Source organism: Pseudomonas sp. GW821-FHT02C04, from assembly GCF_059421845.1.
Map to the genome: position 1 here is coordinate 167,122 of NZ_JBWKVT010000005.1, position 57,671 is coordinate 224,792.

General features: G+C 61.7%; 44 protein-coding genes and 1 pseudogene (2 of these 45 only partly in view). 23 read left to right on the forward strand and 22 right to left on the reverse strand.

The window, feature by feature from the left end; translation table 11 throughout:
• Window positions 1-16, reverse strand: partial view of an AraC family transcriptional regulator gene (locus AC07VV_RS19465; protein ID WP_495037166.1) — the 5' end (the start) only. 749 nt of this gene lie to the left of the window's left edge; only the first 16 of its 765 coding nucleotides appear in the window; the start codon lies at window positions 14-16; the stop codon falls past the left edge of the window.
• A gap of 97 nt (window positions 17-113) precedes the next feature.
• Between AC07VV_RS19465 and AC07VV_RS19470 the strand changes: the two genes are divergently transcribed.
• The 3 genes from AC07VV_RS19470 (at window position 114) to AC07VV_RS19480 (ending at window position 7,644) form a co-directional block, all read left to right on the forward strand.
• Window positions 114-1,247: an MFS transporter gene (locus tag AC07VV_RS19470; protein ID WP_495037167.1), complete on the forward strand. Its 1,134-nt coding sequence runs from the start codon at window positions 114-116 to the stop codon at window positions 1,245-1,247.
• A gap of 105 nt (window positions 1,248-1,352) precedes the next feature.
• Window positions 1,353-3,080 carry a ShlB/FhaC/HecB family hemolysin secretion/activation protein gene (locus AC07VV_RS19475; RefSeq protein ID WP_495037168.1) on the forward strand — a complete coding sequence of 576 codons (1,728 nt, stop codon included), beginning with the start codon at window positions 1,353-1,355 and terminating at the stop codon, window positions 3,078-3,080.
• A 94-nt stretch (window positions 3,081-3,174) separates the two neighbouring features.
• Window positions 3,175-7,644: a hemagglutinin repeat-containing protein gene (locus AC07VV_RS19480; RefSeq protein WP_495037169.1), complete on the forward strand. Its 4,470-nt coding sequence runs from the start codon at window positions 3,175-3,177 to the stop codon at window positions 7,642-7,644.
• A gap of 60 nt (window positions 7,645-7,704) precedes the next feature.
• Here the strand turns inward: AC07VV_RS19480 and AC07VV_RS19485 are convergent, their stop codons facing one another.
• Window positions 7,705-11,583: an amino acid adenylation domain-containing protein gene (locus tag AC07VV_RS19485; RefSeq protein WP_495037170.1), complete on the reverse strand. Its 3,879-nt coding sequence runs from the start codon at window positions 11,581-11,583 to the stop codon at window positions 7,705-7,707.
• 377 nt (window positions 11,584-11,960) lie between these two features.
• Between AC07VV_RS19485 and AC07VV_RS19490 the strand changes: the two genes are divergently transcribed.
• Window positions 11,961-12,689, forward strand: coding sequence for a class II aldolase and adducin N-terminal domain-containing protein (locus AC07VV_RS19490; protein WP_495037171.1), 729 nt, complete (start codon window positions 11,961-11,963; stop codon window positions 12,687-12,689).
• 1 nt (window position 12,690) lies between these two features.
• On the opposite strand, the gene AC07VV_RS19495 is transcribed toward AC07VV_RS19490, so the two are convergent.
• From AC07VV_RS19495 to AC07VV_RS19505, 3 genes are read right to left on the reverse strand one after another with little or no spacing between them, the layout of a single operon-like run.
• The gene (locus tag AC07VV_RS19495) at window positions 12,691-13,725 is read right to left on the reverse strand and encodes a GlxA family transcriptional regulator (RefSeq protein ID WP_495037172.1); all 1,035 of its coding nucleotides are present in this window, start codon (window positions 13,723-13,725) and stop codon (window positions 12,691-12,693) included.
• Window positions 13,709-15,400, reverse strand: coding sequence for a choline dehydrogenase (locus tag AC07VV_RS19500; RefSeq protein ID WP_495037173.1), 1,692 nt, complete (start codon window positions 15,398-15,400; stop codon window positions 13,709-13,711). The genes AC07VV_RS19495 and AC07VV_RS19500 overlap by 17 nt, the downstream gene beginning before the upstream one ends.
• A 39-nt stretch (window positions 15,401-15,439) precedes the next feature.
• Window positions 15,440-16,609: an aromatic ring-hydroxylating oxygenase subunit alpha gene (locus AC07VV_RS19505; protein WP_495037174.1), complete on the reverse strand. Its 1,170-nt coding sequence runs from the start codon at window positions 16,607-16,609 to the stop codon at window positions 15,440-15,442.
• A gap of 200 nt (window positions 16,610-16,809) precedes the next feature.
• On the opposite strand from AC07VV_RS19505, the gene AC07VV_RS19510 reads away from it, so the two are divergent.
• On the forward strand, window positions 16,810-17,523 hold the full coding sequence (locus tag AC07VV_RS19510) for a class I SAM-dependent methyltransferase (RefSeq protein WP_495037175.1): 714 nt from the start codon (window positions 16,810-16,812) through the stop codon (window positions 17,521-17,523).
• 106 nt (window positions 17,524-17,629) lie between these two features.
• Here the strand turns inward: AC07VV_RS19510 and AC07VV_RS19515 are convergent, their stop codons facing one another.
• On the reverse strand, window positions 17,630-18,454 hold the full coding sequence (locus tag AC07VV_RS19515) for a hypothetical protein (RefSeq protein ID WP_495037176.1): 825 nt from the start codon (window positions 18,452-18,454) through the stop codon (window positions 17,630-17,632).
• Window positions 18,455-18,828: 374 nt separating this feature from the next.
• Between AC07VV_RS19515 and AC07VV_RS19520 the strand changes: the two genes are divergently transcribed.
• From AC07VV_RS19520 to AC07VV_RS19535, 4 genes are all read left to right on the forward strand, one after another.
• Window positions 18,829-19,665 carry a hypothetical protein gene (locus tag AC07VV_RS19520; RefSeq protein WP_495037177.1) on the forward strand — a complete coding sequence of 279 codons (837 nt, stop codon included), beginning with the start codon at window positions 18,829-18,831 and terminating at the stop codon, window positions 19,663-19,665.
• 94 nt (window positions 19,666-19,759) lie between these two features.
• Window positions 19,760-20,260 carry a sigma-70 family RNA polymerase sigma factor gene (locus AC07VV_RS19525; protein ID WP_045121794.1) on the forward strand — a complete coding sequence of 167 codons (501 nt, stop codon included), beginning with the start codon at window positions 19,760-19,762 and terminating at the stop codon, window positions 20,258-20,260.
• A gap of 40 nt (window positions 20,261-20,300) precedes the next feature.
• Complete coding sequence (locus tag AC07VV_RS19530) at window positions 20,301-21,284, forward strand: FecR family protein (RefSeq protein WP_495037178.1); 984 nt, start codon at window positions 20,301-20,303, stop codon at window positions 21,282-21,284.
• Between the two features lie 98 nt (window positions 21,285-21,382).
• A complete protein-coding gene (locus AC07VV_RS19535; protein ID WP_495037179.1) occupies window positions 21,383-23,806 on the forward strand; it encodes a TonB-dependent siderophore receptor in 2,424 nt (807 codons plus the stop codon).
• Window positions 23,807-23,848: 42 nt separating this feature from the next.
• On the opposite strand, the gene AC07VV_RS19540 is transcribed toward AC07VV_RS19535, so the two are convergent.
• The 4 genes from AC07VV_RS19540 to AC07VV_RS19555 form a co-directional block, all read right to left on the reverse strand.
• Complete coding sequence (locus AC07VV_RS19540; RefSeq protein WP_495037180.1) at window positions 23,849-25,000, reverse strand: MFS transporter; 1,152 nt, start codon at window positions 24,998-25,000, stop codon at window positions 23,849-23,851.
• Window positions 25,001-25,110: 110 nt separating this feature from the next.
• Window positions 25,111-26,217 carry a hypothetical protein gene (locus tag AC07VV_RS19545; protein ID WP_495037181.1) on the reverse strand — a complete coding sequence of 369 codons (1,107 nt, stop codon included), beginning with the start codon at window positions 26,215-26,217 and terminating at the stop codon, window positions 25,111-25,113.
• Window positions 26,214-29,459, reverse strand: coding sequence for a phospholipase D-like domain-containing protein (locus AC07VV_RS19550; protein ID WP_495037182.1), 3,246 nt, complete (start codon window positions 29,457-29,459; stop codon window positions 26,214-26,216). The genes AC07VV_RS19545 and AC07VV_RS19550 overlap by 4 nt, the downstream gene beginning before the upstream one ends.
• A 2-nt stretch (window positions 29,460-29,461) precedes the next feature.
• Window positions 29,462-31,891 (reverse strand): type VI secretion system Vgr family protein, encoded by a 2,430-nt coding sequence (locus tag AC07VV_RS19555; protein WP_495037183.1) that lies wholly within the window; start codon window positions 31,889-31,891, stop codon window positions 29,462-29,464.
• A 269-nt stretch (window positions 31,892-32,160) separates the two neighbouring features.
• Here AC07VV_RS19555 and AC07VV_RS19560 point away from each other — a divergent pair, with 269 nt between their 5' ends.
• Complete coding sequence (locus AC07VV_RS19560; protein ID WP_495037184.1) at window positions 32,161-33,153, forward strand: diaminopimelate epimerase; 993 nt, start codon at window positions 32,161-32,163, stop codon at window positions 33,151-33,153.
• A 143-nt stretch (window positions 33,154-33,296) separates the two neighbouring features.
• Here the strand turns inward: AC07VV_RS19560 and codA are convergent, their stop codons facing one another.
• The 5 genes from codA to AC07VV_RS19585 all read right to left on the reverse strand — a co-directional run bounded on the left by codA (window position 33,297) and on the right by AC07VV_RS19585 (window position 38,417).
• Window positions 33,297-34,538, reverse strand: coding sequence for a cytosine deaminase (gene codA, locus AC07VV_RS19565; protein WP_495037185.1), 1,242 nt, complete (start codon window positions 34,536-34,538; stop codon window positions 33,297-33,299).
• 13 nt (window positions 34,539-34,551) lie between these two features.
• A complete protein-coding gene (gene codB / locus AC07VV_RS19570) occupies window positions 34,552-35,823 on the reverse strand; it encodes a cytosine permease (protein WP_495037186.1) in 1,272 nt (423 codons plus the stop codon).
• Between the two features lie 174 nt (window positions 35,824-35,997).
• Window positions 35,998-36,810: an alpha/beta fold hydrolase gene (locus AC07VV_RS19575; RefSeq protein ID WP_495037187.1), complete on the reverse strand. Its 813-nt coding sequence runs from the start codon at window positions 36,808-36,810 to the stop codon at window positions 35,998-36,000.
• 84 nt (window positions 36,811-36,894) lie between these two features.
• Entirely contained in the window at window positions 36,895-37,251 is a 357-nt protein-coding gene (queD, locus tag AC07VV_RS19580; protein ID WP_007955941.1) for a 6-carboxytetrahydropterin synthase QueD, read from the reverse strand.
• An 86-nt stretch (window positions 37,252-37,337) separates the two neighbouring features.
• On the reverse strand, window positions 37,338-38,417 hold the full coding sequence (locus AC07VV_RS19585) for a patatin-like phospholipase family protein (RefSeq protein WP_495037188.1): 1,080 nt from the start codon (window positions 38,415-38,417) through the stop codon (window positions 37,338-37,340).
• A gap of 145 nt (window positions 38,418-38,562) precedes the next feature.
• Between AC07VV_RS19585 and AC07VV_RS19590 the strand changes: the two genes are divergently transcribed.
• The 4 genes from AC07VV_RS19590 to AC07VV_RS19605 are packed head-to-tail and all read left to right on the forward strand — an operon-like array spanning window position 38,563 to window position 41,164.
• Window positions 38,563-38,871 carry a PepSY domain-containing protein gene (locus tag AC07VV_RS19590; RefSeq protein WP_495037189.1) on the forward strand — a complete coding sequence of 103 codons (309 nt, stop codon included), beginning with the start codon at window positions 38,563-38,565 and terminating at the stop codon, window positions 38,869-38,871.
• The gene (locus AC07VV_RS19595; protein WP_249489970.1) at window positions 38,871-39,182 is read left to right on the forward strand and encodes a PepSY domain-containing protein; all 312 of its coding nucleotides are present in this window, start codon (window positions 38,871-38,873) and stop codon (window positions 39,180-39,182) included. Before AC07VV_RS19590 ends, AC07VV_RS19595 begins: the two co-directional genes overlap by 1 nt.
• A 3-nt stretch (window positions 39,183-39,185) precedes the next feature.
• Window positions 39,186-39,854 (forward strand): response regulator transcription factor, encoded by a 669-nt coding sequence (locus AC07VV_RS19600; RefSeq protein ID WP_114884224.1) that lies wholly within the window; start codon window positions 39,186-39,188, stop codon window positions 39,852-39,854.
• Window positions 39,851-41,164 (forward strand): ATP-binding protein, encoded by a 1,314-nt coding sequence (locus tag AC07VV_RS19605; protein WP_495037190.1) that lies wholly within the window; start codon window positions 39,851-39,853, stop codon window positions 41,162-41,164. Before AC07VV_RS19600 ends, AC07VV_RS19605 begins: the two co-directional genes overlap by 4 nt.
• Window positions 41,165-41,204: 40 nt before the next feature.
• On the opposite strand, the gene AC07VV_RS19610 is transcribed toward AC07VV_RS19605, so the two are convergent.
• Together AC07VV_RS19610 and AC07VV_RS19615 are read right to left on the reverse strand one after the other, a co-directional pair.
• The gene (locus AC07VV_RS19610; protein WP_404943238.1) at window positions 41,205-41,960 is read right to left on the reverse strand and encodes a methyl-accepting chemotaxis protein; all 756 of its coding nucleotides are present in this window, start codon (window positions 41,958-41,960) and stop codon (window positions 41,205-41,207) included.
• A 102-nt stretch (window positions 41,961-42,062) separates the two neighbouring features.
• Window positions 42,063-43,352 (reverse strand): annotated as a pseudogene (locus AC07VV_RS19615) (cache domain-containing protein); the annotation flags it as partial.
• A 314-nt stretch (window positions 43,353-43,666) separates the two neighbouring features.
• Between AC07VV_RS19615 and AC07VV_RS19620 the strand changes: the two are divergent.
• On the forward strand, window positions 43,667-44,986 hold the full coding sequence (locus AC07VV_RS19620; RefSeq protein WP_495037191.1) for a Na+/H+ antiporter family protein: 1,320 nt from the start codon (window positions 43,667-43,669) through the stop codon (window positions 44,984-44,986).
• Window positions 44,987-45,188: 202 nt separating this feature from the next.
• Window positions 45,189-46,871, forward strand: a complete 1,683-nt coding sequence (gene ctpM, locus AC07VV_RS19625) for a methyl-accepting chemotaxis protein CtpM (RefSeq protein ID WP_495037192.1) — start codon at window positions 45,189-45,191, stop codon at window positions 46,869-46,871.
• Window positions 46,872-46,892: 21 nt separating this feature from the next.
• Here the strand turns inward: ctpM and AC07VV_RS19630 are convergent, their stop codons facing one another.
• Window positions 46,893-47,828 (reverse strand): LysR family transcriptional regulator, encoded by a 936-nt coding sequence (locus AC07VV_RS19630; RefSeq protein WP_495037193.1) that lies wholly within the window; start codon window positions 47,826-47,828, stop codon window positions 46,893-46,895.
• Window positions 47,829-47,940: 112 nt separating this feature from the next.
• Here AC07VV_RS19630 and AC07VV_RS19635 point away from each other — a divergent pair, with 112 nt between their 5' ends.
• The 3 genes from AC07VV_RS19635 to AC07VV_RS19645 all read left to right on the forward strand — a co-directional run bounded on the left by AC07VV_RS19635 (window position 47,941) and on the right by AC07VV_RS19645 (window position 49,504).
• Window positions 47,941-48,429, forward strand: a complete 489-nt coding sequence (locus AC07VV_RS19635; RefSeq protein ID WP_039770247.1) for a DMT family transporter — start codon at window positions 47,941-47,943, stop codon at window positions 48,427-48,429.
• 4 nt (window positions 48,430-48,433) lie between these two features.
• The gene (locus AC07VV_RS19640; protein WP_493091927.1) at window positions 48,434-48,889 is read left to right on the forward strand and encodes a DMT family transporter; all 456 of its coding nucleotides are present in this window, start codon (window positions 48,434-48,436) and stop codon (window positions 48,887-48,889) included.
• A gap of 447 nt (window positions 48,890-49,336) precedes the next feature.
• Entirely contained in the window at window positions 49,337-49,504 is a 168-nt protein-coding gene (locus AC07VV_RS19645; protein WP_074689145.1) for a metallothionein, read from the forward strand.
• Between the two features lie 23 nt (window positions 49,505-49,527).
• On the opposite strand, the gene AC07VV_RS19650 is transcribed toward AC07VV_RS19645, so the two are convergent.
• Window positions 49,528-49,800 carry a hypothetical protein gene (locus tag AC07VV_RS19650; protein WP_493073182.1) on the reverse strand — a complete coding sequence of 91 codons (273 nt, stop codon included), beginning with the start codon at window positions 49,798-49,800 and terminating at the stop codon, window positions 49,528-49,530.
• A gap of 38 nt (window positions 49,801-49,838) precedes the next feature.
• Entirely contained in the window at window positions 49,839-50,066 is a 228-nt protein-coding gene (locus AC07VV_RS19655) for a DUF6555 family protein (protein ID WP_096821993.1), read from the reverse strand.
• Between the two features lie 146 nt (window positions 50,067-50,212).
• Here AC07VV_RS19655 and AC07VV_RS19660 point away from each other — a divergent pair, with 146 nt between their 5' ends.
• From AC07VV_RS19660 to AC07VV_RS19670, 3 genes are all read left to right on the forward strand, one after another.
• The gene (locus AC07VV_RS19660; RefSeq protein ID WP_495037194.1) at window positions 50,213-50,992 is read left to right on the forward strand and encodes an AraC family transcriptional regulator; all 780 of its coding nucleotides are present in this window, start codon (window positions 50,213-50,215) and stop codon (window positions 50,990-50,992) included.
• An 89-nt stretch (window positions 50,993-51,081) separates the two neighbouring features.
• Window positions 51,082-51,255 carry a DUF1427 family protein gene (locus AC07VV_RS19665; RefSeq protein ID WP_085733565.1) on the forward strand — a complete coding sequence of 58 codons (174 nt, stop codon included), beginning with the start codon at window positions 51,082-51,084 and terminating at the stop codon, window positions 51,253-51,255.
• Window positions 51,256-51,285: 30 nt separating this feature from the next.
• Window positions 51,286-52,242: a quinone oxidoreductase family protein gene (locus tag AC07VV_RS19670; protein WP_495037195.1), complete on the forward strand. Its 957-nt coding sequence runs from the start codon at window positions 51,286-51,288 to the stop codon at window positions 52,240-52,242.
• A 3-nt stretch (window positions 52,243-52,245) separates the two neighbouring features.
• Here AC07VV_RS19670 and AC07VV_RS19675 read toward each other — a convergent pair whose 3' ends face one another.
• The gene (locus tag AC07VV_RS19675; protein ID WP_495037196.1) at window positions 52,246-53,268 is read right to left on the reverse strand and encodes a purine-nucleoside phosphorylase; all 1,023 of its coding nucleotides are present in this window, start codon (window positions 53,266-53,268) and stop codon (window positions 52,246-52,248) included.
• A 14-nt stretch (window positions 53,269-53,282) separates the two neighbouring features.
• A complete protein-coding gene (locus tag AC07VV_RS19680) occupies window positions 53,283-54,242 on the reverse strand; it encodes a nucleoside-specific channel-forming protein Tsx (protein ID WP_495037197.1) in 960 nt (319 codons plus the stop codon).
• A 407-nt stretch (window positions 54,243-54,649) separates the two neighbouring features.
• On the opposite strand from AC07VV_RS19680, the gene AC07VV_RS19685 reads away from it, so the two are divergent.
• Window positions 54,650-57,671, forward strand: partial view of an autotransporter-associated beta strand repeat-containing protein gene (locus tag AC07VV_RS19685; protein WP_495037198.1) — the 5' portion only. It continues 7,499 nt past the right edge of the window; only the first 3,022 of its 10,521 coding nucleotides appear in the window; it begins with the start codon at window positions 54,650-54,652; the stop codon falls past the right edge of the window.

Below are 57,671 nucleotides of genomic sequence, written 5' to 3' on the forward strand. Positions count from 1 at the left end.
CTTCGAGCCAGGCCATGGGTTGTCCGATTTCAACGATAAGTTGTCAGGGTTTGGATAATACGTCAGTCGCGACTTTTTAAACTCCTCGGCGTTTTTGTTGAGGAGTCATGGTGATGAACCCTGGAAAGTTTTTGATATTGGCGATTGCGCTGCTGATGTTTCCGCAAATCGCCCAGACCCTGTTCAGCCCGGCGCTGGGGGATATCGGCCGGGCATTTGATGTCGGCCCGCAAGCGGCGGCGCAAACTTTGTCGGTGTACTTCCTGGCTTTCGCGTTTGGTGTAGTGACGTGGGGCCGGGTGTGCGACCGGATTGGCCGGCGGCCCTCGATGCTTGCCGGTCTGGCGATTTATGCGGTTGCCTGCGTACTCGGCTTGAGCGTGCGCAGTTTCAACGGTCTGTTGATGGCCCAGGCGCTGGCGGCATTTGGCGCCGCCGTCGGCTCGGTGGTGACCCAGACGTTATTGCGTGACCGCTATCGCGGGAGCGAACTGGCCCAGGTCTTTTCTCTGGTGGGCATGGCGCTGGCGGCCAGCCCGGCCATCGGTCTGTTCAGCGGGGCGAGCCTGGTTCAGGGCTTCGGTTATCGCGGCGTGCTCGGTGCGCTGCTGTTGCTGGCATCGGCCTTGTGGATTTGGAGTTGGCGCGCCTTGCCGGAAACCCGTCCACCACAACTGACCTCCGTCGGCCTGTTCGCAACCATGGGCGACATGTTGCGCGATCCCGGTATCTGGCGATCGGCGCTGTGGATCGCATCGTTCAACGTCGCGTTGTTCAGCTATTACAGCCTCGGGCCTTTTCAGTTCGAACTTCTCGGCTTGAGCGGCGAGTGGTTCGGCTACAGCGGCGTGATGCTCGCATTGGCCTCAGGGTTTGGAGCATGGCTCAACAAACGCTTGCTGCAAATCGGTTGCAGGCCGCTGCAGTTGATTCGCCTGTCAGCGCTCACCGGTTTACTCGGTGGCATCGGCGTGTGGTTGCTGCAGGCGTACGTCTGGTTTGTGTTGCCGATGCTGCTGGTGGTACTGGCGTTCGGCATGGCGATCCCGAACATTCTGGGCGCAGCGCTGAGCAATTACACCGATCGTTTGGGCACCGCCGGCGCATCGCTGGGGCTGTTTTATTACCTGCTGATCGGTGCGGGATTGATGTTGGCAGCGTGGTCTCAGGCCCTCGGGGAAACCCTGATGATCTGCAACTTGCTCGCGTTATCGCTGGCGATCCGCGCTAAAAAGGCATTTGTTTAAGAAATGTAAGCAACGTAGGAAGCGTCTTGCAATTGTGTAGGAAGGCTCTGACTATCACTGCAATTGATGGGATGGCATTAAGCCATTTGATTGCAAGGATGTTGAGTGCCGTATTCGATTCGCGCTGTTACCCGTTGTAGTTTCCTGCCTCGCCCGCTGTTGTCGGCCTTGTTGTTGAGTGTGTATGCGCCCAGCGTTCTCGCCGCCGAAGCTCCAGCCCCGGGCCAGGAAGTGCTGCGCCAGCAACAACTGCAACAGCGCGATCTGCAACAACTGCAACTCGAACAGCGCAAGCGGCAACTGGAGCGCGGCGCGTTCGGCCCGGCGCCTGCCACCCCGGCCATTCCTGAATCGATCAAACCCGACGAACGCTGCTGGCCCCTGAGCGGCACGCGCATCGGCGGTGTCACGCTAATCGATAAGGACAAGCTCAACGCCCGGATCAAACCGCTGCTGGCGCCGTGCATGGGTGTCGGCCAGATCAACCATTTGCTGGCGACCATCACCGCGCTCTACGTGGAGAAGGGCTACATCGCCAGCCGGCCGTACCTGAGCAGTGCGCCGGCAGCGGGCCAGTCGCTGGATATCCTGATCGACGAAGGCTACATCGAGTCCATCGAACTGGCCGACCAGAGCCTGCCGGTGTCCCTCGGTGGCGCGTTTCCCGGCATGCTCGGCAAGCCGCTGAACCTGCGGGATCTGGAGCAGGGGCTGGATCAGTTGAACCGTCTGCGCTCGCTGGATCTGACCGCCGACATCGCCCCCGGCAGTCAGCCTGGCGCGTCAAAAATCATCTTGCGTTCACGGACCTCGGGGCAGTCGCGCTGGGCACTCGGCGCCGGTTTCGACAACCTCGGCAGCGCCAGCACCGGCCGTGATCGCGATACGCTCAGCCTGACCCTCGACAGTCCGCTCGAACTCAACGACCTGTTGAGCCTCAGCGCCAGCGACACGCTCAATCAGGGCGACCGCTACAGCCGCAACGCCAGCCTCTATTACGCGATTCCCTACGGTTACTGGACGTTCAGCACCTTCGCCAGCCACGCCGAATATCGTGCACCGTTCAAACTCAGCGCGGCGACCCTGCACAGCACCGGCATCACCGATCAGCTCAGTCTGCGCGCCGACCGCGTGTTGTGGCGCGACCAGAGCCATCAGCTCAGCACCAACCTGCAACTGGCGCACAAGGATGTCGACAGCTACCTGGAAAACGTCCGCCTCGGCATCCAGAGCCCGACACTGACCGTGGCCGAGGCCGGGCTCAATCTGTTCTGGCTCGATCGCGCGGTGTGGAACCTGGATTTCAACTACGCCCAGGGCCTGCGCTGGCTGGGTGCCGACGACGATGCCGATCATCAGGTCAAGAACCTGCCCAAAGCACAGTTTCGCAAGTACCGCGCCGGTCTCAGCCAATGGCGCAACGGCCGGCTCGGCGCCCAGGCCTGGCAATGGCAGAGCCAGCTGAATCTGCAATACAGCCCCGATCCGTTGCCGGCGATCGAACAATTGCTTGGCACCGACGATTCCGCCGTGCGCGGTTACCGGGTCAGCAGTGCGTCGGGTGCCAGCGGCGCGATCTGGCGCAACACCTTGCGCCTGCCGCTGCGCAGTGATTTTCCCGTGCAGCTCACCCCGCGAATCGGACTCGACCACGGCTGGATCAAAGCCGACCACGGCGCCTCGGTTCAACGCCTGAGCGGCGCCAGCATCGGCTTCAACCTGGGCTGGAAAAACCTGCAAGTGGATGTCGATTACCAACGCAGCCTCAACACCCCGACCGGTCTGCACAGCGAGCCTGAAACCTGGCTGATGCGGGTCGGATTACAGATATGAACGTCAGTGAACAACAGCCATCGGACCTGAGCGCGACAGCCGTGGCCTTCTACTCAACGCGCAACGTGATGCCGCACTACATGGAGAGTTTTTTATGCCAATGAATACCTTTGCGTTTCATCTTTCCCCACGGGGCAAACTGCGCTGGGCCATCGCCAGCCTGTTCCTGGTCGCTCATCTGCCGGGCGCCATCGCCGGTGGTGTGGTGGTCACACCCGGCCCCGGCGGCACCGCGCAATTGCAGAACCAGGGCGGTGTGCCCATCATCAATATCGTGGCGCCTAACGGTTCGGGCCTGTCGCACAACCAGTTCCTCGACTACAACGTCGACCGTCAGGGGCTGGTGCTGAACAACGCCTTGCAGGCCGGGCAATCGCAGCTCGCCGGGCAACTGGCGGCCAACCCGCAATTGCAGGGCCAGGCCGCGAGCGTGATCCTCAACGAAGTGATCAGCCGCAACCCGTCGGCCATCAACGGCGCCCAGGAAATCTTCGGTCGCGCCGCCGACTACGTGCTCGCCAACCCGAACGGCATTTCGGTGAACGGCGGCAGTTTCATCAACACGCCGAACGCCAATCTGGTGGTCGGCCGTCCCGAGCTGAACGACGGCAAGCTGCAAGCCCTGAGCACCCGCGATGCCACCGGCCAGCTGCAGATTCAGGGCGGCGGGCTGCGCAATGGCGAAGGCTCGATCAACCTGATCGCACCGCGCATCGACAGCCAGGGCGCAATCACTGCGCGTGATCAACTGAACCTCACTGTCGGACGCAATCAGATCGACTACGCCAGCGGCCAGGTGAAAGCCGTGGACCCGGCGGGCAACACCACCGATCAGCGGATCGACGCCAGCCTGTTCGGCGCGATGCAGGCCGGGCGCATCAACATCGTCAGCACCGCCGAAGGCGCAGGCGTGAAGGTCGGGGCTGTGCAAGTCGCCGGGCGTGACGGCGTACAGATTCGTTCGGCTGGCGACTTGAGCGTCAGCGGTCAGGCGATTCCGGACAGCCTCGATGTGACCCGCTCCGGCATCCGCAGCAGCCAGGGCGACGTCGGCCTGCACAGTGGCAAGGACCTGACGCTGGCCGCCACTGATGTCAGCGGTCGTGACGTGAAGGTCGATGCCAAACGCAACCTGACCCTGACCACCGTCGAAAGCCGCAAGCTCCAGGAACAGCGCGAGAACTGGAACAACAGCACCATCGGCATCACCTGGGAAACCTACGAGCGCACCAAGACTGACAGCGATTCGCGCCAGCACGGCAGCCAGATCGTCGCCAGCCGCGACGCGCAGCTGTCGTCCGGCAAAGACACCGAACTGAAAGCGGCCAAGGTCGAAGCGAAGAACAACCTCAGCGTGCAAAGCGGCGGCGACCTGCGCCTGACCGCCGCCACTGAAAGCCACACCCAGACCGATCAGGGCAAGCACCGCAAGCACCTGTGGAAAGCCGATTGGGACAGCAGCAGCGAAGAACAGCGCAGCGTCACCAGCCAGTTGAAAGGCGGCAACATCGCCCTGCAAACCGCGGCACTGTTGCGCTCCGAAGGCGCCGAGCTGAACAGCGCCAGCGATCTGCAACTGGCCGGCAAACAAGTGGAAATCACCACCGCGACCCGCACCAACCGCAGCAGCGATAACCGCTATTCCGGTGATCTGGTCGGCGGCGGTTTCTTCGGCAAGACCGGCGACGCCGACAAGGGCCAGACCCAGCATCAGGGCAGCAAGATCAACGCGGCCGGCAAACTGGTGGTCAAGGCGGACGACGTGCGCATCAGCGGCAGCCAGGTGCGTGGCGGCAAGGACGCCAGCGTGATCAGCGACAACGGTTCGCTGACCATCGACGGCGTGCAGGACACCTCGCACAGCAACAACCACGACAAGGACAGCAAGTTCTTCGGCATCACCAAGGACGAGTCCCGGCAGAACAGCAAGGACAGCACCACGGTGCGCAGCGAGCTGGTGTCGGACAGCAACCTCAAGCTGAAAAGCGCCAAGGACATCGAAGTCGCCGGCTCCACGGTCAAGGCCGGCGGTTCGCTGACGGCGGATGCGGCGGGTGATGTGAATGTGCATTCGACGCAGAACACCCACGACAGCAGCAACAGCACACAGACCCGTGGTTTCGACGCTTATGCCAAGGAGCAGACGGCGGAGCAGTATCGCGCCGGCGTGCATTACGAAGACAAGGCCCAAACCGTCACCGCCAACGACGTCACGCAGCAGGGTTCCAGCCTCAGCGGCGGCACTGTGCAAGTGAAGGCGGGCGGCGATGTGACGCTCAAGGGCGCCGAGGTGAAATCCACCGCCGGCGACACCACCCTGAGCGGCAAGAACGTTTCGTTGCTGGCCGAGCAGGACAGCCACAATACTTCGACCGAAACCCGCAGCACCGGCGGCGGCTTCTACTACACCGGCGGCCTCGACCGCGCGGGCAGCGGCGTGGACTTCTCGCACAGCACTTCGCAAGACACCACCGGCAAAACCACCGCGCAAACTACCGGTGTGCAGAGCAGCGGCAGCCTGAACATCAACGCTGACAAACTCGTCACCGAGGGTGCGCAACTCAAGTCCGGCAAAGGTCTGAACGTCGCCGCCAACGAAGTGGACAACCGTGCCGCCAGCAACACCGAGAGCAGCACCCACAAGGAGAGCAACTGGTCGGCAGACATCGGCGCCAACGTCGAGTACAAAGACATCGCCCGGCCGATTGCCGGCGCGGTGAAAGACGTGCTCGGCGGCAAAGTGCCTGACAAGGACGCACTGGCCAATCTCGGTCAGCCGAACGTCGGTATCGACGTGGCGGTCGGTCATGCCAGCGCTGAAAAAACCGAGCAGAGCAGTAACGCCGTGGTCAGCCAGTTCGACGGCAAGACCGTGGACGTGAAGGTCGGCGGCACGCTGCACGACCAGGGCACCCAGTACAACGCCAGCGCCGGCAAAGTGAACATCAGCGCTGACAAACTGGTGGCCGATGCCGCGAACAACACCCGCAGCAGCACCGAAAATTCAGTGGATGCCAAGGTTGATGTGCGCGTCTACACCAAGACCGGTGAAGACGTGAACGTGGCCGGCAGCGGCGCGGGCGGCAGCAGCCAGTCGAACAAGAACAGCGCCACGGCGGTGGTCGGTGGTTACGCTGGCAATCAAGGCGTGAACATCAATGTCGCCCGCGACGCACAGTTCGAAGGCAGTCGTTTCGACGGTGGCCAGGGCGGTGTCAGCGTCAAGACCGGCGGTGATCTGGCCCTGAATCAGGCCAACGACCGTCAGAGCAGCGACAGCTCCAGCCTGCGTGGCAACGGCTCGCTGACCGTCGGCACCTTGCCGGGTACCGACGGCACCAATGTCGATCTCGGCGCCGGGTTCCAGCTCGATCACAAAGGCAACCAGACCACCGACACCCAGGCGCATGTCGCCAGCATCAGTGGCAACGGCCCGGTGCAATTGAGCAGCGGCGGTAATCAGGTTCAGCAGGGCACGAAGATCGACAGCGCTGGCGCTATCGACCTGAAGGCCGACGGCAAGCTCGACCTGCAAGCGGCCACTGATTCGCACGTCGCCACCGGTAGCAATCTCGGCGGCGGTCTGAAGGCCGGCGGCAGCAAGACCAGCAGCGAGAAGAGCCGCGATCAGGGCGGCAACCTCAGCGGCAACTTCAACATCGGTCGGGTCAACGAGAACACGCAGACCCTCACCGGTGGTCAGCTCAACAGCCAGAACGGCATTGCGCTGAGCGGCGACTCGGTGCGCCTGCAAGGCACTCAGGTCAGCGCGCCAAACGTCAACATCGACGCGCAGAAGGGCGGCTTCGTTCAGGAGTCCGCACAGTCCAGCGACAACCGCAACAACTGGAATGTGGCGTTGAATGCCGGTGGCAATCTGAGCAAAAGCACACCGACCGCCGCCGATGAAAAAGTCAGCAGCGATCACGGCTTCAATGCCGGGGCCAAAGTCGGCGTGGACTACCTGCAAGGCACCACCCAGCAGAACAGCCAGATCAAGGCTGACACTGTGGTGTTGAACAGCGCCGGTGATGCGAGCCTGAGCGGTGCGCGGATCGATGCGCGCAACGTCAGCGGCAAGGTGGCCGGTGATCTGACGGTCGAAAGCCGTCAGGACTCCAGCACTCATGCCAAGGTCGATGTGGATCTGGGCCTGACCGCCAAGAAGACGCCCGCAGATGACAAAGGCAAACTGGCCGGCACCGACTACAAGCCAACGCTGAAAGTCGACGGCGAATACGCGCACAAGGACAGCGTGAAACAGGCTTCCGGTATCAGCGGTAGCCAGGGTGTGAACCTCACTGTCGGCGGCGCTACGCAACTGACTGGCGCGCGGATTTCCGCCACCGGGGGCAACGTCGATCTGGGTGATTCGAAGGTCAGCAGCAGCGACCTGAGCAACCGCGACTACGGCGTGAAAGCGGGGTTGGATCTGCCGCACAAAACCGAAGAAAACGCACCGAAGGTTTCCCTTGAAAACGGTAACCTGAAAGTCGGCCCGGTGACCTTGAGCGGTCACCTGGACAGCCAGTCCCTGCAAGCGGGGATCGACGAAAGAGGTTGATTCGTCGGCAATAAAAAAGGTGGGAGCCCGGTAACGGGCTCCCACCTTTTTTTGTAGCGGTTAAACCGCGGTCAGCGTGTGAACGGTCTGCCGCTTGAGCAGTTCCTCCACAAAGCGTTTGCCGAATTGCTCCAGGTACTGACGCTGCAACAGGCACTCGTGGGGGGCTTCGACGTCATGCCGGATCAGCTCGCCGCTGATGTACGGCGACCACAGCGACGGCTGCTGTTCATCCTGACGCAGGATGTCTGCGGTGGCACGGATGAACAGCATATCGCCCTGGTACTGTTCGTACTGCGTCCTGCCCAGCAACTCCAGCATCCGTTTCGAATCGTCGACCAGACGGCTCAGGAACTCGTCGCCGATCTGCCGGCTGCCGAGCACTTCTTCCATCGCACTTTTCAGGCCCTTGAGGCCGGCCCGTGGCGTGCCGACGATGGCGCGGGTCATCCGGCTGATGATCATCGCATCGTCGAGCTTCAGCGATGCCGGGCCGCCCTGCAGCGGGTAGCTGTCGAACATGCACAGGAAGCTCACCTCACGCCCTCGGGCCTGCAACATCGCCGCCATGCGCAACGCCAGGTTGCCGCCCACCGACCAGCCGGCCAGTTGATACGGTCCCTCGGGATACAGCTCGATGATGCGTTGCAGGTATTCCTCGGCCAGCTCATCCAGCGACTCGATCACCCGCGTCGGATCGCGCAGGATCGGCGATTGCAACGCGTACAGCGGTTGATCCTCGGGCAGGTACGGCAGCAGCCCTGCGTAGGGCCAGGCAATCCCGCCGCCGGGGTGGATGCAGAACAGCGGCGGCCGCGAGCCTTCGGTGCGCAGCGCCAGCACGGCGTCGAACGGATCGCTGGCACCGGTGTTGTGCTGCAGGCGTCGGGCCAGTTGTCGCGGGGTCGGTCCTGCGAGGAAGTCGGCGATGCCCAGCGCGATGCCGAACTGTTCCTTGATCCGGCTGACCAGTTGCAACCCAAGCAACGAATGCCCGCCGAGGTCGAAGAAACTCTGGTTGGCAAACACTTCGCTGCAGCCCAGGGCTTCGGCAAACAGACTGCACATCGTGGCTTCTTCCGGGGTCTGCGCAGGCGACAGTTCGGCTGCGTCCTGCCGCGTCGGCGCGGGCAGGCGATCGACAGCCAGTTTGCCGTTGGGGGTCAACGGGAACTCGTCCACGCGCATGATCACGCTCGGCACCATGTGCTGCGGCAGGTGCCGGCCAAGCGCCTGTTTCAGTTGCTGGCTGTCGAGGCTTTCATCCTTGCTCGCCACGTAACCGACGATGGCCGGACCGTGGGCCAGTTCCCGCAACATGACCGTGGCGTCATCGACGCCGGCACAACCAAGCAGGACGTTCTTGATCTCGTCCAGTTCGATGCGCAGACCGCGCAGCTTGATCTGGTTGTCCTGCCGGCCAAGGTAGTGAATGCGCCCGGCATGATCGAAAAACACCCGGTCGCCCGCGCGGTACATGGTGTCTTGCGCGTCGAGCAGGTCGGCGACAAAGCCTTTGGTCGTGAGGTCGGGACGATTGCGATAGCCCCGCGCAACGCCCGGCCCACCAATGAACAGATCGCCCCAGGCCCCCGGCGGCAACAAGCGCTGGCGGTTGTCGACCACGTACAGACGGGTGTTGGCGGTGGCCGGTCCGATGGACAGATCACCGGCGCCGTAACAGGCATTGATCGAAGTGGCGAAGGAGGTTTCCGTCGGGCCGTAAACGTTGAGCAGACGGCAATGGGAGAAACGCGCCAGCAGTGCCGGGGTGCACGGCTCGCCGCCAAGCATGAGCACGGTGTCCTGAGGGAAATCCTCGGTCTGATGACAGGCCAGCAGACTCGGAGTCATCACCAGCAGATCGATGGCTTCACGCTTGACCAGTTGCGCCAGGGCCCGGCCGGGAGCGCTGGTGACTTTGTCGGTGATCACCAGTTCGGCACCGGCCAACAGGGTCATCATGATTTCCAGCACCGACATGTCGAAACCGGCGGCGATGAATTGCAGCACCCGCGCGCCGGGCTGCAACTGCGCGGCGTCGATGGCGGTGCGAGCGATCGGCACCAGATTGCGCTGGGTGACTTCCACGCCTTTGGGCTTGCCGGTGGAGCCGGAGGTGTAGATCAGATAACCCGGCAGCCCCGCCTCGAATGGCGCCAACGGTTCGTTGGCCGGCGGCAGTTGCGCCAGGAACTCGGTGTTCAGCCACAGCTGTTTGTCGGCGGCGATCTCGACTTTGAGCTGACTGCCCGGTGCGACGATCACCACCGCCGGATCGGCATCGCTAAAGATGTGTTCGATCCGTGCCTCGGGCAGGTCCGGGTCCACCGGTACATAGCAGGCACCGAGTTTGAACAGGGCCACGGCGGCCACCGCCCATTCGAGGCTGCGCGAGAACATCACCACCACGCAGTCACCGGCCTGCACACCGCGTTCGCGCAAATGCGCGGCCAGTCGGGTGGCCTCGTCATCGAGGCGTGCATAGCTCAGGTGTCGCCCACCCTGGCTCAGCGCCGGGCGCTGGGCATGTTCGCGGACGGACTCGGCGAAGGCCTCGGCGAATACCGGCAACGGCGCATCGCTTTGCGGGTGCGAGTAGAAACGCTGCTGTTCGTCGGGCAGAAACAGATCGTAGTCAGCCGCCAGGGTTTCGGGCGCTGTGGCGAAACGTTCGAACAGTGCGGTCAGGCGTTGGTAATGCAGTTCCAGTGCTTCAGGGGAATACAGGTCGGCGTTGGCATTGAAGCCGATCTCCAGTCGGCCATCGGCGTGACGGTCGAAGATGTCGATGCCCAAATGATCCGCTGGCCCGTTGGCGACGTTCTGCAGGGTGGTTTCGCACCCGGCAAACCCCGGTCCCTGATCGTAGGCGACGATGTTCAGCAGGGTGTTGAACAGCGGCTTGTTGCCGCGCTCGGCGTGCAGGTCGCGGATCATGCTTTCGCTGCGGTAGCTCTGGTGCAACAAGTGATGGCGCAGTTGCCGCTGAAGGTTGGCCGCCACCGTCAGCACCGTGCTCTCGGCGTTGAACGACAGGTGCAGCGGCAGGATGTTGGCGACCATCGACGGCACGTTGCGCAGCGCCTTGAGCTGACGTGCCGCCACTGGCATGCCGAGCGCCAGTTCGTCTTGCCCGGTCATGCGCTGCAAGTAAGTCGCGCACAGTGCCAGCAGGATGCTCGACAGCCGCAGTTGGTGTTCGCTGGCGGCGGCGCGCAGGCGTTGCAGGGTTTTGCCGCCGAACACTTTGCGCAGGCGATTGAGCCGGATCAGCGGCGCATCGCCTGGCACCAGTTGGATCGGTTCGGGCATCTTCAGGCAGTACTGGCGCCAGTAGGTGCGATCCTTGTTGTGCATCTCGCTGAGGCGATATTCCTCCTGCGCCTCGAACACGCTCGACAACGGCGCCAGCGTCAACGGCTCGACCCCTTCGCCGCGACTGAGGGCGTTGTAGTGGGCGGTGATGTTGCCGAACAGAATCCCGTGGCCGAACCCGTCCACCACCAGGTGCGAGGCCAGTTCAATCATGCGGTGGTGGTGGGGTGCGAGGCGGATCAGCACGTAACGGATCAACGGGCCGTGTTGCAGATCCATGTCGGTTTGCAACAGGTGGTCGAGTACCTGGCGCCAGGCGGCTTCGGGGTCAGGCTGGTCGCTGACGTCCAGATGCTCGAAGGCCTTGGCCGGCAGGGTATCGATTGGCTGGATGTACTGCGCGCAGGTGCCGGTCTGCGGGTCGGTCCTGAAGGTGGCGCGCAGGGTGTCGGTTTGCCGGAATTGCGCGCCGATGGCGGCCTCGAGCCAGGTCAGGTTCAGCTCGCCGCGCAGTTCGATGACATCGCACAGATGGTAATTGAGGTTGCTGTGGTTCTGGCTGATGGCCAGGCAGACTTCCTGCTGTGCCGTGGAAAGCGGGCACGAGTGTACGTCACGCATAAGAGTCATCCTTTCTTCCGTTGCGTCGGGTTTTCGGCAGGCAATACCGTGCCCATTCCGGTTGGCGCGAAAGCGACAGGTCCGGAATCGACGGCAAGCGCCGTTTTCAGTTTTTCAGGGGTGCGCCAAGTGTGTCAGGCGGGGCTGGAACCTTTGCATGACGCCAATCCTTGGCGGTGTTTCTTGTTGTGAGGTTGAAGCATTTGGTAACACTTCGCGGGGTAACGTAGGCGCATAAAACAGCCCTGTCAATTAACTGATTTGTGACTTTTGCCAGGTCTGCAAAAAACGGCAGCCATTGTCGCTTACCGTCAAGCACGGGCTTTTCAGGCGTCTACAGTGGACGAAAACCCCTGCCTGCCGGGAGCGCCCGAGCCATGAACGACAGTATCCCGACTCTGAGAATCCAGCTGGCCTGCGCCCTGCGCTGGGCCGCGCGACTGAACCTGCACGAGTCCATCGCCAATCATTTCAGCGTGGCCACCTCACCGGGCGGTCGCGAGTTTCTGATCAACCCTTACGGCAAACATTTCTCGCGGATTCGCGCCAGTGAACTGCTGTTGCTCGACGCCGACGATCCGGCCAGTCTCGACCGCCCGGATGCCCCGGACATCACCGCCTGGGCCTTGCACAGCGCCTTGCACCGCAACCAGCCCCAGGCCCGCTGCATCCTCCACACCCACAGCAAATACGCGACGACGCTGGCCTGTCTGAAGGACTCGCGGCTGCCACCGATCGAGCAGAACAGCATGCGGTTTTTCGAGCGGGTGGCGATCGATGACGGCTTTGACGGCATGGGCCTCGGGGAAGAGGCGGAGAGGGTGAGCAGGCTGCTCGGCGACAAACCGATCCTGCTGATGGGCAATCATGGATTGCTGGTCGCGGCGTCGAGCGTGGCTCAGGCGTTCGATGATCTGTATTACTTCGAGCGTGCCTGCGAGGTGTACATCACCGCGTTGGCAACCGGGCGCGAATTGCGCGTGGCCAGCGATGAAGTGGCGCGCAAGACGTGTCGGCAATGGCTGGATTATCCGGGGTTTGCCGCCAAGCATTTTGCGGCGTTGATGAACATCCTCGATGAGGAAGAGCCGGCGTACCGGCAGTGACTCACTCTTGCGGCAAGTGCGCCTTGCTCAACGGCTGGCGCATCACCGGTGCGCTCCACGCCTGGCGTCGATCTTCGCTCGGCGGGCAACCAAACCGTGCACGGTAAGTGCGGGAAAAATGCTCCAGCGAACCGAACCCCGAACACGCCGCCACCTGGGCCACGCTCATCTGCGTCTGTTGCAGCAGGTTGTGCGCCCGGGCCAGGCGCAGGGTGATGTAGTACTTGAGCGGCGAGAGCCCGGTCTGATGCTTGAACTGGCGCTCCAGCTGCCGTCGCGACAGGCCGACTTCGCTGGCAATTGCCTCGCAGTCCAGTGGTTCCTCCAGAGCTTTTTCCATCAGTTGCACGGCGCGGCGGATCTTGTTGCCGTACATCCCACTGTTGCCCAGGCCGCCGTCGAGCTGATTGTCCGCCGGCTCGCGCATCTGGCCCATTAACAGGTGCAGGCCGATTTCCCGGGCCAGGTCCGGGTCGATGCGCTGGCCGATCCAGCCCAGCAGCATGTCGAGAATGGTGGTCGCGCCGGCGCAAGTCAGGCGCTGGCGTTCGAGGGTGTAGAGCTGCGGTCGGGCGCGGACCTTGGGGTAGCTTTCCTGAAAGCCTTGCAGGTTGTCCCAATGCACCGCCGCTTCGTAGCCGTCGAGCACACCGGCAGCGGCCAGCAACTCGGTGCCGGTTTCGACACCGATCAACACCGCACCGAACAGCGCCTGCTTGCGCAGCCAGCTCTTGAGCGCCGGGTTGCGGCTGTGTTGATGCACTTCGAAACTGGCCAGCACTACGCAGGTGTCGAAGGCCTGCTCGTTGTTCAAGCCAGCTTCGGCGATGCTCACCAGACCGTTGCTGGCGGTTACCGGGCCGGGCTGCAAGGACAACAGCGTCCACTCGAACAGCGTGCGCTGGCTCAGCCAGTTGGCGATGGCCAGCGGTTCCAGCACCGCTGCCAGACCGAAATTGGAAAACGCCGGCAGCAACAGCACCGCCACTCGCAGCGGTGCTTCATGGCGCGGTACAGCTTCAGCGGATCGGGTCATCGCCATCTCTGCTCCATCGTTGTTCGGTCTGCCAGTGCGGGTTGATCCACACCGGTACATCGAGCGCTGGCAGCGGGGTGAGGTTGCGGATCAGGTCGCTGGCCTTTTCCGCGATCATCACCGTCGGTGCGTTGGTGTTGCCACTGACGATCACCGGCATGATCGACGTATCCACCACCCGCAAGCCTTCAAGTCCGAGCACTCGCAGTTGCGGATCAACTACAGCTTCAGGGTCGTCAGCCGAGCCCATCTTGCAGGTGCCGCTGGCATGGTAGCCGGTTTCCGTGACCTGCCGCGCCCAGGCGTCGAGCTCCGCGTCGGTCTGCACCGAACGTCCCGGCACCAGTTCTTCGCCCTTGAACGGGGCCATCGCCGGTTGATCGAGGATTTCGCGCACCAGCCGTGCCCCGGCGCGCATGTCGGCACGATCCTGCGCGGTCTTCAGGTAGTTGAACAGAATCCTTGGCGGCCGCCGGGGTTCGGCGCTGTGCAACGTCACGCTACCGAGGCTGGTGGGGCGCATCAGGTCGATGTGAATCTGGAACGCGTGGGTCGGCACCAGCTCGACACTGCCCGGTTGCACCGCCAACGGCATGAAGGTCAGTTGCAGATCCGGGTGCTCGACGCCGGCCCGGGAACGCAGGAACGCCCCAGCCTCGAAATGATTGCTCGCCGCCAAGCCATCGTGACGCACGAACCAGCGCGCACCGATCCACCATTTGCCCGGCGCGGTGGTCCAGCGATACATCGACACCGGTTGCTTGCAGCGAAATTGCACCACGGCATCCGGGTGATCGTTGAGGCGTTTGCCGACGCCGGGCAGGTCGTGCACGACGCTGATCCCGAGGTCGCGCAGTTCTGCCGCCGGGCCCACGCCCGAGAGCAACAGCAACTGCGGCGAATTGATCGCCCCGGCGGTCAGCAGCACCTCCCGGCGGGCGCGGACGGTGTTCGTTTCGCCGTTCTGTTCATAGTCAATCCCGACGGCTCGCCGACCCTCGAACAGGATGCGCAGCACCAATGCATCGGTGACCACCCGTACGTTGCCACGCGCCAAAGCTTCGCTGAGATAACCGCGCGAAGTGCTCCAGCGCCGACCGTTGCGTGTGGTGCGATCCACCGGGCCGAAAGCTTCCTGACGGTAACCGTTCAAGTCCTCACTGATGCCATAACCGGCCTCGGCCCCGGCCGCGATGAACGCCGCGCACAACGGTGTACTGACGTCGCCGGGGGTGACGTGCAAATGGCCGCCGGCACCACGATAGTCATCGCCGCCATCGGCGTGAGTCTGCGCACGCTTGAAGTACGGCAGCACTTCGCGATAGCTCCACCCCGTGCAACCTTGTTCGGCCCAGCCGTCATAATCCCGGGCATGGCCACGGATGTAGACCATGCCGTTGATCGACGATGAACCGCCGAGCGTGCGGCCTCTTGGCGTGCCGATCCGCCGGCCGTCGAGGTATGGCTCCGGCTCCGACTGATAACGCCAGTTGTAGCGCGAACCCCCCACCACAAGGCCCACGGCGGATGGCATGTCGATTGTCCAGCTCTTGTCCTCGGGCCCGGCCTCCAGCAGCAGGATGCGCACGTTTGGGTCTTCGCTCAGGCGATTGGCCAACACGCAACCGGCCGAGCCGGCGCCCACGATCAGGTAATCAAACCCGGTTTCGTCCATGGTTTGCTCCGTTCTGACAAATGACGAGGGAAGGGCGAATCAATCCACGGTGTGGCCGTGAATACCGTTGAACACCAAGCGATGAAAGTGATGCACCAGATGCTCGCTTTCATTGCTGCGCTGGGCGTCGATCATGTAGCGGCCCTGGTCGTAGCCGAGCGAGCGCAGGCCTTTTTGCACCGAGATGTTCAGGGCGATGTCCTCGGGGCCGAGATCTTCGTTCATCCACTTCATGCACGCCGTGCTGACGGTGGCCGTTTCGGAGTTGCTGGAGTAGTAACCGAAGCGCAGCAGCGAGCGCTCGGCATCCAGCGGAATCATGATGAACGAGCCGAGAAACTCGGAGAACGGGAAGGTGTAGAAGGTGTTGTTCGGCCACATGCCGATGTTGAAAAAGCATTCCTGCGGGTTCATTTCGCTCTTCAGCGGCACGCCGTAGGCTTCGGTCGCCGACAGATTGGCGGGGGCGGCGTACGTCCACCAGTTGTCGTGTTTGATCAACTGGTAACCCTTGAAGTCGATCAGTTTGGCGAGGTCGATGTGGCACGGGCCGGACAGTTTGAAGTGATAGCCCTCGATGGAATTGTCCATGATCACTTTCCAGTTGGCCGGCACGATCACGTCCTGTTCCTCGAGCAGTCGCATGTCGGTCAGGTCTGGAAACACCCGGCGCATTTCTTCGTCCGCGCCGGGGAACAGGTCCCGCAGCGACGGCGCATTCGGGTCGAGGTTGAAGTAGATGAAACCGCCGAGTTCTTCGGTGCGCACCTGCGGAATGTTGAACTGCGCCAGCTCGAAATTCTTCATCCGCTCGCAACGCGGCGCACCGCGCAGGCTGCCGTCCATCTCGTAGCACCACGAGTGATAGGCGCAGCGCACCACGCCGCCGGTGGTGCCACGGCGTTCCTCCAGCAAGCGATTGCCGCGATGCTGGCAGACGTTGTGAAAACCATGGATCTGCCCCTGCCGATTCTTCGCCACCACCACGCTCTGATCGAACAGATCGGTGACCACGAACTGCCCCGGTTCGGCGAACTCACTGACGTGCCCGGCGACATGCCAGGCCTTCATGAAAATGTTATCGCGCTCGGCACGAAACAGGCTGTCGTCGTAGAAATAGCGCGAGGGCAGGGTGAAGGCCTGCTCCGGATCCTGCTGATCCCAGGCGTCGACCGGGCTGTGCTGCTTGCGGGTCTGGAAACTGTGCATGAGGCGATCTCCACGGTAGCGGGCCGCTCGGGGCGGCGTGTTGTTGTGGGATCTAATCTAGGGTGCAGGGCGGGGGTGGGGTTGATGGATTGCGACCAGTTGATGGGTGGAATGATCAATCGCAGGCGGTATCGGGGAGGCCTTGACAGCCCTGCGATAATGAAACCTCACCGCGATCATGATGCAGAGGAAATGTCTCCATGGACAATCAAGCACTCAAGGCGTTGTTCGACCAGCAGTCCGCTGTCTATGACAAACAGTGGAGCGGGATGGCGTCCATTCGTGATGCGCTGTACTTGTTGCTGGATTCGGTATTCGCGGACCTGCCGGAGAATGCCCGGATACTCTGTGTTGGCGTGGGTACCGGTGTGGAAATTGCGCACCTGGCCCAGCGGTTTCCCGGCTGGCAATTCACCGGAGTCGACCCTTCGGGCGCGATGCTCGACGTGTGCCGTCAGCGAGCAGCAGAGGGCGGTTTCCTTGCCCGTTGCCGTTTTCACGAGGGCTACCTTGATACGTTGAAGGATGAATCCACTTACGACGGCGCGACCTGTTTTCTGGTGTCGCAGTTTTTGCTCGACACGCAGGCCCGTATCGACTTTTTCCATGAGATTGCCCGTCGTCTGGTGCCGGGCGGGGTTCTGGCGAATGCGGATCTCGCCTCTGATACCGCATCACCGGCCTACGAAGCATTGCTGCGTCACTGGATGACGCTGATGGCATCGGCCCAGGTGCCGCCGCAAATGCTTGAGCGAGCGCGTGCGGCGTATGCCAGCGATGTGGCGATTCTGCCAGCGCCGCAAGTCGCCGGTCTGATCGAGTCGGCGGGGTTCGAGGCGCCGGTTCAGTTCTTTCAGGCTGGCTTGATGCATGGGTGGTTTTGCTCGCGCAACGCGGAGATTGTCGCGGGTTAGAGCGCTGGAGGTGTACGAAACCCGGGGCGATTCATGTTGCTGCAAGAAAAGATCAACACCCCCGTCACGTGGGTGGCGCAGTGTTCATCGGCGAGGGGCTTGAAAGTCAGCTGAGTTTTAGCCAACACACGCTGGCCAAAAGCCCCAGGACTAGCCCCGTTGTCATCAATCCAGAATGCAGGATGTAGAACCGCCTCAAGGCCCACCGCAAAGGGCGTGACTCGGCCTTATTGAGCTCGTCTTTCAAGTACGCATTAGCTTGCTTGCGTCCTCCAAGCTCCAGCTCTACGGAATCAAGAACGTCCATTCGCTCACTGAGGTAATCAAACATCCTGTGTTCGCGAATATTCTTTTCCCATGCATCGACAACGGACAAACCCTTAACCAGCATCGGACGCGAAAAGCCCTCACGCTGTCCTGAATCCGTATAGTCAAAACACAAGCCGAACTGCTCGTAGAATCTGTTACGCCGTGCTTTATTGTCGCCACGCGCCTGCCCACGCAATAACTCTATGGAGTTAACTTCAGCCTCCGGCCATTGCTTCACCCACTGAACGATTTCGTTCATCAAGTAGGTGCCAACCCGTTGCCCTCGAAGCTCCGGCAAGTCAAGGAATACTGCGCCTTTAGCCATCGACGACGATGTCAGAGAAACCGCATTGAAATGGTGTGAGTAACTACCACAGAACTGGCCACTCCCATGTGCGTAGGACGAACGTTTGGCCGTGATTGTTCGGTATGACAAACGTATTGAAGCCTCGCTGATCTCACCCTTGTCACCATCGCGTACATATGTCTCCTCGCGCTCAACCACAACCCAGCCCAGCGGGAGCTCCTCAACGCGCGCCTTATCTCGAATCTCGAGCACCACAATACGAGGCTTGATTTCCTGTTGGCCACGCCAAGTCCTGTCAAATGAAGGTAAAGCCATTAACCTGCCTGCCTCTGCCGATCCATGATTGGGAAAAACAAATCATCCACCGTTTTTGTAATGCGCCGCACAACCGGTTCCAATTCTTCACCAGCCCCGGCAGGACCACAAAAAAGGCTTAAAGAGAGCCCATCATAAGCACTTTATAAAGACGCTGACCGCCATTCAGCCCCAACACAGCACCTCATCGCAGCCAACCAATATCAATCCGCCCAAAATTTCAGCTATCCCCTAAACCCAGTTTTTTTGCCGCAGAAACAGCGCTCGGGTCTTTCCATGAGCCCCGGGTGTCGTGGGCTGCTGGAAAAATCCCGGATGACGGCTAGCGTCATGAAACGGATGCTCACTGCAAGGGACTGACGGAGTGCTATTTCATGGGCAAGAAGTTCGGCAGCAGTTGGTGGATCGATGAAGGGGTGTTGATGTCGGATGAGCGGGCGGAGGATCTTGCAGCGGCCGCCGAACATTTTCCGGATGAGTACGACCCGATGATCTTTCTCACTGGCGATGCCCACCGGGAACCGCCGTTTCAGTGGGCGGCTCAGGGTGTATGGGCAGACTTCTTCGGTCCGCTGATCGAAGACAACAAGATCGTCTGCCATGTCGAGCAGTATCCAAGGGACGTCACGCGTCAGTCAGTGCCGCCGTTGTTCGCGCCGGTTTTCGACCGGGGCAAGGTTTTCGGCTGGGAGCACTCGGTTTTCCCGATCCTTGAAAACCTGATGAAGAATTACTACAACAAGGCGCAGGACTTTCCCGCCAATGTCATGGTTGCATTCGTCCAAGGCATGCTGGACGACTGCAAAAAAGTTGCGGACATGGGATTTCTAAAGGCCGAGTACAAGGCCCTCACAGATTTTGCCAGGCCCTACGTGGGAGAGAGGACGGGGTTCGAGAAGTTTCAGGATCTGTTCAGTGCTCCTCCATCGCCAACTACGCGGCTGTCAGCCAAGGACGGTGGCAAGTTCAAGGAACTCTATTCGAACTACGTGAAGGCCGGCATGGGGTTGCGCACTGGCATTCATCCCTACATCGCGCCTTCGATCCAGCACCTCATCGACACTTACCGTGACCACATGCACTTGATTACTTGCGGTGATGCGCACCTGCTGGTCAATCCCCTGTATCAGTACCTGCACCCACCGGTGGGCTGCTTCGGGATTGTCGACCCGGATCAGGGAAAAGGTATCGGCAAGGTCAAAGGCAAATAGGGTGTTTGCATCCTCTTGTCGAGGGCCCCAGGAATGATTTGCCGGGCTTAATAGGAAGCATTACTATTCACGCCCCTTTCCTCAGCACGCCGCAATGATCCCCATGCTGCCCCGCAGACCCGGCTTTCTCGAGCATTACGAAGAGTTGATCGGCACCTGGACCCGCCGCCTGCGCAATCGCTCGCAGGCCGAGGATCTGGCGCACGACACCTTTGTGCGGGTGCTCGAGTCCGATTCGTCGGCGGTGCAGCAACCCCGGGCGTATTTGCACCAGACGGCGCGCAACATCGCGGTGGACGGCTATCGGCGTGAGGACCGGCGGGGCGCCATGGAGTCGGAGGCGATCGATCTCAGTGAGTCGCCGACCGGTGACCCGGAGCATTACATGCATGCGATCCAGTTGGCCGATTCCATCGAGCGGGCGCTCACCGAGTTGCCGGTCAACTGTCGGCGGATTTTCGTCTGGCAGAAGATCGAAGGCCTGACCCAGGCGGAAATCGCCGAACGCCTGGGCCTGTCCAAGAACATGGTGGAAAAGTATATGATCCGCACCCTGCGGCATCTGCGTGATCGCCTCGACGGGGCGCAATCATGAGCCGCGGCGTCTTTTCATCCCCAGCCAAACAGGACATTCCATGATGGATACTCGTGATTGCGCGTGCGGGCAAACAACGATGCGCGATGACGCGGCACGCTGGTTTGTGCGTTTGCAGGAACCAGCCGTCGATGCCGAACAATATCGGAACTTCGACGCCTGGCTGAACGAACATCCCCAGCACCGTGACGAATTCCAGTTGCTGCAAGGCCTGTGGACGGCGGCGGATCTGCTCCCGGCCCCACGGCTCAAGGCCCTGTGTGAAACCCCGCCAGCACGTCGCGAACGCCGCCCGTTGCTGCGTTATGCCGTGGCGGCCAGCGTGGTCGCGGTGGCGCTTGGGCTCGGTCTGTTCAGTGGCTTGAATCACCCGGCGGGTTACCGCGCCGAATTCGCCACGGCGCTGGGCGAGCGCAAGCATGTCGCGCTGCCGGACGGTTCGGTGATCGATCTCAATAGCCGTAGCCGTTTGCAGGTGCGTTTCGAGAAGGATCGGCGGCTCATCGAATTGACCGAAGGCGAGGCGATGTTCAGCGTCGAGCACGACACTTCGCGCCCGTTCGTGGTCGAGGCCGGCAGTGGCAAGGTCACGGTCACCGGCACCCGCTTCGATGTGCGCCGCGACGTGACCCAGACCCGGGTCGCGGTGGAACAGGGGACGGTCAAGGTGCAGGGGCGGAATGCGCCGGACAACGAGTTCATCAACCTGACGGCCGGCCTCGGTACCCATGTCGATGCCCACGGCGTGGTGGCCCAGGCCTATGCGGTCAACCCGGCGGAACTGACGGCGTGGCGCAGCGGCAAACTGGTGTTCAACAACGCCAGCCTCAGCGAAGTCGTCGAAGAGGTTTCCCGTTACCGTGACAAGCCGTTGACTGTCGCCAATCCGACGGTGGCCAATCTGCGCCTGACCAGCGTGTTCAAATCCGACAACACTGACGCCTTGCTCAAGGCCTTGCCGAGCATCCTTCCGGTGGCCGTGCGCACCCTCGCCGACGGCAGTCAGGAAATAATTTCAAAATAAAATTCAGGTTTTTTTCGAGTTCGTCGTCTTCCTGTTCAACTGCAACTGGTTTGCATTAACAGCCGCACACTCTTGCGATCCACAGGACTACGTACGACGTGAAAAACACCACCGCCAACAACAAAAAATCCCCCTGGTTGCCGCTGGCGCTCGCGCTGGCGGTCAACGCTGCGATGCCGATGGCATTTGCGGCCGACGCCATTCATATCCGCGCGCAGCCACTGGGCCAGGCGCTGAGCGAACTGGGTCAGCAAACCTCGCTGCAGGTGTTTTTCAGCCCGGATCTGGTCGCCGGCAAACAGGCTCCGGCTGTCGATGGCAACCTCTCGCCGGAGGACGCACTGCGCCAGTTGCTGCAAGGCAGTGGCCTGAACTATCAGATCAATGAAGGCTCGGTGACCCTCTCGCCGGCACCGACCGCAGCCGCCAACGGCCCTCTGGAACTGGGCGTGACCGACATCAAAGTGGTCGGTGACTGGCTCGGCGACGCCGATGCCGCCGTGGTGCAGAACCACCCGGGCGCGCGGACGGTGATCCGTCGCGAAGCCATGGTCGAGCAGGGCGCGATGAACGTCAGCGACGTCCTCAAGCGTGTACCGGGCGTGCAGGTGCAGGACTCCAACGGCACCGGCGGCAGCGATATCTCGCTGAACGTTGGCGTGCGTGGCCTGACTTCGCGTCTGTCGCCGCGCTCCACCGTGCTGATCGATGGCGTGCCGGCAGCGTTCGCGCCATATGGTCAGCCACAACTGTCGATGGCACCGATTTCCTCTGGCAACCTCGACAGCATCGACGTTGTGCGCGGCGCCGGTTCCGTGCGCTATGGGCCACAGAACGTCGGCGGGGTGATCAACTTCGTGACCCGTGCCATCCCGGAAAAAGCCACCGGTGAAATCGGCACCACCCTGGAAACCACCCGCTACGGCGGCTGGAAACACATCGACACCGCGTTCCTTGGCGGCACGGCCGACAACGGCATGGGCGTGGCGCTGTTGTACTCCGGCGTCAACGGCAACGGTTATCGCGAGCGCAACAACGGCAACGACATCGACGACGTGTTGCTCAAGACCCATTGGGCACCGACCGATCAGGACGATTTCAGCCTCAATTTCCACTACTACGACGCCAGTGCCGACATGCCCGGCGGCCTGACGCAGAAGCAGTACGACGACAAACCGTATGACTCGGTGCGCGACTACGACAACTTCAGCGGCCGCCGCAAGGACGTGTCGTTCAAGTGGATCCGCCAGATCGACGAACGCACCCAGGCTGAAGTGCTGACCTATTACACCGACAGCTTCCGTGGCAGCACCATCGCCGCCCGCGACCAGAAAACCCTGAGTTCGTATCCGCGTTCCTACTACACGCTGGGCATCGAGCCACGCGTCTCGCGGGTATTCGATGTCGGCCCGACCACTCAGGAAGTCAGCGTCGGTTATCGCTACCTGAAAGAGGCGATGCACGAGCAATCGAGCCGCCTGGCGCTGGTCAACAATGTGCCGGTGGTCACCCCGTCGTCCGACGGCCATGTGTTCCAGGACCGTACCGGCGGCACCGAGGCCAACTCGGTCTACGTCGACAACAAGATCGACGTCGGTAACTGGACCATCACCCCGGGCATTCGCTTCGAGCACATCAGCACCGACTGGCACGATCGCGCCGTTCTCGACACCGCCGGCAAACGCGTGCCGGAGAAAAACCGCAGCATCGAGAGCAACGAACCGCTGCCGGCACTGAGTGTGATGTATCACCTGTCGGATGCATGGAAGCTGTTTGCCAACTACGAAACCTCGTTCGGCAGCCTGCAGTATTTCCAGCTCGGTCAGGGCGGTTCGGGTGATCAGACCGCCAATGGTCTGGAGCCTGAAAAAGCCAAGACCTACGAGATCGGCACCCGATACAACGATGACGTGTGGGGCGGTGAAGTGACGCTGTTCTACATCGACTTCGATGACGAACTGCAATACATCAGCAACGACGTGGGCTGGACCAACCTCGGCGCCACCAAGCACCAGGGTATCGAGGCTTCGGTGCACTACGACATGGCTGCGCTGGATCCGCGTCTCGATGGCCTGACCGCCAACGCCGGTTTCACCTACACCCGCGCGACCTACGAAGGCGAGATTCCGGGCTTCAAGGGCCGCGACCTGCCGTTCTATTCGCGTCAGGTGGCAACCGTCGGCCTGCGTTACGACATCAATCGCTGGACCTACAACATCGACGGTTTCGCCCAGTCCAAACAGCGCTCGCCGGGCACCGGCGTGAATGCCGACGGCAGCTTCAGCAACAACTACATCACCGAAGGCACGGCGGACGGACAGTACGGCGACATACCGGGTTACGTGACCTGGAACGTGCGTGGCGGCTATGACTTCGGTGCGCAGCTGTCGAACCTGAAGCTCGGCGCCGGGGTGAAAAACATCTTCGACAAGCAGTACTTCACCCGCTCCAGCGACAACAACTCGGGGATGTATGTCGGCGCGCCGCGTACGTTCTTCGTGCAGGCCAGCGTCGGATTCTGACGCTGTATGGCTCGTTCCCACGCTGAGTGGGAACGAGCTGGCTCAGACCTTCAGCGCTTTCCCGCCAATCGCCACCGCCACCAGCAGCGCTGCCATCAACCCGAAGGCAAAACTCAGGCTGCTGGCATGGGCGACAAACCCGATCACCGCCGGCCCCGCCAGAATCCCCGCGTAACCCAGCGTGGTGATCGCCGGCACTGCGATGCTTTCTGGCATCATTGTCTGTTTGCCGACGGCCGTGTACAGCACCGGCACAATGTTTGAACACCCGGCGCCGACCAGCGCATAACCCAACAGTGCGGCCTCCCAGCTCGGGGCGAACGTTGCCAGAAACAATCCGGCCGCTGCCAGCAGACCGCCAAACAGAATGATCCGGGTTGCGCCCAGTGCGCGAACGATCCGGTCACCGGTCAAACGGCCCGCCGTCATCGTCAGCGCAAACGCCGCGTAACCCAGGCCTGCATACGCCGTATCGATCCCGCGTTCCTGCGCCAGAAACACCGCGCTCCAGTCCAGCGCCGCGCCTTCGGTGAGAAAGACGATGAAGCACATCCCGCCGATGAACAGCACGATGCCGTGAGGCACTGCGAATGCCGGCCCCGAGCTTTCACTGCCGTAAGGCAGCATGTGCGGCACAGCCTTGAACAGCGCCGCGATCAACACCACGATCACCACAAGCATCGCCGCCAATGGCGACAACCCAAGGCCGAGCAGGGCGCTGACACCCGCCGCACCAACGATCCCGCCGAGGCTGAACAGGCCGTGAAAGCCCGACATCATGTTCTTGCCGCTGGCCCGCTCGACGATCACCGCTTGCAGGTTCACTGTCGAATCCACCGTGCCGAGCCCTGCACCGAACATGAACAACGTGGCGATCAACGCCGGGATCGACGACACCGTCGCCAGCAACGGCAACGCTGCACAGATCAACAGCGTGCCGCCGGTGGCCACTTTCCGGCAGCCAAACCGCGTGGCCAGAATCCCCGCCAGCGGCATCGCCAGAATCGAGCCCACGCCAAGGCACAGCAACAACAGCCCCAACGTCCCTTCATCGAGCCCGGCCCGCGCCTTGGCGTACGGCACCAGCGGCGCCCACGCGGCAATGCCGAGCCCGGCGATGAAGAAGGCGATGCGCGTGGACATCTGTTGCAGGCGTCCGGGAGCGAGGGGAGGCGGGGTGTTGATGGCAGTCATGAAACGTCCTTGGTCTTGCGGTCAATGGCGTGATGCAGGGCAACATCCTTGCATATCAGTCCATGGGCCGCGACCTTGAGTTCCCGATCAGTCTGATCGGCGAGAACGGCTCACTGCTCACGGATACTTTGCGTCAACTTCAAAAAGCGCGGTACGACCGCCTCGGGCGGGGGCACCAGATCTTTCAGGCCGTCGGTGCCTTTCTGGAAAGTAACCATCTGCGCTGCGATCAGCGGGCTGGCGAGACCGCCGACATGGGCGATGGCGAACCAGGCGCGATCCTGCTCCGTAGTTTCCGGGCGAGGGTCCAGACGCCAGCCTTCGAGGGTGGTCATGCGATCGCCGATGTAGAACTTCTCCATGATCTTCGACTTTTTCCAGATATCGGCGTCGTAGCCGGGGCGGTAGTCGGTGTCGTAGGTGCCGTCGGTGGGTTTGGCGTGGTTGCCGAGTGAGGCGTTGATCAGGCTCATGATGACGTTGGGCGTGCTGGTGAAGCGCAGGCTGTTTTTGACGTTGAAACCGGTCTTGCCGTCGTCATGGATAAAACCGTAGGGCATACAGACCCCGGGGCCTTCGGGCACTTGATAGAGGTCGCGGGCTTCGAAGCGGGCGGCAAAGTCCTTGATCCGTTGTGCGGAGTTTTCGGCGGGTTTGTTCATGTTGAAGTAGAACACCCGATTGTTGCGCCAGAGCAGGAATTCGTAGGGCGTTTCTTTACTGCCCAGGACGTGGGAGTCGGGGATGCCCAGGTCGTGTTCGTATTTTTTGGTTTTTTTAATCCGCTCTTCCAGCTGAGTGATTCGGTTCTCCTGGGTTTTGACGATGTCGTCTGAGTACTTCATCTCCTTGATAGATGCCAACAGGTACTCGTTGGTCTTGAGATCGTCCTGCAGAGTTTTTTTATAGTGCTCGGTTTCGTAAACGATGGCGTTGCGTTCTCTGTCAAAACTTTCCCGTGTCGTGACGTCGCTGATTCTGATGGTCATTTCGTCATAGTCATAACTGACGTAGTCACCTACGGCATGAACATTTTTAGAGAATACATGGCCTCCTGCTCCTTTCATGTTGCTGCGTTCAATAGCAAACGTTGCCCATTCGAATGCTTCTGGCGATTCGAATCTGGTGCGTCCCAGGCATTCTTGCAAGGCAGGTTCAGCAAAGACTGATTGAGCTCCCAGCAGCAGGCAGGCGAAGGTAATGATAATCCGTGTCATGAACTGTGCTCATTTCGATGCGACGCTTCGCTCAAACTTGCGATGTGTACGTCGGATTTTTTGTCCTGATTGTGAGCAATGATTGTTAGGTTCAACCCTGATTCATTGTTCTCGCCCTTTGTCCAACAGATAGGTAAAGCGGTAATAAAACCCCTAACTCCAATGGGAGCAGGATACGTTTTCACACCAGCCAGAGTTTTGCTTTCCCAGAAGCCTTGCTCATGTGGCAATGGATCCGATATTTGGCCGCCTAGTTTCAAATGCAACGTTGAGCGATAAGTCCAGGTTGGCCAGATTGGGGATGGAAATCCATCTTGATACTGCTGAGCAGTTGAGGATTCGATTACTTGTGATTGATTGAAGTTGCGCGGAATGAAGTTAAAGGAGTATTCATATGCCTTGGAGTTGCTGGCGGCTTGAGTCTGAATGGCTCTCCAGGTCTTTTCAGCAGCAGGCTGATCGAGAACCTCGTCCGAAACAGTAAAGTGAGCCACAGGGCCATTTTGCTTCGCCTGACTCATTCCGAAGTGCTTCTTCCACAAATCCTTGCGCAATTTATTGATTGTCTTCCCTACCTTCTGGTTGTGCTTGCCGTCCAGCTTGGCTTCAGTCGATTCGCTATCGCGCACAATGACTGCCAGCTCAGAGTCACGTGTCCCGCATTGACTGCGGTCATTGATATTGGCGCTGCCGAGAATCGCCACCCGATCATCCGCGATCAACAACTTGCTGTGTACATAGATCTGTTCAGTAACCACGCGGTCGCCAAGCGTATCCCAAGTGCGCAGGTTGAGCAGGGTCAAATATTTTGACCAGTCCTGTTGGGCGTAGACGGGCTTTTTGTTGGTATCCACCCGCTCAATAATCTTCCCTGCCTCTTCCTTGCTCGCCCCGCGATCCATCATGTCCTTCATCGCCATGTGCCGTTGAATGCGTTTGACCAGACTCTGCTCACCAAACACCAGACTTTGCATGGTCAGGTGAATCTGGTGCATGAGGTTCAGCACATTCAGCGCGCCTTCCGGGTGCACCGGCAAAATCAGGTACACGTGAAAAGGACGGTTTTCGGCAATCGCCCGACCGATGCGGTCGGCCAGCGCCTTGCCGATGCTGTTGGTGAGCTTCTGTTCTTTCCCCAATTTCTGCGTCAGCCAGCCCTGTGCGTTGGTCTGCCAGATCGTCAGGAAACTTTTGAGAAAGGTGCGGGCCTCTTCGCCGGGTTCCTTGCTGATGGCGTTGACTTCTTTCCAGTCGATCTGGGTGAAGTCCTGGTTTTCCATCGCTTCACGCAATTTGATCCGGGCGACGAAATTCTCGTTCAAGGTGGACGGGTCGCGCAGGCTGGCCATCGGGCCGGACAGTGGCCGACCTTCTGCCAGTTCGCCCTCGTCACCGAAATCGGTCTGGAAGAACTGGTTCTCGATGTAGATGAAGTGCTGGGCACTGGAAATGGTCTGCAGCATGGCGCGCAGGCAGTTGTCCTGGACGCCGCCAACGTTGAAACCCTCGGGCAGCGGCAGGTTGACCTTGGCCAGGTTTCGCCCCTTGGCTTCCTGAGTGGTCATGGCGGCTGAAGCACTGCGCAATACCTGCACGCTGACCCCGCCTTGCGCGGTCTGCGGCGGTGTCGGCAGGGTCGGAGCCTGATCGATCCACACCGGTTTGGGCATTGGCAGTTTCAGGTTGATCTGATTGTTGAGGTCCAGGTGGTGGGGCAGGCCGGCGTCCCTGACCAGGGTGTTGACCCACTCCATCAGGGCGACGATGACAGTGGTCTTTTCCAGGCTCTTGATCTCGGCGATATAGGCCTGTTGTCCGTTCCAGCGGTCGATGAAGTTGCGCGACAGGTCGTACACCGACGGCCCTTCGATGCGGCTGTGAACGTCTTGCCACGGCATGCGCGGCTGGTCCTTGTCCAGCCGGCTGTAATCTGCCGAAGCCAGTGGCTGCGGTTTGTGTTTGAGATAGACAAAGGGCTCGCGGTGATTGGCCACGCGGTCTTGCAGCAATGCGTAAAAGTGCCCGAGCAATGAAGTGGTCAATTGGCCGATGTTGTTCAGCCAACCCATTTTCTCTGCGGGCATCGCGTCGTAACCCTTGTCGCAGAACATCGCGACAAGGCGGCCGAGATCGGTCGAATTCGTCCAGTTGTTGATCAGCTCGTAACTCTTCAGACGCAGCGAGGCCTGCAAATTGCCGGCGCTGGTTTCGACTTCGCGAATCCACACTTGAGCCTGACCCTTGAGCGGCTCGGCAAGCGGCAGACGTGTCCAGTTGTGTTTGATCAGCGCGGTGATATTGCGGATGGCCGCGTCGGTCAGATACTCCCTGGGCCTGGCCAAAGGATCGATGGAGGACACGGACTCCTTCAGACTTTTGCCAGCCTTCATTGCCCGATCCAGAACGGGAAGGGGCGGGCTGGCGAAGAAGTTCTGAATCGCCGCGACAGCGTTGATGAGGGTATCGCGACGCGGCAGCGCCAGTTTGACGTTGGTTTTTTCTGTGCCGATTGTCGTTTCGGCCAGCGGTTTGGACAAGTCGAACAGCGTGCCCAACAGCAGGCCGGCTCGACTGACGTGCTTGTTCATGTCCATCCAGCCCAGATGTGGAATCCCCGGGTTATACGCATCGTTTCCCTTGCGGTCGCTGGCATCCAGACTGAAGTTGTTGTCATCCCGACGCCCGTAGGCCAGGTCGATACCGCCGACATAACCGATCTTGTTGTCGATCACCACGCACTTCTGGTGATGGGAAAATGTCGAGCCCAGGCCCTTCATGTCGCTTTGCTGAATGGCCGGGGTGCAGAAGGCGCGCGGCACTTTCAGTCCGGCGTTGAGCTGGAAAACCGCGAGCATGGTTTCGAAGTCATGAGTGCCGACGCTTGCTGCCGGGCTCAGCCACGGCATGACGTAGATTTTCAGGCCGGGCTTTTTCAGGGCATTGCTCAGGCATTCCCACAAGGTTTGCTTGCCGTCCAGGGTGACGTCGTAGTTGACCTGCCAACCGGTAATGAAAATCGAGGATTCGGCCTTGGCGATTTCTTTGGCCAGATCCTTGTAGTAATCCTCGCCAGTGGTGAAAAAACGTACCTGGTTGCCACTGCGCTTGGGCGCGAAGGCAGATTTGTCCTGAATGAAAAAGTCCGGCGCATTCACCGCAGGCAGCGCTTTGCCGGCGGCCGTGTTGATCTGGCTGACTTCCTTGTGGCGAACGCCGTTGTAGGGGGTAGCGGAATCCGTCATGGTCATTCGTCCGTGCTGTGCAGTCGGCTGTACAGGTCGCCGTCGGTGAGCAAGTCCTGCTTGCTGCGTTCGTTGCTGGCGGTGTTGATGGTGCGGTGGCGGGTGCTGTCATGGAAGTCGAGGGCGGCGAGGGCGAAGCGTTCCTTGTCCGCGTCCGCCGGTTCGTCATGCAGGGCCACGGGCACGCGTTGCCCCGGATAGCACAGCCACAACGGGCCGGCTTCGGCATAGGCTTTCGAGAGTTTCAGGCGTTGCGGTTCGTCGATGTTGACGCGTCCGTTCTCGTCGGTCTGACCTTCGAGCAACGGCTCATCCACGCCGTCCTGGACGATCTGCCAGAGGGTGTGGGCCAGCGGGAAACCTTCATCGCCGGGCACATCGGTCAGGGTAATGTCGAAAAAGTATTCCCGTGGCTCGGGCTTGGTCGGTAATACGCCGGGTTGCGCGGACGCCATGAGATTGCCGGCCTTGGCCGAAGGAGCGGGAATCGGCAGCAGCGGCATCAGGATCGCAATTCCGGAGCCTGATCCGGCCGATCCCCCGGCGTTGATTTTCACCACTGGGCCGATCACGGTAATCCCGCCGCCGTCGAGTTTGATGAAGCTGCCGCCAGCCTGGAGGGTCAGTTCGCTGCCGGCCTCGATGACCATTTTGTCCCCGGCCTTGAGGTGGATTTCCTTGCCCACGCTGGTCAACTGAGCGGTGCCGAGTTTGATGTGCTGATCCTGGTTCACCGTCAGGTGATCGCTGGACTTCACTTCCACCTTGCGGTCGGAAATCGTGGTGCGGTGTTCTTCGGCCTTGAGCTCGGTGTAGGTGTTCTTCACCACGGTGTCGTGACGTTCGTTGCCAACGCGGATTTTCTGGTCGTGCTCGACGTTTTCATCCCAGTCGCGCTGGGCGTGGATGAAGATTTGTTCGGCGCCTTTTTTGTCTTCGATGCGCAGTTCGTTATAGCCACCGCCGCCCGGGGAGCTGAGGGTTTTGAAGACGCTGCGGGTTTTGTTCGCCGGGAGGGCGTAGGGCACCGGGTTTTCCTTGTGGTACAGGCAGCCGGTGACCAGTGGCTGATCGGGGTCGCCTTCGAGGAAGGTGACGAGGACTTCCATGCCGATGCGCGGGATGGAGATGGCGCCGTAGCGGTCGCCGGCCCAACTGCTGGAGACGCGCAGCCAGCAGCTGGTCTTGTCGTCGGCCTGGCCTTCGCGGTCCCAGTGGAATTGCACCTTGATGCGGCCGTATTGGTCGCAGTGGATTTCTTCGCCTTTGGGGCCGGTGACCATGGCGGTCTGGCTGCCGAGCACGCGGGGTTTCGGGTGTTCGAGGGCCGGGCGGTAGAACACGTCCCACGGGGTGGCGAGGAAGCGGTTGCGGTAGCCCTGGTGGAAGTCGTCCTTGTGGTCGGTGGTGTCGCTGGTCACCGATTCTTCGAGGACTTGCGGCTGTTTGCCTTCGTGGAAGATTTCGGTGAGCAGCCACAGGTCGTTCCACTCGCTGCGCGGGTGGTCGGACATTTCCATGAAGTGGCCGCTGACCAATTTGGTCTGATCGCTGCGACCCTCGGCCTGACGATAATCGGCGCGATGACGTTCGAGGGCGCGCTGACTGAGGAACTTGCCGCGCGCGCGGTCGATGAAGCGTCCGGGGTAGTCGTAGTCTTCGAGATCCGGTTCAGTGCTCTCGCCGTCGGGCCCGCTCTCTGGTTTAAACGCCGCCTCCATTTGCAGGCGCGGTTTTTCGAAGTCGTAATCACGGCGAGTGGTGCGGCTGGTGCGGGTTTCCAGACGCAGCCGGAAGCCTTTGATCACCGGCTCTTCGGCGACCATGCCGCTGCCCTGCACGTACGCGGTCGGCTGGCCGAGATTCGGGAACACGGTCTGGTCATCGCCGAACACCAGCAGGTGGCCTTTCGGGTTGTGCTGGAAGTGGTAGTGAATGCCTTCCTCTTCGCACAGACGCTGGACGAAGTGCAGGTCGGTTTCGTCGTACTGCACGCAGTAGTCGCGATCCGGGCACGGCTGGCTGAGCTGGAAGCTGTAGGCGTTGCCCTTGATGCCGTGCTCGTCGAGGATCAGCGCGATGATTTTCGGCGCCGACATCTGCTGGTAGATGCGCTGGTTGGTGCGGTGATGCAGGTATTGCAGCTGCGGCACCAGCGAAACCTTGTAGCGAGTCAGGCGCTTGCCGGCATCGCCCTGGGCGACACGGTAGATCTGGCCGTGGATGCCGGAGCCCTGAGGATCGAGGGCGAGGAACGCCTGTTTGTGCAGGAGCTGTTCCAGGTCCAGATCCGGGTTTTCGCTGACCAGCTCCAGGTCGAAACGGAATGGCTGGCTGATGCCTTCGGTGCCGGTGAACGACAGGACTTGCAGGTCGCAAACGTAGTCCTCAACGGTAAGGCTGAAGTGCGTTTCGTTGGCTGGACTGAACATTTGGCGCTCCTTGAGGTGAAACACAATCTCCTGAAAGTTCTAAAGCGGGCGAAAGCCTGATCCAGAACCGAAGCGGATCATAAAGGCTTAAAGTTGCGCAAAAAGTTGCGCACATGCCCTGAAGGCAACGGTTTATAAGGGCTGCTTGAAGTTGCTACGAGATATTTCTTGGCAAAGTGATATCACTTTTATTGATATTTCCAGGTGATTGTCGATCCCGTCAGGCAGTAGAGTGGAGCGCTGACAGGAGCCTGAGCGCAGGAAAACAGATGGCGAAGTTCTACGATGCCCGCGGCAATATCTATGGTGTGGTTTCACCCCGACAGGTGCGTGAGGCGGGCATCGACCTGCCGACCAGTGCCAAGGACGCCGCGTTATCCAGAGCTCTCTGGAGCGAGCAGGCCATAGAGACATTCTGCCAATGGCCTGACGCGATTCGTCCCGCCGGTGCCAAGCACCATCGCAGCGATGGCTTGCTGATCGGCCCGTTTCAATCGTCGCCACCCTTCGATCTGCTGATCGTCAACACAGATGGCACGCTGGCCGAGCGCAGGGGTAACGGTTTGACGATTTTCTCCCAGGCGCTGCTTGAACAAGGGTTGATGCCGAAAGAGGGCGCACCACTGCAGGTGCATCACGACAAACAGGATGCGCCGTCGCCCGTGCCGACCTCGGTCAAACCGGCTGAGGTGGCGGGCGTGCAAGGCTTCTGGCTGGATCTCGGGCAGCCTGGATTCGGTCCGGCAGCCGTCGCTGCGCTCGGTGTTGAACCTGTGCCGTTCAACGGTGTGGAAGTCAGTCGTGTTCGGCCGTTGGTGCAGCTCGATCCTGCCTGGGCGAACAGCCAGTTCGTACGCATCGGCAATCCCCACTGCGTGACGCTGGTGCAGGATGAAGCGGCACTGCCGAGTAACGCGCAGATGCTTGAAGCGCCGCTGACGGACAGTCTGACCGCAATCGCCTATGCCACACCTGTCGGCGCCGGCCAGCCGTGCCCGGCCGGGGTCAATCTGCAATGGGCGATGCGCGCAGGTGATCAACGCATCGTTGCGCGGGTGTTCGAGCGTGGTGAAGGGCCGACCGCGTCCTCCGGCACCAGCGCCAGTGCGGTGGCGTCTGCGGCGTGGCGGGCAGGCTGGGTGTCGGCGGGAGAAGTGAAGGTGGTGATGCCGGGCGGGACTGCGCCGATTTTACTGGAGTCGCAGGACGGCGAACTGACCGGCGTGCGTCTGTTCGGCACCGCGCATCAGACAAAAAGGTGAAGTCCCTTTCATGATCGTCCCCCCGGGAACGATGGATCCCTTGGACTTCACTGTGAGCCGGTTCGCTGCGGTTGTCGCCTGTCAGATCTGACAGGCCGGCTCTATCGTTTTGCGATAAGGCCGGCCCGATCCATAACCACGGCTCAACCCTCGACGAACTCCACCACCGGCATCTGCCGCTTCATCAACACCTTGCCGCCACGGATCGAATACAGCGGCAGGCCCTGGCTGCGGATCACTTCGTAATCGCTGTCCGCCGACAGAATCAGCAGGTTCGCCGGGCGGCCCTGTTCAAGACCGTAGCGCTCACCGAGGTGCATGGCCTTGGCGCTGTTGTCGGTGACCAGGTCCAGTGCGCTTTGCAGGTTGCGGTAACCGAGCATGTGGCAGATGTGCAGCCCGGCTTCGAGCACGCGCAGGATGTTGCCGTTGCCCAGTGGATACCATGGGTCGACGATCGAATCCTGACCGAAGCAGACGTTCATTCCGGCTTCAAGCAACTCGTTCACACGAGTCACGCCCCGGCGTTTCGGGAAGTTGTCGAAGCGGCCTTGCAGGTGAATGCTTTCGGTCGGGCAGGAAACAAAACTGATCCCCGAATGCCCGAGCAGGCGGAACAGTTTGGCGCAGTAGGCGTTGTCGTAGGAACCCATCGCCGTGGTGTGACTGGCTGTCACGAGCGCGCCCATGTCGCGGCTGCGGGCCTCTTCGGCCAGCACTTCGAGGAAGCGCGAGTGCGGGTCGTCGGTTTCGTCGCAGTGCACGTCCACCAGGCAACCGGTGCGCTCGGCCAGGTCCATCAGGAACTTCACCGAGCTGACGCCCTGATCGCGGGTGTATTCGAAATGCGGAATCCCGCCGACCACGTCCGCGCCCATGCGGATCGCTTCTTCCATCAGCTCGCGGCCATTGCGAAACGACTCGATGCCTTCCTGAGGGAACGCGACGATTTGCAGGTCGATCAGGTGACGGCTTTCTTCACGCACTTCGAGCATCGCCTTGAGCGCGGTGAGTTGCGGATCGGTGACGTCGACGTGGGTGCGCACGTGCTGGATGCCATGGGCGGCCAGGGACTGAATGGTTTTCTTGGCCCGGGCCTTGGTGTCTTCCTGGGTGATGGTGACCTTGCGCTCGCCCCAGCATTCGATGCCTTCGAACAGCGTGCCGCTCATGTTCCAGCGCGGCTCGCCGGCGGTCAGGGTGGCGTCGAGGTGAATGTGCGGTTCGACGAAGGGCGGCACCACCAGATTGCCGCCGGCGTCGAGGTCGTCGGGGCCCAGGGTCGGCGCTTCGGTCTGGCGCGCGATGCTGCGGATCAGGCCATCTTCCAGGTGCAATTCGTGCAGACCTTCCTGGTTGCGCAGTCGGGCGTTGATGATGTGCATCGGGCGAATCCTTTTATAGATCTTGTAGAGGGGCGGCCGCGTTGCGGGCGCCGAGCAGGCCGGTCACTGCGATATACGTTAACGCGGCAACGGCGATCCCGACCAGCGGCGCGACCCACGGCGAGCCGAACGCCGCGACGGTTCCGGCCGCGTAGGCCGCCAGCCCCGGCCAGTTGAACGCTGGCAGGCGCGCTTCGGACAGCCGTGGATATTGACCGCGCCAGCGGAAGAAAAAGTCCGCCATGATCACGCCGCCAATCGGCGGAATCACCGTGCCGAGCAGGATCAGATAAGGCACCAGCATGTCGTACATGCCGAGCAGCGCGAGCGCCGCGCCGATCACAGCACCGGCCAGGGTCACGGTCTTGCGGCGCCCGGTGCGCAGCAGGTTGCAACCGGCGACGGCGAAGTTGTAGATGGTGTTGTCCTGGGTGCTCCAGATGTTCAGCAACAGCATCGCCATCGCCGCCATGGCAAAGCCCTGCAACAGCAGCACTTCGACCACGTCGGGTTGTTGATAGACGATCGCGCCGTAAGCGCCGATCAACACCATCAGGCCGTTACCGATGAAAAAACCGATCAGGCTGGCTAGCACCGCGACCCGCGCCGAGCGGGAAAAACGCGTCCAGTTGGTGGCCTGGGTCGCGCCGCTGACGAAGGTGCCGAACACCAGCGTAATGGCGGTTGACCAATCCAGCGAACCGCTGGGCACGACGCTGAGCAAACCGTCGAGTCCGCCGACTTTCACGGTCGCGACCCACATCGACAGCATCAGCAGCAACATCATCGCCGGTACCGCGATGTACGACAGAATCTCCAGTCCGCGATAACCGACATACGCCGTGGCGCAGAACACCAGGCCGAACAGCACCATCAGCCCTAGCACCGTGCCTTCGTTCAGATCGAAATACTTGCCGAGCACCACCGCCGCCGTCGCGGTGCCCCAGGCGTACCAGCCGATCTGGGTGAACCCGAGAATCAGGTCGCTGAGCTTGCTGCCGACTTCGCCAAAACAGAAGCGCCCCATCAGCACCGAATTCAGGCCGCTCTTGAAGGCGATGTAACCGAGGCCTGCGGCGTACACGCCGAGTAGCAGGTTGCCGATGACGATCACGGCAAGCATTTCGCCGAAGTTGAACGCCACACCGAGCTTGCCGCCGGCAAACATGGTCGCGGTGAAGAAGGTGAAGCCCAGCAGCACCATCGCCGTCGAGGCCAGGCCTTTGCGCGCGTGCATCGGGACTTCACTGAGGGGGTAATCGTTGCCGGGATCGTTCTGCGTCATGGGGGCGTTCCTTGCTGGAAAGGGGAGGACGCGAAGAGGTTGCAGCGGTCGTGCCAAACGCAATGTTGCGGGTATTTATAGACGAGACACGGATGATCGGCGCGAAAGCAGTGCATTTGGCGCCGTACCGAACCATGGGGGAGCAGGCGTCCCCCACGAGGTCATGGGATTCGATCAGAGGAACCGCAGCAGTGCAGCAACGATGGCTTCAGGCGCATCTTCCTGCACCAGATGCCCGGCATTCGGGATCGGATGAAACTGTGATCCAGGGATCATCTGGTGCAAGGCCCGGCCGCGTTCAATGGGAATCCACTGATCCTCTTCGCCCCAGAGAATCTGCACCGGACAGCGAATCGTCGGGTACAGCGGCTGCACCTCCAGCGTATAGCGCTGGTCCATCTGCGCGATCTGCCGGTAGAACGCCGCTTGCCCCGGATCGTCCAGCCACGGCTGCACGTAGGGCGCCAGTTCATTATCCGGAATGTCACGATGAATCGCCCCACGAATGTAGGCCGGGACAATGGCGCGCTGGATGTAATCGGGCAGGCCGCTGAACGCCGCTTCATGCTGGCGCACGTGCTGCACGAACGGCGAGCCCCAGGGCGTCAGCGCGACCGGGTCGATCAGCGTCAGGGTGCGGTAATCCTTGCCGTTGAGCAGATGCGCGCGCAGGGCGGTGGCGCCGCCGAAGTCGTGGGCAACCACGTCCGGGCGTTGCAGGCCCCAGTGATCCAGCAGTTGCGCGAGCAATTCGTTCTGCACGCCCAGGGAGACATCGGCGTCCGGTTGCTCGGACCGCCCGTAGCCCAGCAGGTCGAAGTAATGCACCCGATGGCTGGCGAAAAAATGTGGCGCGATGCGGTGCCACACGTAAGAAGAGAAGGGTGTGCCGTGCACGAACACCAGCGGCGGGCCGTCGCCGCGGACCCCGTGGCGAATCTGTCGCCCGTTGAAATCAAAGACCTGATCCAGCAGCCAGTCCGTCATGGGCCTGTCCTCTTGGCGGGTTCGAGCCAAAAAGCATAGGCGTAAAAAAACCACCGGTCTCGGTGGTTTTTTGTGTCGCGGGATTTACTCGCCGCGATAGATGCAACCGCTGGTGCAGGTCTCGTGGATGCGGATCGCACTGAGTTCCGGCAGCAGGGGCTTCAACTCATTCCAGATGAACTTGGCCAGCACTTCGCTGGTCGGGTTCTCAAGGCCCGGAATATCGTTCAGGTAGTTGTGGTCCAGACGCTCGTACAGCGGCTTGAAAATCGCCTTGATCTCGGAGAAGTCACGGATCCAGCCGGTGTGCGGATCGAGGTCGCCGCTCAGGTGAATCGCGACTTTGAACGAGTGACCGTGCAGGCGTCCGCACTTGTGGCCGTCCGGCACGTGGGGCAGGCGGTGGGCGGATTCGAATGTGAACTCTTTGAAAATTTCCACAGTGATTTCAGCTCTGTTCAGATGGCGTTCGCCGCAGCGAATTCGGGCAGGCGGCGAGTTTACCAGCTTGTCCCCGGCTGTGCTGACTAAAGGGTCAGCAAGCGCTCGGCGAGGCGACCATTGGCAGCCAGTTCAAGGAACTCGTCGCCCAGCCGCCGGCTCTCGTCCATCGCCGCACGCCAGTATTTCTGCCGGCTCGGCGCATCGCCCATGAAGCGCTTGAAGTCGTTGCGGTCGGGGAGTTTGCCGTAGGGCAGACGCGCCAGGTATTCCTTGGACGGCGCGAGCAACAGCACGTCCTGCAGGCGTTCCACCGAGGCTTTGCGCCAGGGCAGGGTCTTGTCGAACCAGCCCGGAATCACCCGGTCGGTGAAGTGCGGATAGAGCACGATGCCGTCGCCGTTGTAGGGCAGGTCGAGGTGATAGTCGAGCAGACCGCCGTCGCGGAAGGTGCCGGCACCGGCGCCCGGCAGGTCGCGCACGCCTTCCATGACCATCGGGATCGAACCGGACGCCAGCAGCGCCTGACGCAGGTTGCCGGCATCGAGGGCAACGAAGCGCGACGGGAAGTCATTCAGCGCATGCACCGGCGGCGCCAGGCGCGGGTCGTGGATGATCAGCCGTTCGAAGTGCCGCGACAGCCGCGCACGGCCTCGCAGGTTGTCGGCGATCACCGAACCTAGCGCCAGTCCGAGCCGGCCGCGATGATCGTCCGCCAGCCGCCCGTGGCTTTTGACCACCATGATGTTCAAGCGGTAATGAGCGTTGTCGAGCAGTACCGCATCGCGACCGTCGAGCAGGTCATCGAGCATGCGCTGCGAACTGCGGCTGACGTCGCCAATGGTCACGCCTTTGTTGAAGTTCTGCTCGGTGTACAGATGACCGAGGCGGCGAATGCCTTCGGCGGCGTCCGGCAGACAGGCACTGGCGAAGCGCCAGGAACCCACAGACGCACCGATCAGCGAGCGCTCGCGCGGTGCGGCCGGCAGCCACTCGCCGAACAGCGCCAGATCCAGCCCCTGAATCCCCAACGCCTTCGGCCCACCAGCAGCGCCGGGCAGCGTGCCGACGTCGGCGGCGTTCAGGCCTTGAGCACGAATGCGTGCCATGGCGCGCGGGCCAGCCTTGAGGGTGAGGGCAGGGAACTTGATGTGGATGGCTGTCATACCGGTCTCGATCGTTAGCAAGCGAAGAATTATAAACACATGTTGCCGGCCCTGCAGGAGCGGGCCCGATGATGGCCATTCAGTTTCAGTTAAGTTCGCACCGTTATGGTGCCGACCGTAGCGACACATAAAACACGGAGACACCATGAAAACCCTGACTGCCCTGAGCCTCGCCTCGTTCATCGGTCTGAGCGCCAGCCTCGCCCATGCCCGCGATCTTGGCCCGGACGAAGCCCTGCGCCTGCGTGACGCTGGTACTATCGTGTCCTTCGAGAAGCTCAATGCCACGGCGCTGGCCAGGCATCCGGGTTCCACCATTACCGACTCCGAGCTGAAAGAGAAGTACGGCAAGTACCTCTACCAGGTCGACTTGCGTGATCCGCAGGGGCTGGAATGGGACGTGGAATTGGACGCCGTCAGCGGGCAAGTGCTCAAGGATCATCAGGATACGTAATGAAGCTTAATGCTCGCGCCGCCAGTCGAACTGCGTTGGCGCTTTTGATTGTCTGCTCGGCGGTGGTGGCCCGCGACCTCGACCAGGACGAGGCCCTGCGCCTGCGTCAGCAGGGGGTGATTCTGCCGCTGGAGCAAGTGCTGCATAACGCGCTGGATCGCTACCCCGGCGCGAAACTGCTGGAAGTCGAGCTGGAAGAAAAACACGACGTCTACATTTACGAAGTCGAGTTGCTGACCGTCGACGGTGTGACACGCGAGCTGCATCTCGAGGCCGCCACCGGCCGTTTACTGAAAGACAAGGAAGATTGATCGATGCGTTTGCTTCTGGTGGAAGACCACGTTCCTCTGGCCGATGAGCTGATCGCCGGCCTGCAACGCCAGGGCTACGCCGTGGACTGGCTGGCGGACGGCCGTGATGCGGTCTATCAGGGCCGCAGCGAGCCGTACGACCTGATCGTTCTCGATCTCGGTCTGCCGGGTGTGCCGGGCCTTGAAGTGCTGGCGCAATGGCGCGCCGGCGGGCTGGCGACGCCGGTGCTGATCCTCACGGCCCGCGACTCATGGGCCGAGCGCATCGAAGGCCTGAAGGCCGGTGCCGACGATTACCTGACCAAACCCTTCCACCCGGAAGAACTGCATTTGCGCATTCAGTCGCTGCTGCGCCGCTCCAAGGGGCAGGCCAACCAGCCGACACTCAAGGCCGCAGGGCTGCATCTGGACGAGGGCCGGCAGTGCGTCGTGCGTGACGGCGCCGATATTCAACTGACCGCCGCCGAGTTTCGCCTGCTGCGCTACTTCATGCTGCACCCGGAGCAGATCCTTTCCAAAAGCCATCTCGCTGAACACCTCTACGATGGTGAAACCGAGCGCGACTCCAACGTGCTCGAAGTCCACGTCAACCACCTGCGCCGCAAACTCGGCAAAAGCGTGATCGAAACCCGTCGCGGCCAGGGTTATCTGTTTGGCGGACAAGCTTCGTGAGATCGATCCAGCGCCGCTTGAGCCTGGGTCTGATCAGCGTGATGGTGATCGTCGGCCTGGTGCTGGCGCAAACCAGCCTGTGGCTGTTCGAAGTGGGGTTGCAGCGTTACCTCGAAGCCGGCCTGCGCAATGACAGCGAGAGCCTGGTGGTGGCGTTGGTCCGTGGCCCGCAAGGTTTGCAACTGGACGAGCGGCACTTGTCGCCGGCCTATCAGCGGCCGTTTTCCGGGCATTACTTCCGCATCGATTTCGCCGAGAGTCACTGGCGCTCCCGTTCGTTGTGGGATCAGGAACTGCCACTGCTTGAACGGCCAGGCCTGCACAGCAACCTGCAACTGGGGCCGGACGGCCAGCAACTGTTGGTGCTGCGTTCAGACTACAAACGGCTCGGCCAGTCGATCTCGATCAGCGTGGCCCAGGATTACACGCCGGTGCGCGAGAGCTTCCAGCGCATGCGTCAGATTGGACTGGGGCTCGGGCTGGCCGGGTTGTTGCTGATCCTGATCCTGCAGCGACTGACCGTGCACCGCGCCTTGCGCCCACTGGAAAAGGCTCGCGAGCAAATCGCCCAGTTGCAACAGGGCCAGCGTTCACAACTTGACGAGCAGGTGCCGGCAGAACTGGAACCGCTGGTGGCGCAGATCAACCACCTGTTGGCGCACACCGAAGACAGCCTCAAGCGTTCGCGCAATGCCTTGGGCAACCTCGGGCATGCACTGAAAACTCCATTGGCGGTGCTGCTGAGCCTGGCTTCGAACGAAAAGCTCGACGCCCATCCCGAGTTGCGGAGGATTCTCAAGGAACAACTGGAGCAGGTACAGCAACGGCTGAACCGCGAGCTCAATCGTGCGCGGCTTTCCGGCGATGCGCTGCCGGGGGCGCTGTTCGATTGTGATGCGGAACTGCCGGGGCTGCTGGCGACGTTGAACATGATTCACGGCGAACACCTGGCGTTGAGCTACGTCGCGCCGACCGGGCTGCAATTGCCGTGGGACCGTGAGGATCTGTTGGAATTGCTCGGCAACCTGCTGGACAACGCCTGCAAATGGGCGGATGCCGAGGTACGTCTGAGCGTGGTGGAGACGGCGGAAGGTTTTGTGCTGAGTGTGGAAGACGACGGGCCGGGGATTCCCGAGGCGCAGCGTGATCAGGTGTTCAGTCGGGGGGCGCGGCTGGATGAGCAGACCCATGGGCATGGGTTGGGGCTGGGGATTGTGCGGGATATTGTTGAGACATGGGGCGGGGTTTTGGTGTTGGGGGAGAGTGAGTGGGGCGGGTTGAAGGTGGAGATTCAGTTGCCTCGGCGGTGAACCCGCTCCCACAGAGATCTGTGGTGAGCGGGTTTAAGCGTCAGACCCGGAACTGATCCATAAGACTCTGCTGCTGATTCGCCAGGCTATTGAGCGACTGACTCACCCGCGCCGATTCATTCGCCTGCCCCGACAGCGATTCCGTCACATCACGAATCGTCGCCACGTTGTTGTTGATCTCTTCGGCCACTGCGCTCTGCTCCTCGGCGGCGCTGGCGATCTGCAGGTTCATGTCGCTGATCACCGTCACCGCGTCGCCGATCTGGCGCAGCGCGGTCACGGCCTGGCCGACCTGTTCGACGCTGCCCTGAGCCTGACGATGGCTGTTGCCCATCGAACCGACCACGTCCTGGGTGCCGCTTTGCAGTTGCTCGATCACCTGGCGGGTTTCTTCCACCGATTCCTGGGTGCGGCGAGCGAGGTTGCGCACTTCGTCGGCCACCACCGCAAAGCCACGTCCGGCTTCACCGGCCCGGGCGGCTTCGATGGCAGCGTTGAGCGCCAACAGGTTGGTCTGTTCGGCGATGGCGCGGATGGTTTCCAGCACCGCGCCGATTTTCTCGCTGTTGGCGGCCAGGCCTTCGACCTGGATCATCGCCGCGCTCATGTCGGCGGCGAGGTGGTCGATGCTGGCGGTGGTGCGGTCGATCACGGTCAGGCCCTGACGGGTGGCGCGATCGGCGTCCTTGGCCGCTTCGGCGGCTTGCGCGGCGCTGCGGGCCACGTCCTGGGCGGTAGCGCTCATTTCGTGGGACGCGGTGGCGACCTGATCGACCTGACGGTATTGCTGTTCCATGCCGGCGCTGGTCTGGGTGGCGATGGCCGAGGACTGGTCGGCGGTGTTGCGCGCGTCCTGCACCGAGCGTTTCACTTCGGCGATGATCGGTTGCAGCTTGTCGAGGAAGCGGTTGAACCAACCGGCCAACTGACCGAGCTCGTCTTTCTTGTCATAGGCCAGACGACGGGTCAGGTCGCCTTCGCCGCTGGCAATGTCTTCGAGCATGTGGGCCACGCCGAGGATCGGTTTGGTCACGCTGCGTGCCATCAGCCACACCAGCAGCAGGCCGACCAGCGCGGCGAGCACGCCCAGGCTCAGTTCGATCAGCGTGCCGGAGGTGTTGCTGGCATCCAGTTGTTGCTTGAGCGCTTCGGCGCGACTCACCAGCACTTTCTCCGGCACATCGAGCAGCACGCCCCACGACGGGCCACCGGGAATCGGCTGGAACGGCGACAGCACTTTCAGCTGCGCGTTGCTGTGCAGGCTGCTGACGGTGTGGCTCGAAGCGAGCAGGCGCAGCAGCTCGGCGCCGCTGGTGGTGTCCACGGCATCCAGGCGCTGGCTGAGTTTGTTGGCGTCCGGGCTGTAACCGGCGAGCAGGCCGGCGGGGCTGATGATGCTCACGGCGGTCTGGCCGTCATAGAGCTTCTTGCTGGCGCTCTGGCTGATCGCTTGCAGGCTGTTGAGGTTGATGTCCACCGACAGCGAGGCGATGACTTTGCCGTTGACCATCAGCGGGAACACGATGCTGGTCATCAGCACCTTTTGTCCGTCGATCACGTAGAAGTACGGTTCGATCACGCACGGCTTGAGCGTGGTGCGCGGGCAGGTGAACCAGGCATTGGCAGCCTGGCCGCTGGGGCCGGTGCTGGTGTCGGCCATGTCGCTTTCCGGCAGTGCCATCGAGGTCACTTTGCCCGGCGTCGGCTGCGACCAGTACAGGGCGAAGCGGCCCTTGTCGTTGCTGCCCAGTTCGGCCTGGCCGGCAAACAGTTCATCCTTGCCGTCCAGCGCGTTGGCTTCGAACACCAGCGACAGACCGAGCAATTCCGGGTTGGCCTGCAGCGCCGATTTCACCTGACGGGTCATGTCTTCGCGCAGGTCGAAGGCGTCGAGGAAGCGCTTCTCGGCCTGTTCACGCAAGAACAGCACCTGACGCGAGAAGCCATGGCCATATTGATAGGCGTCCATGAACTGCTGGCGAATGCCCGCGGCCTGAACCTCGCCCTGGGATTCGATGCGAGCCTGGGCCGACTCGGTGAGCATTTCCATGCTCGAAGCTTTTACCAGTTCAGAACTGTGCTCCATGCGATACAGCGAAAGACCCACCAACAGGGTCACGATACCGGCCAGGCAGAGCCCGGCGAGCAGGGTGATTTTCCATTGGATGGAAAGTTGTCTGAGCGACATGGAGACGTCCTTATTCGATAAATATCTGAGACTTTGCACTGTAACGGCCGCGTTTCGACTTTCTTTATGGCGCAAATGCAATATGGCGAATTGACGCACGTTGTGGCCGATATGCCGCCGTCGCCAGTTTGATCATGGAAAGTTACACAGTGTCGCGACCGGTCGCTTTGACACTGCGCCCGCTCTGCGGCACAGTGCGCGCCCTTCTAATAAGACCCTCTATGCAAATCCGCTGGCGACCCTCGTGGCTTGCCGGCCGGACTCATCCTGTCTGGCGGTGAATGGCTTTACCGTCGTGTTTTTGAGGTAGTGAAATGAATGCAGTGATTGCTGCGGTCGGCGTCATGCTGATCCTCAGCCTGTCCCGTGTGCATGTGGTGATCGCGTTGATCGTCGGTGCGCTGGTCGGTGGCCTGACTGGCGGCCTGGGCATCGACGCCACGCTCAAGGCGTTCAACAGTGGCCTGGGCGGTGGGGCGACGGTGGCGTTGTCCTACGCGTTGCTCGGCGCTTTCGCGGTGGCGATTGCCAAGTCCGGACTGGCCCATGCGCTGGCCGACAAGGCCCTGGCAATGGTCGACCGTCAGCATGCGACCGGGGGCGGCAGCGTCAAATGGCTGCTGATCGGTCTGTTGTGGGTGGTGGCGATTGCTTCGCAGAACATCCTGCCGATCCACATCGCGTTCATTCCGTTGCTGGTGCCGCCGCTTCTATATGTACTGACCAAGCTGCAACTGGATCGCCGGCTGATCGCCTGCGTCATGACCTTCGGCCTGATCACGCCGTACATGGTGTTTCCGGTCGGCTTCGGCAACATCTTCCTCAACCAGATCCTGCTGGCCAACGTCAGCAAGGCCGGCGTGGACATCAGCCAGGTCAACGTCATGCATGCGATGGCGATCCCGGCGGCGGGCATGGTGTTCGGCCTGTTGATGGCGGTGTTCTTCAGCTACCGCAAGAAGCGCGTCTATGACCTGGAAAAGATCGAGCAGGTGGAGCAGGTCAGCGTCGCCTATAACCCGATGACGATCGGCATCGCCGGTCTGGCCATCGCGGCGGCGTTCATTATTCAGTTGCTGCTGGATTCGATGATTATCGGGGCGCTGGCCGGGTTCCTGATCTTCTCGGCGTCGGGCATCGTCAAGTGGCGCGAGACTGACGGGCTGTTCACTGAAGGCATGAAGATGATGGCGATGATCGGCTTCATCATGATCGCCGCCTCGGGTTTTGCCGAAGTGCTGAAGGCCACCGGCGAGGTGCGCACGCTGGTCGAAAGCGCAGCGGCGCAGATCGATCACAGCCAGGCGATTGGTGCGTTGCTGATGTTGCTGGTGGGGCTGATGGTGACCATCGGTATCGGTTCGTCGTTCTCCACGGTGCCGATTCTGGCGGCGATTTTCGTGCCGCTGTGCGTGCAGCTGGGTTTCAGCCCGATGGCGATTGTCTGCATCGTCGGCACGGCCGGTGCTCTGGGCGACACCGGTTCGCCAGCCTCGGACTCGACCCTCGGCCCGACCTCCGGCCTGAACATCGACGGCCAGCATCACCACATCTGGGACACCGTGGTGCCGACCTTCCTGCACTACAACCTGCCGCTGCTGGCGGCCGGCTGGATGGCCGCGATGGTCCTGTAACACCCACTCTGATCGTTCCCACGTCGAGGCGTCGAACCGTCCGCGTGGGAACGCCTCTTGGGACGCGGAGCGTCCCGGGCTGCATTCCCACGCAGAGCGTGAGAACGATCTGAACGATCTGGTTAAGACTCAGCTCAACTTTTGCTTTCGCGTGCCGTTAACGCCTTTAACCACGCCAATAAAACCAAAAGAGTGAGCACCCATGCGCCTGAGTCTCAAGGCTAAAGTCCTGTCCCTTGCCGTCCTTCCGGTCTTGCTCTTTGCGCTGGTGATCAGCCTGACCACGCTGTTCATCCTCCAGGAGCAGGCGCACAAGGAAGTCGAACAGACCCGCGAACGCCTGCTCGGTGACGCCAAGGCCACCCTGGCCAGTTATGTCGCGGTGGCCATGACCACCATCAAACCGTTGTACGACGCTGCCGCCCCCGGTGACGCCGACGCGCGGGCGCAGGTGATCAAACTGCTGTCGAGCATCAAGTACGGCAAGGACGGCTACTTCTTCGGCTACGACTCCGAGACCGTGCGCCTGTTCAAGTCCACCGACCCCGACGGCGTGGGCAAGAGCTTCAAGGACAACCGCGACCCGAACGGCGTCTACGTCAACCGCGATCTGGTGAAGGTGGCGAAGGACGGTACTCACTACCTGCAATACAGCTCGCCGTTGCCGGGTAACGCGCAGGTGCTGGTGCCGAAACTCGGCTACACCGAATACCTGCCGAAGTGGGACATGGCGTTCGGTACCTCGGTCAACCTCGACGGCATCGAGGCGCAAGTGGCGCTGGTTCAGGCCCAGGTGCAGGAGCGCATGGAAGGCGTGGTGCTGAGCATCGTCGGCGTGGCGGTGATCGTGTTGTTGGTGATTGCGGTGGCGGGGCTGGTGCTGGCCAATACCATTCTGCGGCCGCTGACCCTGATGAAAGCCAACCTCGACGACATCGCCGCGGGTGAGGGCGACCTGACTCGTCGCCTGACCATCACCAGTCAAGATGAACTCGGCGAACTGGCCGGCTCGTTCAACCGCTTCGTCGACAAGATCCACGGCCTGGTGCGGCAAATCACCGAGATGACTTCGCAACTGACCGGTCTGGTGACGCAAGTCTCGGATCAGGCCCAGCGCTCCGATCAGGCCATGGAACGTCAGCGCCACGAGACCGATCAGGTCGCCACGGCAATCAACGAAATGTCCGCCGCCGCGCAAGAAGTCGCCAAGAGCGCACAGAACGCCGCCGTCGCTGCACAGCAGACCGACGAAGAAGGCCAGACCGCCAAACGCGTGGTGGCCGGCAGCATCAAGCAGATTCATGCGCTGGTGGACGACATCCGCAGCAGCGGCGTGTCCCTCGACAGCCTGCAGCAGGACGTGTCGTCGATTGTCGGCGTACTCGGGGTGATCCGCTCGATCGCCGAACAGACCAACTTGCTGGCACTCAACGCCGCGATTGAAGCAGCACGGGCCGGTGAGGCCGGGCGCGGGTTTGCGGTGGTGGCGGACGAGGTGCGGGCGCTGGCGTCACGCACGCAGATCAGCACTCAGGAAATTCAGGGGATGATTGATCGCTTGCAGGCCGGTACGCAGTCGGCGGTCGAGGCGATGCGCCGTTCCAGTGAAGCGGGTGACGGCACGTCTGCCCAGGCCAATCAGGCGGGGGCGTCGCTGGATGCCATGGCGGATTTGATCGCGACCATCAACTCGATGAACGCGCAGATTGCCAGTGCCGCCGAAGAGCAAACCGCTGTGGCGGAAGAGATCAACCGCAGCGTGCATCAGATTGCGGTGGCGGTGGATAACGTGGCGGATGAGACACAGTTGGGGGCGCAGACGTCGCGCAGTCTGGCGGATTTGGGGCAGCGGTTGGGCAAACTGGTCGGCCAGTTCAGGATCTGATGGCGTTGCTGGGACAGACCGTCATGGTCTGTCCCAATAAGGAACTTCCCCAAAACACTCAACAAAGAAATCAATCACTGTTCGCACCTTCACCGACAATCGCCGACTCCCCGGCCACAGCACCGCAATCTGCTGCGGCTCGACACTGTTTGACACCTGATAATCCCCCAGCACCGGCACCAGCGTGCCTTCGCGAACCGCCTCGCCGATCAGCCATGACGGAAACATCACTAGCCCCAAACCCTGTTCGGCAGCTTGGGTCAGGGTGTCCGCATGGTTGCCGGTGATCGGGCCCTTGACCGAATACGCTGTCCACTCGCCCTGACCCTGACGGAAAAACCAGCGCTGTTGGCCGGTCGCGCCCTTATAGGCCAGGCACTGGTGGCGGGCGAGGTCTTCGGGGTGCTGCGGTGTGCCGAAGCGCGTGAGATACGCCGGGCTGGCCGCGACCTGAAAGCGGTGCGGTGCGAGGATCCGCGCCTGCATGCTTGAGTCGTGCAGCGGGCCGATGCGGAACAGCAGGTCGGCGCCTTCTTGCAGCGGGTCGATGTAGTGGTCGGTCTGCTGGATGTCCAGTTGCAGCTTCGGATAGCGCTCGCACAAACGGCCGAGCCACGGTGTCAGGTGGCGCTGGCCGAACACCACCGGGGCGTTGATCCGCACCAGTCCGGTCGGTTCGCTTTGCTGTTCCTGCAACGCCTGTTCGGCTTCCTCCAGTTGCACCAGCACCAGCCGCGCGTGGTGACCGAGCATGCGCCCGGCCTCGGTCGGCGTCACCGCGCGGGTGTGGCGGTAGAGCAGTTGCTGGTTCATCGCCTGTTCCATCAGTTGGATCTGCCGGGAAATCGAGGAGGGCGCTACGCCCTCGCGGCGGGCGACTTCGGAAAAACTGCCGTGATCGAGCACCGCCACAAACAGCCTTAGCGCCTTGAATCCCAGTTCGTTGAGCCCGTGCATGGTCGATCCTGCTGTGCGAGTTGCGCAAAAGTGTTGTCCGGATGCTCCCATTTATCGCACAGCTGCGCCAGCCGATAATCCGCGCCATCGTTTCCTTCAGAGGTTTTTGTAGATGCAGTCGTTTGATGAAGTGAGTGCTGCGCCGGCACCTGTCGCCCGGCCGGGTTTGCGCTTGTTGCTGTTGCCGTTGGTGATTCTCGCCGGCATGGGTTTGTCGGTGGAGGCGGGGTTGCTCGGGCCGTTGGGTGAGCAGGTCGGGCACCTGTGGGCGACCTTGAGCATTTTCGGGGTTGGCTCGGCGATTCTGTTTTTGCTGTTGCTGTTTGCGGGGCCTCAGAAGGGGCCGGCGCTGACCGATCTGCCGCGCTGGCAGTTGATCGGCGGGTTTCTGGGGCCGATGTATGTGGTGGTGCTGACGCTGGCGACGCCGCATATCGGGATTGCGATGACCATGATCGCGATCCTGTCGGGGCAGGTGGGCAAGAGTGTGCTGATTGACCATTTCGGTTGGTTTGGGGCTACGCGCAAGAAGGTCAATGCCGAGCGGTGGCTGGCGTTGGGGTTGATTGTGGCGGCACTGGTTTTGATTGCGCGGGGGTGAAGTGATGAGTCTGGTTATTTTGTTGGCGGTGGTGGTGTTGGCCGGTGCGGTGTTGAGTGTGCAGGCGGCGATCAATGGGCGTCTGGGTGAAACCGTCGGCGTTCTGCGCAGCAGTTTGTTGACGTTTGTGGTGGGGGCAGTTTCGACGGGGTTGTTGATTCTGTTTTTTGAGCCTGCGCAGGTGGTGAGTTTGTTGGAGGTGCCAAAGTGGCAGTTGAGCGGAGCGTTGTTTGGGGTGGTTTATATGATGGTGATGGTGGGGGCGGTGCCTCGGGTGGGGACTGCGGTGGCGACGGTGGCGGTGATTGTCGGGCAGTTGGGGATGGGGATGTTGATTGATAATTTTGGGTGGTTGGGGAATCCGGCGATTGAGCTTTCTTCGAGTCGGGTTTTGGCGATGGTTTGTTTGGGGTTGGCGTTGGTGTTTATGTATCGCAGTAGCGTGCGGGGGGTTGATTGAGTACATATCCGTTGCTGCGGTAACGGCTTCTTAGGGTTCCGCCCTTACGGCGGGTCACTTTTGGCAAACGCCCCAAAAGTAACCAAAAGGTCTGTGCCCTGACGTACGGCCCTCGCTGTGGCTCGGGTTCCTTCGCTCCGGGATTGATCCGGGGGCATCGCCTACGGTTTGCTTCGCTGCACCTCCTCTCGATGCATGCGGCTTCGCCGCACGGTCGCTGCGCTCCCACCCCCGGATCAATCCCTCCACTCAGCCTGCCGACGGGCCTGTGCGTCAAAAGCGGTACTCGAGCTAACGCTCATCGTGGTGAGTGGTGAGTGGTGAGTGGTGAGTGGTGGGGGAGTGAGTGGTTTGGTTGTTGGGTTGTTGGGTTGTTTTCACCTTCTACACTGGTAGCACGGCTTGTTCTTTCAGCCTCAGACAACCACCACCAAAGGAGTCTGTTCCATGGCAGATAGAAAATGCGATTGCCCAGGATGTCGTTGCACGATCAAGGAGGGTGAGCATTCTTATGTGGCGCACGGTAAGCATTATTGCTGTGAGGCCTGCGCGCACCATCACAAAAGTGGCGAGGAGTGTTCTGGCAAGGGTTGCCAGTGCGCGCACCCGAAATAACGGACTGTATGAAACAGTGGAGCCTAGTCAGGCTCCACTTCCAGTTTCAGGCTGTCGTCGTCCAGGCGTTCGGTGTGGCGGACGGTGCCTTGCAGGCGTCGGCCTTCGACTCGGACGTCGACGGTTGTGGCCTGTTCGAGGTCTTCCGGCTGTGGGGCCGGGACGCGCAGGGCGAAGCAGTAGGGGTCGTTTTCGACGGGTTCCAGGCCAACCGGGCAGTCGATGCTTCTGGTGACTCGGCCGGATACGGTGTCCAGGCTGTAGTCCAGGTGCGCCGGGCTGCTGATGGTCGTCATGTGTGTTCCCCCGAATTAGTCCCCACCTGCGCGCAAGCTTAGCTTGCCGGTCGCCACGTGACGTTTTCCACGCCGAATTTTTCCGCCGCAGGCTTGCTGGTCTTTTGTACCTTTTCCCGGCCGAAGCGCGGGATGCGGCCCACCCCGGCGTCGCAGCTTGCCCAGTGCCACGCCTCGGTGTTGTCCATTTTGTCCGAGCGGATAATGAACGACTTCGGCGCGCCGTGAAGGGTGTATTCGATGACAAACAGTTTTGCGTTGTTCATAAAGCCCGTCTTCCTCCCTGTGGTAATAGAAGGATCGCTGCGCACCGGGAAAATTCACTCGGATTGTCCGACGGTATCTATCAATGGCGAGCGAGGGGGCGGACTGGTTACCATGACGCCTTCGCCAACCCCGATGAATGTTCGCCATGGCCCTCGCCGCGCCCCCCGATCTGAGTGATACCGATGTGCCGGTGCAACCGCTGGCGCGCACGTATCCGCGCGGGTTGTTCATCGAGCCGCATGAGCATGTCTGGGGGCAGTTGCTGTATGCGATGAGCGGCGTGATGTGGGTCGAAACCCCGCACGAGGCGCTGGTGGTGCCGCCGCAGCGGGCGGTGTGGTTGCCGCCGGGCGTGCCGCACGGGATTCGCGTGGTGTCGGATTTGCAGATGCGCAATATCTACCTGCGCCCGGCGCTGGCGGCGACGCTGGATGACACGGTGCAGGTGATTGAGGTCGGCGGTTTGCTGCGTGAGTTGATTGTCGGGCTGGTGGAGCAGGGCGACAGCGGTGATGTCGAGTATTACGAGGCGCTGGTCGGTCTGGCGCTGCTGGAGCTGAAACGCGCAAGGCGTTCACAGTTGAAGATTCCGCTGCCGGACGATGCCGACCGGCGGCTGATGAGTCTGTGTCAGGCGGTGATGGCCGCGCCGTCGCTGGAGATTCCTTTCGAGCAACACGCCGAAAACGCCGGGGCCAGTGTGCGAACGTTGGCGCGGTTGTTCAAGGAAGGCCTGGGCATGGGCTTTGCCGAGTGGCGGCGGCAGGTGCAGTTGGCGACGGCAGTGGCGGAGTTGATCCAGGGCGTGCCGGTCAGCGCGATTGCTCGTGAGCTGGGTTATTCGCCGAGCAGTTTCAGCGACATGTTCCGTCGTGAGCTGGGTGTCGCGCCTTCGCAGTTCGGTGCCGGGCAGCTTCCAGGCTGATTTGGCCGAAATTCAGAAGTCCTTGGCCGGTGCCGGTCGCAGCCTTTCCCTAGACTTTGCCCATTCCCTTTATGTGGAGGAGTGATCCCATGAACTACCTGATTTCCCTGGGCATCGGTCTCGGCGTCGGCCTGTTGTATGGCGCGCTGGATTTCCGTTCCCCGGCGCCACCGGCCATCGCGCTGGTCGGCCTGTTGGGCATGCTGGCGGGCGAGCAGTTGTGGCCGATGGGCCGGCAACTGGTCAGTGGCTGGCTGTCCTGAATTTCCTTTTTTCATTCGGTGGATGAACTCATGAAAGCACTGCAATTCGATAAAACCGGCGACTTGTCTTCCCTGCGCTTCGTCGAGGTGCCGACGCCGGTGCCGGGGGGCGACGAGGTGCTGGTGCAGATCAAGGCGGCGGGCCTGAACCCCAGCGACGTGAAGAATGTGCTCGGGCGTTTCCCTTACACCACGCTGCCGCGTATTCCCGGACGGGACTTTGCCGGTGTGGTGGTCGAGGGGCCGCAGGCGTTGATCGGTCAGGAAGTCTGGGGCACCGGGCGGGAGCTGGGCTTTTTCGCTGATGGCTCCCACGCGCAGTTCGTCAAACTGCCGGCCAATGGCGTGGCGCACAAACCTTCGCACCTGAGTTTCACCCAGGCCGCCAGCCTCGGTGTGCCTTACACCACGGCGTGGGATGCATTGGAGCGCAGTCTGGTCAGCGCTGAAACCCGTTTGCTGGTGATCGGTGGCGGGGCGGTGGCGACGGCGGCACTGGCGCTGGCCAAGGTGCGTGGCGCGCAGTTGCTGGCGGCGGCGCGGCGGCCGGAGCAGGTCAAGGATTTGCAGGCGCAGGGCTATCAGACGATCCAGCTGGACAAGCCCGAGGAGCTCGGCGCTCAGGTCAACGCGGTGTACCGCGGTGGCGCCGACGTGATCTTCGACACCACCGGGTTCTGGCTGCCGGCCTCGGTGCCGGCGCTGGCACCTTTCGGGCGCATCGCGATCATCGCCGCGCCGGTGGACGGGCATGTGCAACTGCCGGCGCTGGCCCTGTATCGCAAGGGCGGTTCGGTGGTCGGCATCAACTCCCTGTTGTACGGCGTTGAAGCCTGTGCGGCGATGCTCGAACAGTTCGGCCGGTTCTTCGACGAAGGCTTGCTGCCACTGCCGCAAGGGCTTGTCGAAGCGCCGTTGGCCGAAGGACTGGCGCGCTATGCCGATCTGAATCAGGGCAGTGGCGACAAGGTCATTCTGATCCCTTGATCCTCAGGCCTCAGGGACGCCGTTCTCCCACGCCGACCAGTGCTTCAGGATGTCCTGCACCAGCGGATTACCTGTGCGGTAGAGGTTTTCCAGCGCCGGCACAAATCCGCCCTGATCGGCGTACTTGAGCAGGTTGTCCACTTCGCTGCCGCGCGGCGCCGGGCGATCGAAGTCGGAGCCGGCGCGCACCACGGCCAGGCGCTGCACGTCCACCAGACCCTCGCGGCTGGCGCGCAGCAAGGCTTCGTAGGTGGAGTTGTCTTCCTGTTGGGTGGTGCAGTAATCGCCCTTGTTGTCGGTCAATAGTTTGGTCCAGACTTCGGCACGTTCGCTCAGGCGTGTGCCGGAGAACCAGGTGTTGCCCGCCAGCGTGTCGCACCGGGTGACCACTGGCGGCTGATTGGCCGGTGCGGCCGGGTATTTCAGGCGCCACGCCGCCGATTCCTTGCTCTCGCTGAGCTCGACCTTGTGGCTCAGGGCGAAAGCCTTGGCCTGCAGTTTCGGGTTGAGTTCGAAAACTTCGGTCTTGTAGTCCAGCGGCGGTTTTTCATTCGGGCCTTTCGTGTTGATGCCGAGGTAACCGGTCGGCCAACTCGATGGCGCGTCGCGCGAATCCAGCTCCCACTGGGTGCCGAACTCAACCAGATAGTGCGCCCAGGCGGCGGTGCCGATGGTCCCGTGCTTGGGGCTGATGCCGGCAATCCCGGCAATCAGGAAGTAGCTTTTGCGCAGGTCGAATTTCGGCGACAGCGCCAGTGCGAGGGTCGAGGCGGCGGCGTTGGTCTGGCCCATGCCGGTGGTCATCAGGCAGACCTGCTGCGTATTGCAGCGAATGGTCGGGTACTCGGCGGACAGACCCGGCACGCGGATTTCCTGCTTGAGTTCGAGGCGATCGATCCAGTGCTGTGCCTCTGGAGCGAACATGGTGATCAGCACGACTTTCGGCTTGATCGGTGCCTCGGCCGCCCAAGCGGTGGAGGAGAGCAGGGCCGCAGCGGCCAGAGATATACGCGTCATTGCTTTCATGATTGCTCCTGGATTCAGAACTGATAACCGACGCCGGCGTAGTAACCCCAGCCATTGGAACGTGCGCGGAAGTTGCCGTCGCCGAAGTTCAGCTCGCTGCCGTCCTCCCAGTTGCCTCCGTTGTGGAAATAGCGGCCGACCAGGGTAAAACGCAGGTGCGTGAACGAGTACAGCAACACGTTGGTCGCCACCGTGGCATTGGCGGTGCGCGCCGGGTTGTCCTTGTGCAGGTCCGAGCCGAAATCGAAGTTGGTGAAACCAATGTAGGTCAGCGAGGCACCGTTGCTGAACTTGTCGATCGGCACGATGTACTTGAGCTGTGCGCGGTAACCGTCCCACGAATATTCGTTGCTGGCGCCGTAGTTTTCCCACTGGTAGCGCCCGTACAGGTTGGCCGACAGGTTGACCCGCGAGTGGGTGTCGATGTCGGTACCCAAACCGCTGTACAGCGTGTTGGCACGGTTCTCCTTGCGGCTGCCGTGGTCGTAGATCCAGTCGAACGCCACGTACCATTCCTTGAACGGTCCGATGGCCAGGCTGCGGCCGGCGAGGTAGTCGATGGAGATGCGCGGTTCGTGTTCCATGAACACCGGCGAGCCATGATCCCACACGCCTTTGTCGTGGCTGTTGCCGATGTTGAAGATCTTCGGAATGTCGATATAGCCGTACAGCTCGAACGGGCCCTTGCGTCCGAAGTACTCGTATTCCAGATAGATATCGTCGGCCGGTTGCGGGCCGAAGCTGATGTCCTTGCTGCCGATCAGCATCAGGTCCTGGTTGTACCAGTCCGACAGGTACGCGCCTTTTTTCGGCGGGCTGGCCTCGGGGCTGAGGGCTTCGCCCTGGGCGGATTCTTCGGGCAGGGCAGGCTGCGCCAGCGCTGAGTGACTGAGAACTCCGGTAACGCCGGCCAGTAGCAGGGAAACAGCAACGGTGCGCGCACCACGACGGCGGCGGCAGGAAGAGACGTGCATTCAAAGTCCTTTTTGCGGATCAAGGCCCGAAAAAGCGGGCTTGTATGGTTCTGTAACGAAATTGTGAGTAACGGCGACTCGCAAACGTTTGCACAACCCGTACCAGTTTCGCAACACACTGAAAAACAGATCAATTCAGCCCATTAGCTGGCGACTCGGTCAGCTGCCCTGCAAGCCTTCCTTGAAAGCCCTCAAGCCCGTGCTCAGAACGGCTCGGAGCATCGCCTTGGCGGCTTATCGCACAAAAGTATTAACACTATTTAACCGGTGCCCCATCGCAGGGCATCAACTAGCTTGTCTCGGGAATAGACGGTTTATCTGATGACCGTCATACGCTTGATACGCGTGTCGGATCTTGCCGCAGTTGCACGCCTTCAAGGATGAATTGGCCACGAAAGGAGTAGCCCGTGGAAGCAAGGTTTGGTGTCGCCCTCGTTTCGCGTTTTTCCCCACTTTCCCTTGCTGTGCACCTGAGCGTCGCCGGGCTACTGTTCGGCGGGGTCAGTGAGCAGGCGTTCGCCACCTGCTCGGCGGCGGGCTCCACGATTACCTGTTCGGGTGTCCCGACGCTGCCGCTGTTTCTCAATGACTACAGCAGTGCCACCAGCGGTCTGACGGTCAACGTCACCAACGGCGCGCAGATGAACGCGACGCTCGGCGGCAAGGTCATCAACCTGACCGGGGCCAACATCAACCTGAACAACTCCGGCACCCTCGACCCGGCCTTGCTGGGCCTGGTCTCGATCCTCAGTGGCGGCGCGTTCATCGGCACCGGTGCGACCAGCACGGTGAGCATCGTCAACAACACCACCGGGCTCATTCGCGGCACCGGCATGTTGCTCGGCCTCAACCTGACCAGCATCGACGGTCTGGGGATAGCCGTGAACAACTCGGTGTCGGGCACTACGACCATCACCAACGACGGCACGATTACCTCGACCGGGCTGTCGGTCGGCGGGATCACCCTGGCCGATACCCCGGTGGTCGGGGTGTATGGCGGTTCACAAGTCAACATGACCAACAGCGCCACCGGCACGATCAACGGCCGGGTCGCGTTCGAGACGTCGGTGGCGGGCAACACTTTCACCAACGCCGGTAACATCACCGGCGGCGTGTCGATGGGGGCGGGCAGCACCAACACCTTCTACGCGATCACAGGTTCCAGCGTTAACCAAGGTGACGGTGCGCAATTGTCCGTCGGTCTCGGTGGCTTGATCGGCGTCAACCTGACCTTCGCCCCGACCGGGACGATCGATGGCGGCGCGGCGGGTACCAACACGCTGATCCTGCAAAACCCGATCGGCCTTGGCGGCGGCACCACCGGCACCGGCACGGCATCCAGCCTGGTCTACGTCAACTTCAACAACCTGACCCTCAACAGCGGCACCTGGACCTTGCAGGGGCCGCTGGTCAGCGGTGCGACCACGCTCAATGGCGGTGTCGCGCAGTTCAACGACAACGCGGCGTTCGGCAGCGGCGTGCTGACGTCCAATGGCGGGATACTTCAGGCCAGCAATGCCGGTTTGACGCTGGCCAACCAGATCAATCTGGGCGGGACTGGCCTGACCCTGCAGGGCATCAACGGCATGACCCTGAACGGGGTGATTTCCGGCACCGGTGGCTTGACCAAGATCGGCAGCGGCCAGATCAACCTCAGCGGTATCAACACCTACACCGGCAATACCGTGCTCAACGGCGGTGTGGTGCTGGTGGGCAATAACCAGGCGTTCAGCACCGGCAGCATCACCGTTGGCGGTTCTTCGAGCATCTCGGCGACGACGCCGATTTCGCTGGCTAACGCGATCACGCTCAACAGCACCCTGACCGCGACCGGCACCGGTGCGCTGACCCTGGGCGGAGTGATCAGCGGCGCCGCCAACCTGACCAAAACCGGCAGCGGCAGCCTGACCCTCAACGGCATCAACACCTACACCGGGATCACCAGCCTCAGCGCCGGCACCTTGCGCGTCGGCAACAACAACGCCCTGGGCACCGGGGTGCTCAACACCAGCAACGGCACCAGCCTCGACAGCACCGGCAACGTGACCCTGGCCAACAACGTCGGCATCACCGGTGCGTTGAACGTGCTCGGCAGCAATGCTCTGACCCTCTCTGGCATCGTCTCCGGTACCGGCGCAATCACCAAGAGCGGCAGCGCCAGCCTGACCCTGACCGGCAACAACACCAACAGTGGCACCACCGCGCTCAACGGCGGCACTTTGTTCGTCGGCAGCAACACCGCCCTAGGCACGGGAGCACTTAACGCGGCGTCCGGCACCACCCTCGATGCAACGACGGCGGTGACGCTGGCCAACGCGGTTGCACTGGCGTCGGACCTGACCATCGGCGGTACTCAGGCCCTGGGCCTGAGCGGCGTCATCAGCGGCGCCGGCAACCTGATCAAGGGGGGCACCGCGAACCTGACCCTCAGCGGCAACAACACCTTCTCCGGCGGTACGGCGCTGAACAACGGGACGCTGATCGTCGGCTCCAACACCGCGCTGGGTACCGGCGCACTGACCACGGCGGCGGGCACTACCCTCGACGCCAGCACCACCGTGGCACTGAGCAACGCCGTCGCCCTCGGCGGCAACCTGAACATCGCCGGCAATGCCAACCTGACCCTCGGCGGTGTGGTCAGCGGCAGCGGCGGGCTGACCAAGAACGGGGCGGCCAACCTGATTCTCAACGGCGCCAACACCTTCAGCGGCGGCACTACCCTCAACGCCGGGACGCTGACTGTCGGCAACGCCGCCGCACTGGGCAGCGGCGCCCTGACCGTCGCCAGCGCCGCGACCCTCGACAGCAACACTTCGGTCATCCTCAACAACAACGTCGCCCTCAACGGCAACCTGGCCATCGGCGGCAGCAACGGCATGATCCTGGGCGGCGTGCTCAGCGGCGCCAGTCAGTTGATCAAGAACGGCACCGCCAACCTGACCCTCAACGGCGCCAACACCTTCACCGGTGGCACGGCGCTCAACGCAGGCAGCCTGACCGTCGGCACCGGCGCGGCACTCGGCACCGGCACACTGACCGTGGGCGGGGCGGGGGCAACGCTCAACAGCAGCGCCAACGTGACGCTGAACAACGCCATCGCGCTTAACTCCAACCTGACTGCCGGCGGCGCCAACCCGTTGACCCTCGGCGGTGTGATCAGCGGCGGCAGCAACCTGATCAAGACTGGCTCCTCGACCCTGACATTGACCGGCAACAACACCTACACCGGCTCTACGTCGCTGAACGCCGGGACATTGATCGTCGGCTCCAACACCGCGCTCGGCACCGGCGTGCTCAACGCCGGCAACAACACCACGCTGGACGCCAGCACCGCAACGAGCCTGGCCAACAACGTCAACCTCGGTGGCAACGTGACCATCGGCGGCAGCAACGCGCTGACCCTCGCGGGTGTGGTCTCCGGTGTCGGTG

Bases quoted from the DNA above. Each gene is read 5' to 3' on its own strand.
- AC07VV_RS19635 (WP_039770247.1), top strand. From the start codon at position 47,941: ATGCAGTCGTTTGATGAAGTGAGTGCTGCGCCGGCACCTGTCGCCCGG.
- AC07VV_RS19505 (WP_495037174.1), bottom strand. From the start codon at position 16,609: ATGCACAGTTTCCAGACCCGCAAGCAGCACAGCCCGGTCGACGCCTGG.
- AC07VV_RS19555 (WP_495037183.1), bottom strand. From the start codon at position 31,891: ATGTTCAGTCCAGCCAACGAAACGCACTTCAGCCTTACCGTTGAGGAC.
- AC07VV_RS19510 (WP_495037175.1), top strand. From the start codon at position 16,810: ATGGACAATCAAGCACTCAAGGCGTTGTTCGACCAGCAGTCCGCTGTC.
- AC07VV_RS19680 (WP_495037197.1), bottom strand. From the start codon at position 54,242: ATGCACGTCTCTTCCTGCCGCCGCCGTCGTGGTGCGCGCACCGTTGCT.
- AC07VV_RS19630 (WP_495037193.1), bottom strand. From the start codon at position 47,828: ATGCACGGGCTCAACGAACTGGGATTCAAGGCGCTAAGGCTGTTTGTG.
- AC07VV_RS19520 (WP_495037177.1), top strand. From the start codon at position 18,829: ATGGGCAAGAAGTTCGGCAGCAGTTGGTGGATCGATGAAGGGGTGTTG.
- ctpM (WP_495037192.1), top strand. From the start codon at position 45,189: ATGCGCCTGAGTCTCAAGGCTAAAGTCCTGTCCCTTGCCGTCCTTCCG.
- AC07VV_RS19620 (WP_495037191.1), top strand. From the start codon at position 43,667: ATGAATGCAGTGATTGCTGCGGTCGGCGTCATGCTGATCCTCAGCCTG.
- AC07VV_RS19600 (WP_114884224.1), top strand. From the start codon at position 39,186: ATGCGTTTGCTTCTGGTGGAAGACCACGTTCCTCTGGCCGATGAGCTG.
- AC07VV_RS19610 (WP_404943238.1), bottom strand. From the start codon at position 41,960: ATGGAACAGCAATACCGTCAGGTCGATCAGGTCGCCACCGCGTCCCAC.
- codA (WP_495037185.1), bottom strand. From the start codon at position 34,538: ATGCACATCATCAACGCCCGACTGCGCAACCAGGAAGGTCTGCACGAA.
- AC07VV_RS19575 (WP_495037187.1), bottom strand. From the start codon at position 36,810: ATGACGGACTGGCTGCTGGATCAGGTCTTTGATTTCAACGGGCGACAG.
- AC07VV_RS19670 (WP_495037195.1), top strand. From the start codon at position 51,286: ATGAAAGCACTGCAATTCGATAAAACCGGCGACTTGTCTTCCCTGCGC.
- AC07VV_RS19595 (WP_249489970.1), top strand. From the start codon at position 38,871: ATGAAGCTTAATGCTCGCGCCGCCAGTCGAACTGCGTTGGCGCTTTTG.
- AC07VV_RS19665 (WP_085733565.1), top strand. From the start codon at position 51,082: ATGAACTACCTGATTTCCCTGGGCATCGGTCTCGGCGTCGGCCTGTTG.
- AC07VV_RS19470 (WP_495037167.1), top strand. From the start codon at position 114: ATGAACCCTGGAAAGTTTTTGATATTGGCGATTGCGCTGCTGATGTTT.
- AC07VV_RS19530 (WP_495037178.1), top strand. From the start codon at position 20,301: ATGATGGATACTCGTGATTGCGCGTGCGGGCAAACAACGATGCGCGAT.
- AC07VV_RS19480 (WP_495037169.1), top strand. From the start codon at position 3,175: ATGCCAATGAATACCTTTGCGTTTCATCTTTCCCCACGGGGCAAACTG.
- AC07VV_RS19560 (WP_495037184.1), top strand. From the start codon at position 32,161: ATGGCGAAGTTCTACGATGCCCGCGGCAATATCTATGGTGTGGTTTCA.
- AC07VV_RS19660 (WP_495037194.1), top strand. From the start codon at position 50,213: ATGGCCCTCGCCGCGCCCCCCGATCTGAGTGATACCGATGTGCCGGTG.
- AC07VV_RS19645 (WP_074689145.1), top strand. From the start codon at position 49,337: ATGGCAGATAGAAAATGCGATTGCCCAGGATGTCGTTGCACGATCAAG.
- AC07VV_RS19585 (WP_495037188.1), bottom strand. From the start codon at position 38,417: ATGACAGCCATCCACATCAAGTTCCCTGCCCTCACCCTCAAGGCTGGC.
- AC07VV_RS19550 (WP_495037182.1), bottom strand. From the start codon at position 29,459: ATGACGGATTCCGCTACCCCCTACAACGGCGTTCGCCACAAGGAAGTC.
- AC07VV_RS19590 (WP_495037189.1), top strand. From the start codon at position 38,563: ATGAAAACCCTGACTGCCCTGAGCCTCGCCTCGTTCATCGGTCTGAGC.
- AC07VV_RS19675 (WP_495037196.1), bottom strand. From the start codon at position 53,268: ATGAAAGCAATGACGCGTATATCTCTGGCCGCTGCGGCCCTGCTCTCC.
- codB (WP_495037186.1), bottom strand. From the start codon at position 35,823: ATGACGCAGAACGATCCCGGCAACGATTACCCCCTCAGTGAAGTCCCG.
- AC07VV_RS19655 (WP_096821993.1), bottom strand. From the start codon at position 50,066: ATGAACAACGCAAAACTGTTTGTCATCGAATACACCCTTCACGGCGCG.
- AC07VV_RS19495 (WP_495037172.1), bottom strand. From the start codon at position 13,725: ATGACCCGATCCGCTGAAGCTGTACCGCGCCATGAAGCACCGCTGCGA.
- AC07VV_RS19485 (WP_495037170.1), bottom strand. From the start codon at position 11,583: ATGCGTGACGTACACTCGTGCCCGCTTTCCACGGCACAGCAGGAAGTC.
- AC07VV_RS19545 (WP_495037181.1), bottom strand. From the start codon at position 26,217: ATGACACGGATTATCATTACCTTCGCCTGCCTGCTGCTGGGAGCTCAA.
- AC07VV_RS19650 (WP_493073182.1), bottom strand. From the start codon at position 49,800: ATGACGACCATCAGCAGCCCGGCGCACCTGGACTACAGCCTGGACACC.
- AC07VV_RS19540 (WP_495037180.1), bottom strand. From the start codon at position 25,000: ATGACTGCCATCAACACCCCGCCTCCCCTCGCTCCCGGACGCCTGCAA.
- AC07VV_RS19525 (WP_045121794.1), top strand. From the start codon at position 19,760: ATGATCCCCATGCTGCCCCGCAGACCCGGCTTTCTCGAGCATTACGAA.
- AC07VV_RS19490 (WP_495037171.1), top strand. From the start codon at position 11,961: ATGAACGACAGTATCCCGACTCTGAGAATCCAGCTGGCCTGCGCCCTG.
- AC07VV_RS19515 (WP_495037176.1), bottom strand. From the start codon at position 18,454: ATGGCTTTACCTTCATTTGACAGGACTTGGCGTGGCCAACAGGAAATC.
- AC07VV_RS19640 (WP_493091927.1), top strand. From the start codon at position 48,434: ATGAGTCTGGTTATTTTGTTGGCGGTGGTGGTGTTGGCCGGTGCGGTG.
- AC07VV_RS19500 (WP_495037173.1), bottom strand. From the start codon at position 15,400: ATGGACGAAACCGGGTTTGATTACCTGATCGTGGGCGCCGGCTCGGCC.